Source organism: Nocardia sp. NPDC055002 (genome assembly GCF_053608825.1).
Genome location: NZ_JBSGWE010000001.1, coordinates 170,481 through 228,151, shown reverse-complemented (window position 1 = coordinate 228,151; position 57,671 = coordinate 170,481). Strand labels below are relative to the sequence as shown.

Annotated in this window: 51 protein-coding genes (2 of these 51 cut by a window edge); 29 read left to right on the top strand and 22 right to left on the bottom strand. The window is 66.4% G+C overall.

What is annotated here, in order from left to right:
* Positions 1-1,185: the 5' portion of an MFS transporter gene (locus ACWF99_RS01095; RefSeq protein ID WP_452533887.1), read on the bottom strand. It extends 246 nt beyond the left edge of the window; 1,185 of the gene's 1,431 nt are visible here — the first part of the coding sequence; its start codon is at positions 1,183-1,185; its stop codon lies off the left edge, out of view.
* Positions 1,186-1,269: 84 nt separating this feature from the next.
* On the opposite strand from ACWF99_RS01095, the gene ACWF99_RS01090 reads away from it, so the two are divergent.
* A complete protein-coding gene (locus tag ACWF99_RS01090) occupies positions 1,270-2,028 on the top strand; it encodes an AraC family transcriptional regulator (protein ID WP_452533885.1) in 759 nt (252 codons plus the stop codon).
* A 53-nt stretch (positions 2,029-2,081) separates the two neighbouring features.
* On the opposite strand, the gene ACWF99_RS01085 is transcribed toward ACWF99_RS01090, so the two are convergent.
* The 3 genes from ACWF99_RS01085 to ACWF99_RS01075 all read right to left on the bottom strand — a co-directional run bounded on the left by ACWF99_RS01085 (position 2,082) and on the right by ACWF99_RS01075 (position 3,438).
* Positions 2,082-2,462, bottom strand: a complete 381-nt coding sequence (locus tag ACWF99_RS01085; protein WP_452533883.1) for a hypothetical protein — start codon at positions 2,460-2,462, stop codon at positions 2,082-2,084.
* 81 nt (positions 2,463-2,543) lie between these two features.
* Positions 2,544-2,762 (bottom strand): hypothetical protein, encoded by a 219-nt coding sequence (locus ACWF99_RS01080; protein ID WP_452533881.1) that lies wholly within the window; start codon positions 2,760-2,762, stop codon positions 2,544-2,546.
* 226 nt (positions 2,763-2,988) lie between these two features.
* Positions 2,989-3,438 (bottom strand): TetR/AcrR family transcriptional regulator, encoded by a 450-nt coding sequence (locus ACWF99_RS01075; protein WP_452533879.1) that lies wholly within the window; start codon positions 3,436-3,438, stop codon positions 2,989-2,991.
* A 132-nt stretch (positions 3,439-3,570) separates the two neighbouring features.
* Between ACWF99_RS01075 and ACWF99_RS01070 the strand changes: the two genes are divergently transcribed.
* From ACWF99_RS01070 to ACWF99_RS01055, 4 genes are all read left to right on the top strand, one after another.
* The gene (locus tag ACWF99_RS01070; RefSeq protein WP_452533877.1) at positions 3,571-4,716 is read left to right on the top strand and encodes an AI-2E family transporter; all 1,146 of its coding nucleotides are present in this window, start codon (positions 3,571-3,573) and stop codon (positions 4,714-4,716) included.
* A gap of 202 nt (positions 4,717-4,918) precedes the next feature.
* Positions 4,919-5,668, top strand: a complete 750-nt coding sequence (locus ACWF99_RS01065) for a hypothetical protein (protein WP_452533875.1) — start codon at positions 4,919-4,921, stop codon at positions 5,666-5,668.
* Positions 5,665-6,714: a hypothetical protein gene (locus tag ACWF99_RS01060; protein WP_452533874.1), complete on the top strand. Its 1,050-nt coding sequence runs from the start codon at positions 5,665-5,667 to the stop codon at positions 6,712-6,714. Before ACWF99_RS01065 ends, ACWF99_RS01060 begins: the two co-directional genes overlap by 4 nt.
* Positions 6,698-9,715 (top strand): CHAT domain-containing protein, encoded by a 3,018-nt coding sequence (locus ACWF99_RS01055; protein WP_452533872.1) that lies wholly within the window; start codon positions 6,698-6,700, stop codon positions 9,713-9,715. The genes ACWF99_RS01060 and ACWF99_RS01055 overlap by 17 nt, the downstream gene beginning before the upstream one ends.
* A gap of 41 nt (positions 9,716-9,756) precedes the next feature.
* On the opposite strand, the gene ACWF99_RS01050 is transcribed toward ACWF99_RS01055, so the two are convergent.
* Positions 9,757-10,395: a TetR/AcrR family transcriptional regulator gene (locus ACWF99_RS01050; protein WP_452533870.1), complete on the bottom strand. Its 639-nt coding sequence runs from the start codon at positions 10,393-10,395 to the stop codon at positions 9,757-9,759.
* 203 nt (positions 10,396-10,598) lie between these two features.
* Here ACWF99_RS01050 and ACWF99_RS01045 point away from each other — a divergent pair, with 203 nt between their 5' ends.
* The 4 genes from ACWF99_RS01045 (at position 10,599) to ACWF99_RS01030 (ending at position 16,032) form a co-directional block, all read left to right on the top strand.
* Positions 10,599-12,020: an NAD(P)/FAD-dependent oxidoreductase gene (locus ACWF99_RS01045; protein WP_452533868.1), complete on the top strand. Its 1,422-nt coding sequence runs from the start codon at positions 10,599-10,601 to the stop codon at positions 12,018-12,020.
* On the top strand, positions 12,013-13,803 hold the full coding sequence (locus tag ACWF99_RS01040; RefSeq protein ID WP_452533866.1) for a hydroxysqualene dehydroxylase: 1,791 nt from the start codon (positions 12,013-12,015) through the stop codon (positions 13,801-13,803). The genes ACWF99_RS01045 and ACWF99_RS01040 overlap by 8 nt, the downstream gene beginning before the upstream one ends.
* Positions 13,804-14,050: 247 nt before the next feature.
* Positions 14,051-15,460 (top strand): linalool dehydratase/isomerase domain-containing protein, encoded by a 1,410-nt coding sequence (locus ACWF99_RS01035; protein WP_452533865.1) that lies wholly within the window; start codon positions 14,051-14,053, stop codon positions 15,458-15,460.
* A 5-nt stretch (positions 15,461-15,465) separates the two neighbouring features.
* Positions 15,466-16,032: a DUF5134 domain-containing protein gene (locus tag ACWF99_RS01030; RefSeq protein ID WP_452533863.1), complete on the top strand. Its 567-nt coding sequence runs from the start codon at positions 15,466-15,468 to the stop codon at positions 16,030-16,032.
* Positions 16,033-16,103: 71 nt separating this feature from the next.
* Here the strand turns inward: ACWF99_RS01030 and ACWF99_RS01025 are convergent, their stop codons facing one another.
* Positions 16,104-18,260 (bottom strand): MMPL family transporter, encoded by a 2,157-nt coding sequence (locus ACWF99_RS01025; RefSeq protein ID WP_452533861.1) that lies wholly within the window; start codon positions 18,258-18,260, stop codon positions 16,104-16,106.
* Between the two features lie 199 nt (positions 18,261-18,459).
* Between ACWF99_RS01025 and ACWF99_RS01020 the strand changes: the two genes are divergently transcribed.
* Positions 18,460-18,888 carry a hypothetical protein gene (locus ACWF99_RS01020; protein ID WP_452533860.1) on the top strand — a complete coding sequence of 143 codons (429 nt, stop codon included), beginning with the start codon at positions 18,460-18,462 and terminating at the stop codon, positions 18,886-18,888.
* Between the two features lie 136 nt (positions 18,889-19,024).
* A complete protein-coding gene (locus tag ACWF99_RS01015) occupies positions 19,025-19,780 on the top strand; it encodes an oxygenase MpaB family protein (RefSeq protein ID WP_452533858.1) in 756 nt (251 codons plus the stop codon).
* A gap of 70 nt (positions 19,781-19,850) precedes the next feature.
* Here the strand turns inward: ACWF99_RS01015 and ACWF99_RS01010 are convergent, their stop codons facing one another.
* The gene (locus ACWF99_RS01010) at positions 19,851-20,765 is read right to left on the bottom strand and encodes a hypothetical protein (protein WP_452533856.1); all 915 of its coding nucleotides are present in this window, start codon (positions 20,763-20,765) and stop codon (positions 19,851-19,853) included.
* 231 nt (positions 20,766-20,996) lie between these two features.
* Here ACWF99_RS01010 and ACWF99_RS01005 point away from each other — a divergent pair, with 231 nt between their 5' ends.
* Entirely contained in the window at positions 20,997-22,526 is a 1,530-nt protein-coding gene (locus ACWF99_RS01005) for an aldehyde dehydrogenase family protein (RefSeq protein WP_452533854.1), read from the top strand.
* A gap of 85 nt (positions 22,527-22,611) precedes the next feature.
* Here ACWF99_RS01005 and ACWF99_RS01000 read toward each other — a convergent pair whose 3' ends face one another.
* From ACWF99_RS01000 to ACWF99_RS00980, 5 genes are all read right to left on the bottom strand, one after another.
* The gene (locus ACWF99_RS01000; protein WP_378628748.1) at positions 22,612-23,283 is read right to left on the bottom strand and encodes a TetR/AcrR family transcriptional regulator; all 672 of its coding nucleotides are present in this window, start codon (positions 23,281-23,283) and stop codon (positions 22,612-22,614) included.
* 71 nt (positions 23,284-23,354) lie between these two features.
* On the bottom strand, positions 23,355-24,221 hold the full coding sequence (locus tag ACWF99_RS00995) for an oxygenase MpaB family protein (protein ID WP_452533851.1): 867 nt from the start codon (positions 24,219-24,221) through the stop codon (positions 23,355-23,357).
* A gap of 181 nt (positions 24,222-24,402) precedes the next feature.
* Positions 24,403-26,073, bottom strand: a complete 1,671-nt coding sequence (locus tag ACWF99_RS00990; RefSeq protein ID WP_452533849.1) for a GMC oxidoreductase — start codon at positions 26,071-26,073, stop codon at positions 24,403-24,405.
* 5 nt (positions 26,074-26,078) lie between these two features.
* Positions 26,079-27,731: an acyl-CoA synthetase gene (locus tag ACWF99_RS00985; RefSeq protein WP_452533848.1), complete on the bottom strand. Its 1,653-nt coding sequence runs from the start codon at positions 27,729-27,731 to the stop codon at positions 26,079-26,081.
* 34 nt (positions 27,732-27,765) lie between these two features.
* The gene (locus tag ACWF99_RS00980; RefSeq protein ID WP_452533846.1) at positions 27,766-29,250 is read right to left on the bottom strand and encodes a flavin-containing monooxygenase; all 1,485 of its coding nucleotides are present in this window, start codon (positions 29,248-29,250) and stop codon (positions 27,766-27,768) included.
* Between the two features lie 135 nt (positions 29,251-29,385).
* Between ACWF99_RS00980 and ACWF99_RS00975 the strand changes: the two genes are divergently transcribed.
* Both ACWF99_RS00975 and ACWF99_RS00970 read left to right on the top strand, forming a co-directional pair.
* A complete protein-coding gene (locus ACWF99_RS00975; RefSeq protein WP_452533844.1) occupies positions 29,386-30,420 on the top strand; it encodes an AraC family transcriptional regulator in 1,035 nt (344 codons plus the stop codon).
* A gap of 103 nt (positions 30,421-30,523) precedes the next feature.
* Positions 30,524-31,672 carry an acyl-CoA dehydrogenase family protein gene (locus ACWF99_RS00970; protein WP_452533842.1) on the top strand — a complete coding sequence of 383 codons (1,149 nt, stop codon included), beginning with the start codon at positions 30,524-30,526 and terminating at the stop codon, positions 31,670-31,672.
* A gap of 73 nt (positions 31,673-31,745) precedes the next feature.
* On the opposite strand, the gene ACWF99_RS00965 is transcribed toward ACWF99_RS00970, so the two are convergent.
* Positions 31,746-33,911 carry a 3-hydroxyacyl-CoA dehydrogenase NAD-binding domain-containing protein gene (locus ACWF99_RS00965; RefSeq protein WP_378628734.1) on the bottom strand — a complete coding sequence of 722 codons (2,166 nt, stop codon included), beginning with the start codon at positions 33,909-33,911 and terminating at the stop codon, positions 31,746-31,748.
* Between the two features lie 37 nt (positions 33,912-33,948).
* On the bottom strand, positions 33,949-35,163 hold the full coding sequence (locus ACWF99_RS00960; RefSeq protein WP_378629992.1) for an acetyl-CoA C-acetyltransferase: 1,215 nt from the start codon (positions 35,161-35,163) through the stop codon (positions 33,949-33,951).
* A gap of 78 nt (positions 35,164-35,241) precedes the next feature.
* Here ACWF99_RS00960 and ACWF99_RS00955 point away from each other — a divergent pair, with 78 nt between their 5' ends.
* The 7 genes from ACWF99_RS00955 to ACWF99_RS00925 all read left to right on the top strand — a co-directional run bounded on the left by ACWF99_RS00955 (position 35,242) and on the right by ACWF99_RS00925 (position 42,030).
* Positions 35,242-35,898 carry a TetR/AcrR family transcriptional regulator gene (locus ACWF99_RS00955; protein WP_378630038.1) on the top strand — a complete coding sequence of 219 codons (657 nt, stop codon included), beginning with the start codon at positions 35,242-35,244 and terminating at the stop codon, positions 35,896-35,898.
* Positions 35,899-36,117: 219 nt separating this feature from the next.
* On the top strand, positions 36,118-37,527 hold the full coding sequence (gene hpnE, locus ACWF99_RS00950; protein WP_452533839.1) for a hydroxysqualene dehydroxylase HpnE: 1,410 nt from the start codon (positions 36,118-36,120) through the stop codon (positions 37,525-37,527).
* A gap of 124 nt (positions 37,528-37,651) precedes the next feature.
* A complete protein-coding gene (locus ACWF99_RS00945; RefSeq protein WP_452533837.1) occupies positions 37,652-38,881 on the top strand; it encodes an acyl-CoA dehydrogenase family protein in 1,230 nt (409 codons plus the stop codon).
* Entirely contained in the window at positions 38,881-40,029 is a 1,149-nt protein-coding gene (locus ACWF99_RS00940) for an acyl-CoA dehydrogenase family protein (protein ID WP_378628728.1), read from the top strand. Before ACWF99_RS00945 ends, ACWF99_RS00940 begins: the two co-directional genes overlap by 1 nt.
* Positions 40,030-40,031: 2 nt before the next feature.
* Complete coding sequence (locus tag ACWF99_RS00935) at positions 40,032-40,652, top strand: QsdR family transcriptional regulator (protein WP_378628726.1); 621 nt, start codon at positions 40,032-40,034, stop codon at positions 40,650-40,652.
* Between the two features lie 14 nt (positions 40,653-40,666).
* Complete coding sequence (locus tag ACWF99_RS00930; protein WP_378628724.1) at positions 40,667-41,491, top strand: enoyl-CoA hydratase-related protein; 825 nt, start codon at positions 40,667-40,669, stop codon at positions 41,489-41,491.
* A gap of 92 nt (positions 41,492-41,583) precedes the next feature.
* The gene (locus ACWF99_RS00925; RefSeq protein WP_378628722.1) at positions 41,584-42,030 is read left to right on the top strand and encodes a MarR family winged helix-turn-helix transcriptional regulator; all 447 of its coding nucleotides are present in this window, start codon (positions 41,584-41,586) and stop codon (positions 42,028-42,030) included.
* Between the two features lie 86 nt (positions 42,031-42,116).
* Here the strand turns inward: ACWF99_RS00925 and ACWF99_RS00920 are convergent, their stop codons facing one another.
* Positions 42,117-42,398 (bottom strand): hypothetical protein, encoded by a 282-nt coding sequence (locus ACWF99_RS00920; RefSeq protein ID WP_378628719.1) that lies wholly within the window; start codon positions 42,396-42,398, stop codon positions 42,117-42,119.
* A gap of 22 nt (positions 42,399-42,420) precedes the next feature.
* The gene (locus ACWF99_RS00915; protein WP_452533834.1) at positions 42,421-43,962 is read right to left on the bottom strand and encodes an MFS transporter; all 1,542 of its coding nucleotides are present in this window, start codon (positions 43,960-43,962) and stop codon (positions 42,421-42,423) included.
* Positions 43,963-44,068: 106 nt separating this feature from the next.
* Between ACWF99_RS00915 and ACWF99_RS00910 the strand changes: the two genes are divergently transcribed.
* The 3 genes from ACWF99_RS00910 to ACWF99_RS00900 all read left to right on the top strand — a co-directional run bounded on the left by ACWF99_RS00910 (position 44,069) and on the right by ACWF99_RS00900 (position 46,982).
* Positions 44,069-44,677 (top strand): TetR/AcrR family transcriptional regulator, encoded by a 609-nt coding sequence (locus ACWF99_RS00910; protein ID WP_452533832.1) that lies wholly within the window; start codon positions 44,069-44,071, stop codon positions 44,675-44,677.
* A 206-nt stretch (positions 44,678-44,883) separates the two neighbouring features.
* Positions 44,884-45,996 (top strand): GGDEF domain-containing protein, encoded by a 1,113-nt coding sequence (locus ACWF99_RS00905; protein ID WP_452533830.1) that lies wholly within the window; start codon positions 44,884-44,886, stop codon positions 45,994-45,996.
* Between the two features lie 68 nt (positions 45,997-46,064).
* Positions 46,065-46,982, top strand: coding sequence for an LLM class F420-dependent oxidoreductase (locus tag ACWF99_RS00900; RefSeq protein ID WP_378628711.1), 918 nt, complete (start codon positions 46,065-46,067; stop codon positions 46,980-46,982).
* Between the two features lie 114 nt (positions 46,983-47,096).
* On the opposite strand, the gene ACWF99_RS00895 is transcribed toward ACWF99_RS00900, so the two are convergent.
* From ACWF99_RS00895 to ACWF99_RS00880, 4 genes are all read right to left on the bottom strand, one after another.
* A complete protein-coding gene (locus ACWF99_RS00895) occupies positions 47,097-47,636 on the bottom strand; it encodes an AAA family ATPase (protein ID WP_378628709.1) in 540 nt (179 codons plus the stop codon).
* A 320-nt stretch (positions 47,637-47,956) separates the two neighbouring features.
* Entirely contained in the window at positions 47,957-48,754 is a 798-nt protein-coding gene (locus ACWF99_RS00890) for an SDR family NAD(P)-dependent oxidoreductase (protein ID WP_452533828.1), read from the bottom strand.
* Positions 48,755-48,936: 182 nt separating this feature from the next.
* The gene (locus tag ACWF99_RS00885; RefSeq protein WP_378628703.1) at positions 48,937-49,554 is read right to left on the bottom strand and encodes a hypothetical protein; all 618 of its coding nucleotides are present in this window, start codon (positions 49,552-49,554) and stop codon (positions 48,937-48,939) included.
* 91 nt (positions 49,555-49,645) lie between these two features.
* Positions 49,646-51,103, bottom strand: a complete 1,458-nt coding sequence (locus tag ACWF99_RS00880) for a hypothetical protein (protein ID WP_452533826.1) — start codon at positions 51,101-51,103, stop codon at positions 49,646-49,648.
* Positions 51,104-51,260: 157 nt separating this feature from the next.
* On the opposite strand from ACWF99_RS00880, the gene ACWF99_RS00875 reads away from it, so the two are divergent.
* The 5 genes from ACWF99_RS00875 (at position 51,261) to ACWF99_RS00855 (ending at position 55,574) form a co-directional block, all read left to right on the top strand.
* A complete protein-coding gene (locus ACWF99_RS00875; RefSeq protein WP_379218715.1) occupies positions 51,261-52,154 on the top strand; it encodes a helix-turn-helix domain-containing protein in 894 nt (297 codons plus the stop codon).
* Positions 52,155-52,186: 32 nt separating this feature from the next.
* Positions 52,187-53,011 (top strand): SAM-dependent methyltransferase, encoded by an 825-nt coding sequence (locus ACWF99_RS00870; protein ID WP_452533824.1) that lies wholly within the window; start codon positions 52,187-52,189, stop codon positions 53,009-53,011.
* A gap of 55 nt (positions 53,012-53,066) precedes the next feature.
* Positions 53,067-53,480, top strand: a complete 414-nt coding sequence (locus ACWF99_RS00865; protein ID WP_452533822.1) for a hypothetical protein — start codon at positions 53,067-53,069, stop codon at positions 53,478-53,480.
* 229 nt (positions 53,481-53,709) lie between these two features.
* Positions 53,710-54,534, top strand: coding sequence for a DUF1684 domain-containing protein (locus ACWF99_RS00860; protein ID WP_452533820.1), 825 nt, complete (start codon positions 53,710-53,712; stop codon positions 54,532-54,534).
* Positions 54,531-55,574 carry an LLM class flavin-dependent oxidoreductase gene (locus tag ACWF99_RS00855; protein ID WP_452533818.1) on the top strand — a complete coding sequence of 348 codons (1,044 nt, stop codon included), beginning with the start codon at positions 54,531-54,533 and terminating at the stop codon, positions 55,572-55,574. Before ACWF99_RS00860 ends, ACWF99_RS00855 begins: the two co-directional genes overlap by 4 nt.
* A gap of 195 nt (positions 55,575-55,769) precedes the next feature.
* Here the strand turns inward: ACWF99_RS00855 and ACWF99_RS00850 are convergent, their stop codons facing one another.
* Complete coding sequence (locus ACWF99_RS00850; RefSeq protein ID WP_452533816.1) at positions 55,770-56,807, bottom strand: aldo/keto reductase; 1,038 nt, start codon at positions 56,805-56,807, stop codon at positions 55,770-55,772.
* Positions 56,804-57,671 carry the 3' portion of an aldo/keto reductase gene (locus tag ACWF99_RS00845; protein ID WP_452533814.1) on the bottom strand. 176 nt of this gene lie beyond the right edge of the window, so the window shows 868 of its 1,044 coding nt (coding positions 177-1,044); the start codon falls outside the window, past its right edge; it ends in the stop codon at positions 56,804-56,806. Before ACWF99_RS00845 ends, ACWF99_RS00850 begins: the two co-directional genes overlap by 4 nt.

Sequence of the window (57,671 nt, the reverse complement as noted above, 5' to 3'; positions counted from 1 at the left end):
GGTGCCGGCGAGCGCGGCGACCGCCAATGCGGGCAGACTCATCCCGCAGCCGATGCTGGTGACGAGCAGAGCGGGCAGCACCCCCGAGGCGTAGCTGTCGTGGCCGTCGATGCCCGACATCAGCACCAGGCCCGCCGCGCTCACCAGGAGACCCGTCACCAGTCCAGCACGCTCACCGAGCCCGTTCACCGCCCGCGACGACAGCCACATCCCGATCAGGATCCCCGCCCCGAAAGGCAGATACGCCAGACCCGCCGTGAAAGGTTCATAGCCGAGAACGGTCTGGAGGTGCAGCATCAACAGGAAGGCCATCGCGTAGAAGGCGGCGGAGAACAGCAGGGTCGCCCCATTGGCCACCGCTCGTGGCCGAAAAGCCAGGAACGACAACGGAACCAGCGGTTCTTCGGTGCGCTGCTCCACGATCACGAACGCCACCGCCAGCAGGACCGCAGCGATCATCGCCATCGTGGAACCGAGTTCGCCCCAACCGGTTTCGGACGCACGCAGCAAGCCGTAGACCAGTAGCACCGGCGCGCCGGTGATGAGGGCCGCTCCCACGACATCGACCCGCGTACGCGGTCCACTCCGGCTCTCCGCGACCCATCGTGGCAGCAGCACCGAGGCCACGACAACGACGGGGACATTGATCAGGAAAACCCACCGCCACGAAGCGAACCCTGTCAGAGCCCCGGAGATCACCAGCCCGGATGTGGCGCCCACCGCGGCCGTCGCGCCCCAGATGCCGATCGCCTTGGCGCGTTCGCCCGCACCCGGATAGAGCAGGGTGAGCAGCGCGAGCGCGGCCGGGCTCGCCATCGCCGCACCTGTGCCCTGGACGAATCGCCCCGCCACCAACTGCCACGGTTCCTGCGCGAGCCCGCACAACACGCTCGCCACACCGAAAAGGGCTACGCCGCCGAGGAACACCCGGCGCCTACCCAGGAGATCGGCCACTCGGCCGAACAGCAACAGGAACCCGCCGAAGGCGAGGATGTAGCCGTTCACCACCCACGCGAGACCCGCGGTGGTGAAACCGAGGTCGTCGCGCACGGTAGGCAGCGCGACACTGACCACGTTGTCGTCCAGATTCAACATGAACTGGACCAGGCAGAGCACGATCAGCACCGCGCGGCGCCGAGCCACACCTGCGCCCGAGCCGGATTCCGCCGTGGAGATCGAAGTCATGCATCGACGGTAGGCAGCGAAGACAGTTGGCCGCTAGACGTCACCAGGCCAACTGATAGCGCATTGAGGACATAGACTGAAGGTGTGCCCGAACCCGCCTTCGAACCCGCTCCCCCGGGCGTGGGCGCGATCGTGGTCGGCAGCTTCCCGCTCGCGGCCGGACAGTGGACCCACGAGCACTACCACCCCCAGCACCAGCTGGCCTGGACACGTAGCGGCGTGCTCGGTGTCGCTGTGGGACAAGCGCATTGGATCGTGCCGCCGACCCGCGCGCTGTGGCTGCCAGCAGGCGTCGCGCACAGGACCGGTGCGAGCCGCGACGCCGTGCTGTGCAGCCTCTATTTCGAACCGGACCGATGCGAGCTGGACTGGCCCGAACCCACCGCGGTCCGCGTCGACGGCCTGCTGGCCCACTTGATCGTGCACCTCGCCCAGAGCACACTGGCCGATGATCAGCGGCTCCGCGCCGAGGCGGTCGTCCTCGACCTGTTGCAGCCGTTGCCCGCGACGCCGATCGACGTCCCCCACCCCGTCGACGAACGAGTACGCACGGTCGCCGACGCCCTACTGGACAACCCAGCCGACCCGCGCAGCCTGGAAGCCCACGCCCGGGCCATCGGCGTGAGCCGTCGCACGCTCACCCGATTGTTCGTGCAGGACACCGGGATGAGCTTCGACCGCTGGCGCACCCACGCGAGAATCCAGGCGGCACTGCCACTGCTGGCCGACGGCCAGCCCGTCTTCCGCGTCGCGCACACCGTCGGATACGCCACGGCCAGTGCGTTTCTCGCGGCCTTTCGCCGAACGGTCGGCACATCGCCGCGGCGATACCTCGACGGCTGAACCGAACAGCCGGAAACCCCACGACCAACAGGTGATCGGCAGCCTCTGCCCCGTCAGCGAGCTCCCGCAGACCTGTCCGCCTGACGCCTGACGCTGAGCTGCGACATCCAGGCGACGCTGTCGATCGTCGCGATCCGCACCTCGGTCGCGATCGCTTTCATGTGCCCCTCGTCGAAGAGCTCGAGCGAGGCGCTACTGATCGTCCCCGCCTCGTCGACGCCGGCGCTCCAGCTGTCCGCCAGCCGCTTGTTCATCTCCGCCACCGCGTGCCGGCGCACCCGATCCCAGCTCAGGTCCGGATGCACCTCGTTCACGGTCCCGGTGCACAGCCAGTCGTCGAGCGTCATTCCGAACAGTTCTGACCACTGCTCGGTATAGGTAGTCACTGACTCGCTCCTCTGATCGGCGCTGCGACGTCGCACGGTGTCCGACATGATGATAAGTCCGTACTAACGAAATCGTCAGCGGGCCTTGAACATTCGCCGCAACGTCGGCCAGATCGGCGGGTGGCCCGCTCAGCTCTCCTTGACCAGGTCCGGCTCGGTCTCGGCCATCACCGCTTCACCACGCGCGACCATTCCCGCTTCGTCGGACAGTGTCAGATGCGGGATGAACAACGCGAGCGCGAACGCGAGCACCGCACCCGGGATCAGGTACCAGAACCCGGGGACCAGCGCGTCGACGTAGGCGCTGACGATCGCGTCGTGCAGGTTGTCCGGCAGGTTCTTGACCACCGAGGGAATCAGTGCGCTCGGATCGATTTTCGCCGCCGCCGCTTCCTGCCAGTTCGCCTGGAACGCGCCGGTGAGGTTCTCGGTCAGCCTTCGTGTTCGTCGAGTCGCGGGCCGAGGAGCCGATGCTGCCGCTGTGGCTGTTCCGCAATCGCACCTTCGTGCTCACCTCGCTGATCGGATTCCTCGTCGGCCTGGTGATGTTCGCGGCGATCGGCTTCATCCCGACCTACCTGCAGATGGCCAGCGGTATGGCGGCTTCCATCCGGGCGCCGGAGGCGATGAAGGCGGCGAGCACTCTCGGCTCGGCCATCACCAGCTTCGTTGCCAGCGAGATACCCTCGCGCACTTCGCTTTCCGGCTGGAAGCCCGCGGCATGCAGCCAGGTGAGGTCTTCGATGAGTACACCGGTCGGACCGCTTGCGACGAATTCGCACCGGGCTTCGGGCGTCCCGATCTCACCGATCGGGCCGACCACCGCGTCCAGCTTGGTCTCGTAATAGTTGAAGAACGTGCGCGGCGAGACACCCGCGGCCTTGGCGATGTCGTCGACGTTCGTCGCGTCCAGCCCGTGCTCGACCGCCAACCGCCGCGCGGCGAGGCATAGATCGAGCAGGGTCCGTTGCTTCTTTTGTTCACACAGACCGACTGCGACCTGTTTGACCGGCTCCTGAGTCACGTCCACATTTTGCACACACTGCAATCTTTCAGGAACTGCAACTATTTCCCCGGGTAGCGGGCCGACTCTTCCGGCAGGTCGACGCCGCGTTGATCCCGGGAAAAGGACCGACCCGGGGCGACACTGAGAGTCGTGGACATCGACCCCGAGGACAGCGCTCCGCAGGCGCCCGCGCGAACCAGAATGCCGACGTGGCTACCTCGGGCAATGGTGCTGGCACTGGTGTTCTTCGGGCTGTTCCTGCTCGCGGACTGGGCGTTCCACCGGCTGACCGGCATCCTGATCATCTTGTTCGTCGCGTTCTTCATCTCGCTGGCGATGGAGCCACCCGTCGCACTGCTGGTGCGGCGGGGGGTGCCGCGTGGTCTCGCCACCGGCCTGGTATTCATCGCCACCTTCCTCTGCGTGCTGGCCTTTCTCGCCGCACTGGTGACCTTGCTCGTGGAGACGGCGACCAACCTGGTCCATGAGACGCCACGGCTGCTCAACGAGGGCGTGGACTGGGTCAATCACACCTTCGGACAGCACTTCACGACGCACGACCTGAGTCAACGGCTGCTGCGCGAATCCGACCTGCTCGAGAGCTACGCGCACACCGCCGCCGACAATGCCTGGGGCGTGTCGACCACGGTCCTGGGCGGCTTGGCCCAGGTCCTGACCATCGCGCTGTTCAGCGTCTACCTCACCGCGGGCGGCCCGAAGGTGCGGCGCACGGTGTGCTCGCTCCTGCCGCCGACACGCCAGCAGACCTTCCTGCACGCCTGGGACCTCGCCATCGACAAGACCGGCGGCTACCTGTTCTCTCGATTGTTGCTGGCGATCATCTCCGCGATCGTGCACGGCGTATTCCTGTCGATCCTGCACCTGCCCAACCCCATCGCCCTCGGTGTCTGGTTCGGCGTGATCTCCGCGTTCATCCCGACCATCGGCACCTACATCGCCGCGATCGTTCCGGTCTTCGTGGCACTGACGGTCGACCCGATGGACGCGGTATGGATCATCGTGTTCGCGGTTGTCTACCAGTGGTTCCAGGACTACCTACTGCAGCCTCGCATCACCGCGCGCACCGTCGACGTCAACGCCGCGATCGCATTGCTGTCGGTGCTGGCCGGTGGCGCGCTGCTCGGAGCGGTCGGCGCGCTGCTGGCCATCCCAGCCACCGCCACGGTCCAGGCGTTCCTGTCCGAATACGTGAAACACTATGCGGTGACCGAGGATCCCCGCATCGAACAAACGACACCGCGCCGCACACGAGCGGGCGTACCCACCCGCGACTGAAACCGCGATACGGCGATTGCCCGTCGGAGCTCGATGCTTCGCCTTCCACATCCACCCTACTGATTACACCTACTCGATTAGTGTTGCGTAACAACATCTTTCAAATGACACAGGTTCGAATTGAATCTCCCGATCCGTGTAACAGCGCAGCAGCGGGCTCCGATCCAGAGCTTGACGCAACACCGAGCGAGGAGACGCACCCGTGGACGCCGTGTACCAACAATACGCAGCAGAGATGCATGAGCGGTTCGGCTTCCTGGCAACGTGGCTACCGTCTGGCCTGGTAGAGCCAGGCGACGTCGGCGTCCTGGTCAACGGCAAGTTCGAGAAAGTGACGACCCTGACGACGCTGGGCGTGCCGTATTCCCTCGACACACCAGGGCACAACGGTCACCTCGACTACTCGTCAGCGCAGACGGTTCGCGTCACTGAGACCGCCGGCGTCGACGCTGCCGATCTGGTGTCGAGCTCCCTCACGATCAGCTTCGGGCGCAGCGGTGCCACTTTCCTCCAGGCGGCCGATACATCTGAGCTGAAAATTGCTGACCTGCACCTCCTCGAAGGTGAGTTGAAACGCCGGTACGCCCATCACCAGTGGCTGCCCGAGTATCTGGTGGTCCACAAGGTTGTACGTACGGGGCCCGCTGTCATTTTCGTATCCAACGAACGCGATGCCCACATCGGATTGCGTCTGAACGCAACCGGCGGCATACCCTCCACAGTTCCCATCGCCCAAGCGGCTGCCCATTTGACGGTGACCAGCCGTTCGGGGCTTGCGGTGAATCTGGTTGTCCCCGCAGAATCCACTCCGCTGTTCGGCGCCGTCCAACTTCGGAAACGACTCGGCGGCAACACCTCACTGAGGTTCCGAAATGACGGTAACGACGCCGGACTGGTTCCGATGCGGTGGCCGACGGTCAGGGACGAGGCAGCAAGGCCGGTTGATCCGTGACCACAGGCAAACTCCCCACCACCGCCCGCCTCGGAGAGGCGATTCGAATCGCTCAGCATCTCGCTGATGACGAAGGGCAATTGGTCGGCCCCGAGGCGCTGTTCTCGGCAATCGTGCTGGATGCAGAGCCGCGGACAAGGTGCCGCCTCATACTTCGCCAGCTCGGCGTCGACCGCGCATTCACCGACCAGGACCGCCAAGAGATGGCGGCGCTGTCGGACCGGTTCGGACCAGGTCGTATCGATATCGGATTCACCGACCGAGCCGCCGCCGTCCTGGGCCGGATGCAGTACTGGGCCTCACGCACCGGTGACCGCAGCGCGGATACATCGCATTTGCTGCTCGCGTGTCTGGAGCAGCGGGACATCTCCGAGATCGTCCACCAATTCGGCGCCACGACCAATGACGTTATCCGGACAGCACTGGCAGTCAGGCGGGCCGTGGCGCCGACAGATCGCCCGATCGAGTCGGCGGGACCGATCCTGTCACCGAGTCGGCTCCATCGGCCCGCGACCCACGCGTTCGACGCCGATGAGACCAGCGTCGAGCATTTCCGGACGTACACATCGACGATTTCGCGGTCTCAACTGGCCGGAGCCGGCCACATGAGTTCCCGCATTCAACGTCACCTGGTTCGACTCCACATGCTGGTCAGTGTTGCGACGTTGGTCGCCGCGGTATCACTGCTGGTTGCCACCGCATATTGCGCCGTCACTGCGACTTTCTGGTCACTGATCTGGCTCGGTTGCAATGTGCGCAGGGACCGGTTCGCCTTGATTTTCCGGCTGGCGGTAGATCTGAGTGTCGTGGCACTGAGCTTTACCCTCGGTGTACCGCTCTGGCCCGCGATATTGGTCGTCGTCTATCGGGTGTGTGATGTCTTCGAGGAGCGGCTCGGGTTGATCCAGGTTCGTAGCGCGGTGGCGGAGCCGGCACTGTCGCTGCGCACCCTCCGTGACGATCGGCGGATCAATTATCGCGGCGCGAACAACCACATTGTCAACCGGCTCACAAGAAGGTCGAGCAGCGATGCGATCCAAACCTGATGTCTCCCTGTGGCGTCCAGGGGTAGATGACCGGATGGCGATGCGGGATTGGTTGCATCGCCGAAACCGGCGCGAAGTGGATGCCGAGGTCATCGACTTCGTTCTGCCGGCCCCGATGATCATGGGCGGCGACCTCAGTGCAGCAAAGCTGGGCTCTCGCATATTGGCGCTCGGTCTGCTGCGCATGCCCGCGTCGATTCGACTCGCTCACCGATACGGATCTTCGGGGTCGCGAATCGGACTGTTCGACTGCGATTTTGCGAAGCTCAGCTATCGGCTGGCCGGACCGATCTACCTGGTGCGGTTCCTGCTGTCGGTTGCCTCCTCGTTGGCAACCGCGGCGGTAGGAGGCTCGTCGTCGATCGCGATCATCTTCGGCATCGTGGCTTGGGCAATGATGGGATGGCGGGGGAAGGCGGTATTTCCCTTCTACCTCGCCGCAATATTGGGCGGGGCCCTGATATCACCCTCGGTATTGTGGGTCCAACTTCCTGGGTTTTTCGTCTACCGGGTTATGCGGATATTGTTCGCCTCCTGGATGACCAACTTGATGTCGACCATGGTGTTCGCCAGCCCAGCGAGATTCCTCGGCAGGTTCGCAGTCCTGCGAGCACTGTTCAGTAGCAAATTTTCCAGTGTGCTGCTGGCGGTGGACAAGGCCACCCACGACGACCGCGCACGGGCGTCGTTCTTCGTCGACGCGGTGCTGGATACAGCACCAACCCGTCTCGAGCCGGTCCTACTCCAGTGCGCTGCCAATGCCGAAGCAGCCGAATTGGAATTTCAGAAGGCTTTGACGCTTGCCCAACAAGCCAGCGATCTCGCAGCGCACTGCAATGACCCCATACGCGGATGGTGCGCACTGCAATTCGGCGACCTTCTCGCACTGGCGGGACGGCAAGCAGAAGCAGAAGATCGGTGGAGGGAAGCTTCGTCTTTGCTCAGCTACCGCAGCAGGACCCGCTATTGGCGTATCGAGGCAGACCTGCGAATGGCGGAAGCGTTGACGTCGAACCTGACTGATCTCGCACGGTGCGAGGACGGACTCAGCCGCATCTGCACGGTCCGGAGGGCCGCCCTTCGTTCCGCAAGTGCAACGTTGCTCGACCGCACCGAATTTCTTCTGCTTCGAATGATGCACGAAGCCGAGAACACCACAGCAGTCGCCGAGCATTTCGAGACCCTGCACGAGGTGACGGAAGGCGGCGTCCAGGCAGACGCATCGGTCACCGAGCACGCTCGACAGAAATTGCTACACGCTGCACTCCTCGTCGAACTGTCAGGCCGAACTGACGACCCTGCCGAGCGATACGAGCGTGCTGCCGACCTGTGCGACAACGTTCTCGGATTTCTCAGCCGCACGCATGACCCGCTCATGGAAGCGAACGTTTTTGCTCTGCTGGCGCGGATCAGGTCAATCCAGAACCAACGCACCGAATCGCTGGCAAACGCTCTGGCGGCGTTGAACGCGGTGCAGCGCGTCCGATATCAGCTCCCGACAACGTCATGGCGGACCGCATGGACAGCCACATACTCACAGACGTACGCACTTGCGCTCGACCTCGCCGCCGGAGCCGGTGACGCCGCATTGGTCGCCGAACTACTCGAAGTTGTTCGCGCCCAGGCCGTTCCGCTGGAGAACAACGACGCAGGCGCACTCTTGCGGGCAATCTTCACGTCGCTGGTATCCGATCTGCCGGCAGCCGACGCGACAGAGCCGGGAGTAGATCCCGTCCTTCCGAATCCCACAGTGCTTGTCGATGGAGCTTGCTGGGTGGGCGGTCTTCCTCACGACGCGCTCGATCTCGACACCGAGCTCGCGACGATGTATCCCGGGTGCTGGTATTGGAGCTATTGCCGAGTCGACGAGACGATCCACCATGCGGTGCGCAGCCCGGAAGGAACGTGGCACGCAAGCACAACCGATCATCGGTCGGTCGAACCATTCCTCAGAAGGCTCGCGTGGCACCTTCCGATTCACATCCCCGGCGAAGACTTTCCCGAAGATCGACTGCGTGGGGCAGCACTGATGACCGAATCCGCCAACACAATGACCCACGACGGGCTATCCGGCGAAGTCTTCTTCCAGGTTTTCCGGTCGCTCGGCTCCGCGCTGATTCCTGAAATCCTGGCCGAAGGCCTCGCTCGGCCAGGCGTGGACACGCTGGTCGTAGCGCCCACAGGTGCGCTTGCGACCATTCCGGTAGCCGCGCTGCTGCTTCCCGACGGAACTGGAGTGCTGAGCACGGCGGCGGTCGTACACGTGCCCTCCATCTCGATAATCGCTCGCCGACGTGCCGACCGAGGTCTCAAGCCGCTCACGCACCGCGACACGGATCATGTGCTAGCCGTGCTCGTGCCCCACTGCGCTCCAGGGCATGACCCCGACGACAAGAACCTCACCTACGCCGAGCGCACCGAACCGCCGAACAGCAAGATCGTCCGTGGCCCGCTGAGCAAGAACGAGTTTGCGATGCATCTGAGCACACTGCGCACTGCCGCCGGCACGCTCCTGCTGACCGGACACGTCAGATACGGCGAACTCGATACGTCGCCCGCCTCGATGGGCTTCGCGTTCCACGACGGCTTGCTGTCACTCAGGGACTTCTATTCGACCGCGCTAGACGGCGTGCCTGTTTTCCAAATGCCGCCCCGCGCCATCCTGGCTGGCTGCGGCAGTATCGGAATCGACCCCGATGTCCCCGGCGACCTGGCAAGGACGCACCGGATCCAGGCTTCCGAGTGGCTGGGGTTCGCCGCGGCCGCGCTGTACGGCGGTGCCGAGCAAGTCATCTGCACCCTTTTCGAGGTCCCTGACTCTTCGACGACCCGCCGGATCGACTTGGACTTGGTGGAGGCTCTGCGCAAGGGTCGCGACCCGGTGACGGCGCTCAGAGATATTCAACTACGTGAACTCCGGCGATGGGAGTCCGGCGAGGAGTCGGGTTCGCTGGCGATGGCTTCTCTTGCCTACGCATACGTCGGCATAGGCACTGGCTGATCGGTGACACGGGGCTCGACCGCACGTGCGAGCTCGTCGAATCAGGGTGCGTCCCCGTAGATGACGAGCCAGATCGCGCGACCGAGTGATTCGGCCAATTCCTCCTCGCCGATACCGGTTTCGGCGGCGAAGGCAACGGAGATCGTGCGTTCGACCATCGAGGTGAGTATCAGGGCGGTGGCTCGGGGATCGAGCTTCGGCCCGACGCGGCCCGCTGCCTGTTCGGCCGCCAGCCGGGCACGCACCAGTTCGGCGAAGGTCGCCACTCGGGAACGCCAGTAGGCACCGACCTCCCGGTCGTAGGAACCCACTTCGGTCAGGGCGAGCAGCAGATAGCGATGGTCGCGGAAGCCGCCGATCATCGCGCGCATGGCCAGCACGACTCCGGCCTGCTGATCGGTGTGCTCGGCACTCCACCACGTCTCCGCCGCGGCGAACAGATCGGCCGTGGCCAACTCGGCCATCCGGATCAGCAGCCTGCTCTTGTCCGGAAAGTAGCGATAGAAGGTAGATCTCGCCGATCCGGACGCCGCGGCGATCTTCTGCACGGCGATCTCGGTGAACGGCGTGCCGCCTGCCAGCAGGTCTTCGACCGCGATCAGGACACGCCGTTCGAATTCTGCCCGCCGGTCATCGGTGGGTTTGCGCGCCGATCGCGGGACACGGGTCAGTGAGGGCATCGGCTATCCGTCGCCGATGCCGCACCGGGTGCGCTGGCATTGCCCATGCGACCCATTGTGCCCGTAGACCAGCGGGCCGCCATGGTGGCGGGGTACAGGCCGCGGCAATCCCCCTGTCCCGGTTGACTGTTGACACCTGAACGCGGCCCGCCTCATCATCAATCGGACACACTGTCCGAGACTCAGTGACCGAGGTGGTTCTCATGGTCGATTCCCCTGTCGCTGCGGTCGAACGGACCGACGTCGTCGTGGTCGGCGCGCGCTGCGCGGGATCGGCTACCGCGGCGACGCTGGCGAGGGCGGGTCGCGCGGTGGTCGTGCTCGACGCCGCCACCTTGCCGTCGGACACCCTGTCCACCCACCTGCTCTGGCCGGCCGGGCTGGCCGAGCTCCAGCGCCTCGACGCATTGACCGCCGTCGAGGCACTCGGTGCGCCACGACTGACAAGGGCCTACGCACAGGCCGCGGGCCACGGTGTCGGTTCCGGCTTTCCCTCGGTCGACGGCATCGACTACGCGATGTGCGTGCGCCGCACCGGACTCGACGCCGTGCTGGCGCGCACCGCGGTGAACGCGGGCGCGCAAGTGCGGCCGCGCTGCCGGGTCACCTCGGTGATCTGGGACGGGAACCGTTGCGCCGGTGTGCGATACCTCGACGCCGCGGGCCAGACCAGGGAGATCCGCGCCGCGCTCGTCGTCGGCGCGGACGGGCGGCGCAGCACGATCGCCCGCGCGGTGGGCGCCGAACGACCGTTTCTGAGCGTGCCGAGCGGGCGCGACTGCTATTTCGCCTACTGGCGCGACGCCGCCGACGCTCCCCGGCACATCGCCGCCCAGTGGCGTGTCGGTGCCGACCTCGGCACCGCCTTCCCGTGCGACGACGGCCTGGTGCTCAGCCTGGTACAGCCGCCCACTGTCAGCGACCTCGGATCGGGTCCCGGTGTGGCCGAACGCCGCTACGCCGAGGCCCTCGCCCGGATTCCGGATCTGACCGGCCGGCTGCGCGGTTGTGAGCGCGTGGGCCGGATCCGTTCCGCCACCGGCATTTCCTCGTACTTCCGCCGTTCCGCGGGGCCGGGCTGGGCACTACCCGGCGACTCCGGACACTTCAAAGATCCCGTCACCGCGCAGGGCATCCGCGACGCCCTGCACTATGGACGCACGCTCGCCGAGTCGGTCGACGAGGTTCTCGACGACCCGCGGGCTCTCGACGCCGCCCTGTCGGAGTGGGAGCACCGCCGCGTCGTCGAATGCCGCGAGATCTTCCACTGGACGAACCGGCTGGCACGGGGTGAAACGCTGCGGCCCTTGGAGATCGAGCTCTACCGCTCCGCCGCCGACGACCCCGAACTGGCAGAGATCACCGCAGGCATCTTCTCCCGCACCCACCGGCCCGCCGAGCTGTATACCCCGTCCCGCGCACTGGGCCTCGCGCTGCGCGCCTCGGTCCATCAGTGGGCACATCTGCCCGCCGTCCTGGCCGACATGGCACGCGAGATCCGCGACTCGACCAGCGAATGGCGAACCACGCGAACAACCCTGCGCGGCACAGCATCCGATGACCGCCCACCGCCGAGCCCGCCTTTCACCCTCACCACCGCAGGTCCAGGAGAACACCATGCCTGATCAGCCGACACCGTTGTCAGCACCGATCACCCGCCGCACCGCGCTGCGCGCCGGGCTCATCGCCGGAGCCGCACTAGCCGCGACTCCCCCGGCCCTCGCGGCAGCGACGACCGGCCGGCGTTCGCCACTATTGCGCTCCGGAGGTAAGTCGGTGGCGATATTCGGTGGCGGCATGGCCGGGCTCAGCGCCGCGCACGAGCTGGCCGAACGAGGCTACGACATCACCGTCTACGAGCCCGCCTTCCTCGGCGGAAAGGCCCGCAGCATGGGCGTGCCGGGGACCGCGTCGCCCGGCCGTCAGCCTCTGCCAGGTGAACACGGGTTCCGCTTCTTCCCCGGCTGCTATCAGCATGTTCCCGACACGATGAGCCGAATCCCGTTTCCCGGCAATCCGAACGGTGTGCTCGACAACCTGGTGCGGGTCGAGGGCACGGTCGCCGGATTCCAGGACCTTCCGCCGGTCTTCGCCCCGGTCGAGCTCGGTGGACTGAGCCAGTTGACGCCGGAACTGGTGCAGAACAGTATCATCGGCGCGCTCGGCTTCATCCCTGACCTGCCACCACACGAGCTGGCGTTCTTCGCCAAGCAGATGCTCGTGTGGTTCACCTCCAGCACCGAACGACGCTTCGACCAGTGGGAATACGTGACCTGGGAACAGATCATGCAGGCCGAGGGAAAGTCGCCCGCCTACCGCAAGTACCTGGTGAACGCGCTCACCCGGATCACCGTCGCCGCGAAACCGCAGACCAGCTCGGCACGAACCATCGGCACGATCGGCGAGGCGCTGGTGCTCGCCGCCTCCGGCACGGTTGCGCAGTTCGCCGGTGGCGTCGACCGAATCCTCAACCGCCCGACCAACATCGCCTGGATCGATCCGTGGGTCGACTACCTGCGCACACTCGGCGTCCGCTTCGTCATGGGGCAGGGCCTGGCCGCATTGCGGATGGCCGGCGGTCGCATCGCCGCCGCGACGATCAGCGGATCAGGTGGGACCACGACGGTGACAGCCGACCACTATCTGTGCGCCATGCCGGTCGACCGCGCGGTCGATCTCCTCGACGACACGATCATCGAGGCAGATCCGCGCCTGGGCGGGATGCGAAACCTGGTCACCGACTGGATGGTCGGCATCCAGTACTACCTGCGCCGCCCCACCGACATCCCGGAGGGACACATCGCCGCGTTGGGCTCCCCCTGGGCCCTCACCGCCCTGCGCCAAGCCCCCATGTGGGTGGGCGACTTCCCTGCCACCTACGGCGACGGCTCGGTGCTGGAATGCCTGTCGGTCGACATCTCCGACTGGGACACACCCGGAATCCACTTCGGCCGCACCGCCAAGGAATGCACCGCCGCCGAGATCGCCACCGAGACCTGGGCGCAGCTCAAAGCCTGGCTCAACACCGGCACCGACTGGCTACGCGACGAAGACATCCACTCCTGGCATCTGGACCCCGGCATCACCTGGTCGGGAACCACCATCCACAACGAAACCCCGCTGCTGGTCAACACAGTCGGGTCCTACGACGATCGCCCCGACGCACACTGCGCGATTCCCAACCTCTACTTCGGCGGTGATCACGTCCGACACCACATCGATCTGGCCACCATGGAGGGCGCCAACGAATCCGGTCGCGCGGCGGCCAACGCCATCCTCGACGCCGCCGACGACCCGAGTCCCCGCGCCCAGATCTTCCCGCTGGTCTCCCTGCCCGCATTCGCTGCCGCCAAAGCCATCGACGCGGACCGCTTTCACGCCGGTTTACCTCACCTGCTCGACGGCTGACCCTTGACCGTCCGCGATTTCTGGTGCACATTGACACCACATCATTGTGGTGTCAATGTGCACCAGAATGAATCAAGGCCGCCCGCACAGAATCGGATGAGGTAACGATGCCCTGCTGTCTGTTGGCGAGCTACCTCGTCGCGGGATTCCGGCGCCTGCGCCGTCGCCCGGCCACGGAGACCGAAACCGCGAGTTTCGCTCCTCCCGCGCGACGCCGAGGGCCGGCTCAACGAACGGAGGCGGCGCGATGAGCGACGCGATCACGATGCCCACGGTGACCGAATCCAGTCCGGAGGATCTGGCGTTCCAGCGCTTCGTCCTGGATCTGGCCCTGCAACCGCTCGACCGTTTCGACGGGTTCGACCGGATCGAGCAGATCGCGGCCAGCGCGCTGCGCTATCAGCTCAACTTCATCGGCTACGGACTCGCGATGGCCCAGTACACGCGCACCCCGGCCTTCACCGGCTATCTCGCCGAGGCCCAGCGCAATGCCATCGTGAAGATGTGCGACAAGCGCGTGTGGTCCTATTGGGCGACGGAGAGCCTGGTGGGGTACGCCCGGCTCAACACCGACCCGATCCGCCATGCCAACGTCATGTACACCGGATATTTCGGGGTGATGCTCGGCCTCTACGAAACGCTCAACGCCGACACCACCTTCGACCAGCCCGGTTCACTTCGCCTGCGGTGGAGCAAGTCTCGCGTGCACGACTACGACTTCGAGCGGCTCACCCGCGCGATTCGTACGAACATGCTGGTTCGCAAGGACTGTCCGCAGTACCCCTGCGAGCCCCACCTCATCTATCCGATCTGCAATGCCTTCGCGTTCAACACCCTGGTGATGCACGACCGGCTGCACGGCACCGAACTCACCGGCGACCTGGTCGACCGGATCCGGCACAGCTACCTCCACGACGGCTGGCGCACGCGCAGCGGACGGTTCATCCCGGGCAGGCTCGGGCCCAAGCTCACCATCAGCGCACCGGTACTCGCCTACGACGCGGGCATGGTGGCCTGGCTGAACGCGACCATGCCCGATCTGGCCCGTGATACCTGGAACACCATCCGGCAGCGCTTCATCCGGTTCGACGGCACCGAAGTACAGTTGCGCGGTTCTTCTCGATCGCGCGTGGACCTCGGCAACTACAACGTGGTCAACGGCGACGGAATGACCAGGGTGTTCGTCGCGACCGCGGCTGCCGAAATGGGCGAGACCGACCTCGCCGACGCACTGAATCGGTCTCTGGCCGAACACAATCGGCTCGTCGACCGAGCGGGTGCCCAGCGCTACGCCGGCGCGTCGACGGTGACCAACGCGCATCACGTCCTGGCTCGCTTCGCCCGCCCGGACGGGCTGCGCGACCTGATCCGGGGCGAAGTCCCGCGACAGTGGCGAACCGGTCCGATCCTCAATGATGCCGCCTACCCGGATGTCCTGGTCGCCAAAGCGGTGACCGACGGCACCTCGCTCGATCTGGTGCTACGGCCGGGCGACGGCCCGCGGCGCGTTCGGCTCGGGCTGCAACGGCTGATTCCTGAACGCTCATACCAGGTCACCGGTGCCATCGAGGCCGCGGTGATCGCCGATGCCGACGGTACCGCTGTGATCGAAGTGGACCTCGGCGGACGCCACGTGGTGCGCGTCAGCCCCGTCTGAGCGCGGTGAACCACGCACTGCCCGCACCGGTGGGGTGGATCGCGGTCGGCCTGTGTTCGGCCGCGGCGCTCGTCGCCGCGGTCGACGCCCGTTCCGGCACACCGGCGACCAGTCGATATGACGGTCGGGCAACCGAACTCGCCCATGTCGTCATGCTCGTCGCGATGGCAGTGATGTGGACGCCGACAGCTGGTGACCTACCCGCCGCGATCTGGCGTGCCGTCTTCTCGGTGCTCGCGATCGCGATGTCGACCTGGGTCGCGGTCACGATCGCTCGCCGCACCGACGACGTCGGCGCCGCGATCTACCACTGTGTGGCCGCGTTCGCGATGCTCTACGCGCCCCTGGGGCAGCAGCACCACCACCATCATGTCCATGGTGGAGCGGAGAACTCCTTGCCGGTCCCGCTGCTCGGCTGGGCATTCGTGGCGATCTTCACCCTCGACGCTGTCGTCACGCTCGGCGCACTGACGTGGCAGATCGCCCATCGGCGACCGGCGCGGGCGTTGTTCCCGCACTTGGTGATGGACGCCGCGACAGCCGTGATGATCTGGCAGGCGCTGAGCGCCTGACCCTCGTTCGATACGGGTCGCGCCCAGGTAGCGCAGGAGCAGGAGGCAGGCGCTACCTGGGCGATCGAACACTATTCGCGCAGCCGAACCTTCTCGAGGATCGGCCGCACCCCACGCGGTACCCACCAGTTCCAGGTGCCCGCCAGTCGCATGAAAGCGGGGACCAGAATCATGCGGATCAACGTGGCGTCCACCAGCACAGCCAGCGTCAATCCGACGCCGAGCATGCGCATGAGGGAGACCCCGCTCGTCGCGATCGCCGCGAAGATCACGATCATCATCGCCGCCGCCGCGGTCACCACCTGCCCGGAACGGGCAAGCCCGACGGCGACTGCCCGATCGTTGTCGGCCCTGGTGTGCCCGGAGGTCTCCCATTCCTCGGTGAAGCGCGCGAGCAGGAAGACCTCGTAGTCCATGGACAGCCCGAACGCCACACAGAACAGCAGGACCGGGACCGTGGCGACGGTGAAACCGGTGATCTCGGTGCCGAATCCACCGAGGTGTCCCGACTGGAACACCCAGACCATCGCACCGAAGGTCGCCGTGAGTGAGACAACGTTGAGCGCCAGCGCCTTCAACGGCAGCAGGAGGCTGCCGGTCAGCAGCATCAGCAGGATGAAGGTGGTGACAGCGATCCAGGCCAGGGCTTTCGGGAAGGCCGCTGCGATCCCGGCCGCCGTGTCGCGCTTCTGCTGAGCCAAACCACCGAACACCGTGTCGCCGGGTGCGGCGACCGCGTCGAGCTCATCGAGCTGCCGCGCGGCGGCAGGTGAGTACGGATCGAGTGAGGTGGCGATCGTCAGATGGGTACTCTCGGCGCGCGCAGCGCCGGGATCGCCGGGCCCCACCGGCTGCCCGCCCGCATAGGTCCCCGACGGCGCGAGCACCACATCCACATCGGGCACCCGCGACAGCGCGGCCGCGTACTCGGCCGTCGCCGTGTCGGCACCTTCGCGGTGGACGATGATGTGAACGGTGCCGGTGGCGTTGGCGTCGAACTGCTCTCGGATCGTGTCACCGACGTGGCGTGCCTGCGCGGCAGCAGGCAGGACTCGATCGTCGGGCAAACCGACCTGGAGTCCCAGGACCGGCGCGCCGGCGATCAGCAGAATTCCCAGCACCGGCAGCGCGATGAGAACGGGGTGCTTCTGCACCGCCACCGCCAGTCGGTACAGGAACATCGACTCGACCGCGGCCGCCTCTCGCAACGGCTTTCGGGTGATCCGCTCCCCGAGGAGTGCGAGCAGGGCGGGCACACACGTCAGCGCCAGCACGACCGACAGCGCGACCACGGCGACGCCCGCGTACCCGATGGAACGCAGAAAGTTCATCGGGAAGAACGACATTCCGATCAACGCGATCGCCACCGTCACACCGGAGAACAGCACGGCCCGCCCACCGCGCCGCATGGCCAGCGAGATGGCGGTGTGCTGGTCGTGGCCACGAGCGATCTCCTCGCGGAACCGCCCGATGATCAGTAGTGAGTAGTCGATCGCCAGCGCCAGCCCGAGGGCGGTGGTGATGTTGAGCGCGAAGACTGACAGGTCGAAGACGAAGGTCAGCGCGAACAGCACCGCGGTGGTCGCGACGATGGCCAGCACTCCCACCGCGATCGGAATCGCCGCGGCCACGACACTGCGCAGGAACCAGATCAGCAGCAGAAATGTCAGCGGGATCGCGATCGATTCCGCCAACGCGAGGTCGTGCTCGGCGCGTTCGTTGATCTCCTGGAACGCCATCGCCTGTCCGCCCGCGGTGACGGTGATCTCGCCTGTGGTCCCGGTATGCCGGGTGGCCAAGTCGGCCGCAGTCTTCTGCGCCTGGTTGTCGTCGCCGGCCAGACCCGCCACGATCAGTCCGACGTGTCCGTCCCGGTCGATCAACCGGGCGCGGCTGTCCGGGTCGGTCCACGGCGAGTCGACCGACAACACCCGGTCGTCGACGCGCAGGTCGTCCACGATGTCATTCGCGCGATCGGCCCCGGCGCCGGTGAGAACATCACCGGGTGCTTCGACAGTGAAGATCAGCTGCATTCCCGCGATGTCGAAGTCGCGGGCCAGTGCCTGCTCAGCCTGTGAGGACTCCGCGTCGGGGTCGAGAAACCCGCCCGCCGACAAGCGGCCGGTCACTTGCGCACCGAGCAGACCGAACAGCACGAACGCGATGCCCGCCACGGCGAGAACCAGTTTCGGCGTCCGGATCGCGATCGTGGCGAACCGTTCGATCATCGCAGGACCCCGCGATCGCCTGGGAACAGGTACAGGGCCGATCTCGCCCGGCACGCGGAGCGTGGACGGAGTTCGTTCCAGATGGCGTCGTCGGTGCACGCGTCGGACAGCACACGCGCGCACTGTCCTCGCTGTCCGCGCTCGACGTTCGACGGCAATGTCGGTTGCATGTATTCATCTCCCCTTCTCGGCAGGCACGGTGATCATCCGTGCGCGCCCTGTCGATCACCGCGTCGTCATCGGCGACCGGTGCGCTGAACACGACGTAGCCCCGGGCTTCGAGCAGATGACCCTGTGGGGCAAGACCTTCCATCAGGTCGCCGGCCGGCAAGGCCGATGCGCCGCGGACGTGGACGACCGGCCAGCGCAGTTCGAGCCCGCGCAGCGCGGCGTCGGCGCCGTCGAACGCTTCGGTGAGCACCGCGTCGAGATCGTAGTCCGGGGACGCGCGAACGAACTCGCGGAGCGCCGGGCAGGAATGAACCGCGCGAGATTTCCCGGAATCGGAGGCACCACGTCGAAGAACACCGATCGTCATATGGTTTGTGTCACAACAGTTTTCATCGCGCGGTGGAAGGTTGATTCCTCACGCCTACTTGAAAGCTCATCAGCCGTTGACAGTCTATAGAGGTAATGAGAGGATTTAGGAATCATTCTCTCATAGGCGCGCTGGTAGCCGCCGGTCTTCGAACGGGGTCAACGATGACCACACCACCCGCACCCGCCGCACCGTACTGCCCGCCGCGCGGTTGAGGAAGTCGTCGGTGCACCGCCAACGAGGAACCTCGCTGCTTCACCGGTACGTCGGCGATCGACGATTCTTGCTCGCCTTGCCGCGTGCGGTAGGGCTACAGATCCTGCACCCGGCCATCGCGACGGCTCTCGACGAGCACATGGCGATGCGGCTGTGGTACCACAAGGCGCGGACCGTCTCGCAGACGATCGCCATGGCCTATGACGAACGGGACCAGCGCCACCGCATGGTCAACATTCATGGGCACATCAGTGGAAGCGACGACCACGGCACGCGCTTTCACGCGCTGAATCCGGAGTTGTTCCACTTCCAGCACGCGACCTACGTGGAGACGCTGGTAGTCGCGATCAATACCTTCATGGCGCCGATGTCCGATCGCGACCACGAACGCCTGTATGCGGAGTGCTGCGAATGGTATCTGCGGTTCGGGGTCTCCGCGCGGGCCATGCCACCGGACTGGGCGGGTTTCCGCGACTATTTCGACCGGACCTGCGCGCAGCAACTGCGTCTCACCCCGGCTGGTCGCACGCTCGCACCCGAGGTCTTGCGTCCGACCAGCTGGGTCCCGCGACTGCTGCCATCCGTCGCCGTGCGCGAGTTGCTGCACCCTCGCACCAGGGAACTACTCGGCGTGCCGGCACGACCGGGAGATCGGGCCGCGTTCCGTTCCTACGCCACCGGTCTCCGGATGGCGGCGACGATAGCGCCGCCGAGGATTCGCTACGTTGCGTCGGCGCGCGCGGAGAGGTCACCGCGGCCCGCGTAGACGCATGATTCACGGACCACTCCGCAGGGTCCGGGCAGACGGAGACGGCGCCCGCCTGCCCGGCCCCTCGCTACAACAGCGGTGTCGACTCAGAGGGGCCCTGGCGATACCTGGTCACCGTCAAAGTCTGTGGCTGCGCGTTGTATTCGGGAATGGGCAGCGGAAACCAGAAACTGCCGTCCAACCACACCTGACCGGCCAGCGGTGCGGGGTTGCCGAGCACATCGATGGCCTTGCCCGACGGCGGATTCCGGAAGGTGCCGACGTTCTCGCCGTCGACGAAGAAGTCGACGTACTCGTCGCCCACCTCGACCGCGTAGGCGTGATCGCGCGACATGACGCTCTCGTCGAGCAGCTTGACCTGGGGGACCAAGGTGCCCGCCCGTTTGACCATCAGGAAGAAGCCGTGCGGCATATCGGCACCGAGCAAGTTCGCCACCGGACTCAACGCGTCGGCCGTGGCACCCAGCGCGCCATGGGAACCGTTGTACATGAACCAGGCGATCTCCAGATCGAGCAATGCCCGTGGGTCGATCAGCCGGTTCGATACACCCCACCCGGTCGTCCCGTTGTGGCCGACCATGTCGGGAGCACCCTTGATGTTCATCGTCATGGTCTGACCGGAGGTGAAAGTGGGCCGGGCGACCAACTCCGCGTTGTTGTAGGGGAAGAGACCATCGGTGGTCCGCGGTACGCCGAACGTCACCCCTTCCGGACCGAACCCGAGACTCGAGTAGCCGACGTCGGTGGTGCACCACTCCTGCGCGGGAGCCGTCCCGAAGGTCTCGTCCATCGTGCGGGCCGGGAGCTGGTAGTCGGATCCGATCCAGCCGGCCAGTGCACGCGGTCCCAGGGCGCCACAGTTGGTCATCTGATCGTCGACCACACCGGGCAGCTGAATATTCGGGTCAGCGATACCGGCACCTGCCGAGGCCACCACAGCCGCGAACCCCGCACAGGCCGCCACAGCTTTCCTGATCACCATTTCGATTCCTCTTCCTCTTCACCAGCGAGAGAATGCTCGGTAACATAAAGCAGTCAAACACGGCTTCCACCGGTCTGGATATTTGCGAACACGGACAAATAGCGGATGAACATGGCGGACCCGTCTCGACCCGCAGATCGGAGCCGATCATCGAAATGACAGAGTGATATACAAAACATCTCACTCTGTCTAAGGTGGTTGGTAGTCCGATACGGCTATCCAGGAGAAAATGTGTCTGATTCCGCCACACCCACCGTCGATGCCACTGAACTGGCTGTTCGCAACCCAGCGTCCGGAGAACTGGTCGGCACCGTCGCCGTGTCGACCCCGGAGGAGGTCGCCGCGGCCGCGGCCGCGCTGCGCACAGCCCAGCCGCGGTGGGCTTCGATCAGCGCGTCCGGGCGCAAGCAGTGGCTGCTCAAGCTGCAGGATTGGGTGCTCGACCACAGCGACGAGCTGGCGGACTCGATTCAGGACGAGTCAGGAAAGCCTCGGGTGGAGGCCGAAGTCGAGGTCGCGTTCACTGTCGACCTCCTGGGCTACTACGCGCGAAACGCCGCGAAGTTTCTCGCCGATACCGCGGTGAGCCCCCACACCCCGTTGATGCGGGTCAAGAAGCTGACCACCACCTACACGCCGTATCCGGTGGTCGGCATCATCACGCCGTGGAACTTTCCCCTCGCCATGCCTGCCTCCGACCTCGTTCCGGCGCTCGCCGCAGGCGCTGCGGTGCTGCTCAAGCCCTCGGAGGTGACCCCGCTGACGCCGCTCGCCCTCGCCCGCGGCTGGGCCGAGATCGGTGCGCCGCCGGTGTTCACGGTGGTCTCCGGATCCGGCGCCACCGGTGCCGCGGTGGTCGACAACGCTGATTTCATCCAGTTCACCGGCTCCGGCAACACCGGCCGCCGCATCGCGGTCGCCTGCGCGGAACGCACGCTGCCCTACAGCCTCGAGATGGGCGGCAAGGACCCGGCGATCGTGCTGGCCGACGCCGACCTCGACCGCGCGGCCAACGGCATCGCCTTCGGCGCACTGACCAACGCCGGACAGCTGTGCGTGTCGGTGGAGCGGGTGTACGTCGAGGCCGCGGTGTACGACGAGTTCGTGAACAAGCTGGTGGCCCATGTCAAGACGCTGAGGCTCGGCCGCGACGACCGCAGCGGAAACATCGATGTCGGTCCCCTCGCCAACCAGGCCCAGCTCGACATCGTCACCCGCCACGTCGATGACGCGCTGGCCCAAGGCGCGCGAGCGCTCACCGGCGGCAAGGCCACAGGCGAGGGAAACTTCTTCGAACCGACGGTGCTGGTCGACGTCGATCACTCGATGTCGTGCATCACCGAGGAAACGTTCGGCCCGACGATCCCGGTCATCAAGGTCGCCGATGCGGACGAGGCGATCCGGCTCGCCAACGACTCCGAGTACGGACTGTCGGCCTCGGTGTGGACGGGCAACAAGTCCCGCGGGCAGGCAATCGCGCGGCGACTGGCCGTCGGCGCGGTGAATATCAACGACGCCACCATCAATCTGTTCAATTTCGCTCTCCCCCACGGCGGTTGGGGCCAGTCCGGCACCGGGTACCGATTCGGCGGTGCCGACGGCGTACGCAAGTACTGCCGCAAGCAGGCGATCACAGCTCCGGCACTGCCGACACAGAAGTCCGAACTCGTCTGGTACCCGTACAGCCTCAAGAACTTCGGGTTCATGCGGAACGCGATGCGCGCGACCGGCGCTCGCGGTCGGCGCCGCTTCGGCAGGTAGGCGGGTCTCGCCGCGGACGGATGTCTCACCAGCCGGTGACTCATCCGTCCGCGGCAAGCGGTGATCGCTGCCCCACGCGAGGGAATCAGCGAGGTGCGCCGGTGTCCTGGGTCACCGTGCGCACGTCCAGCGGACGGAACCCGGGTGCGATGTGATCGCGGGCGAACCGGCGCGCCGCCGCCTCGTCGTCGAGTGGGATGACCGTCGGCCTCGTCAGCACCAGCGACAGCGCGGTACGAGCCACCAACTCGGCAACGGGGAGCGGGTCGTAGGCGGGGAGCTTGCCCGCTTCCTGCAAGCGAGTGATGAACTCGGCCAGAAAGTCACGACCGAGCTCGATCACCGGCGCCCCACCGGTGGTGAGGTAGGGCAGTACGGTGGCGGCGTCGGTGGCGAGGAGGCGGTCGAGCAACGGGTTGTTCCGCAAGCCGAGGGCGAAGGCGACGAACAGTTCGACGATCTGGTCTTCGGCGCTGGCACCCTCGTCGGCCTGCCGGCGCATCGAGGCGTCGGCCTGCTCCAGCAGGTGGCGCACCTGCCAGAGCCCCACCGCTTGGACCACGTCGGTCTTCCCCCCGAACCGGCGGTACAGGGTCGCCAGGGACAGACCGCCACGGCGGGCTACTTCCGCCATGCTGGTCCGCTTGATCCCGAAGTCCAGAAACGCGGCCAAGGCGCCGTTCAGGACATCGGCGTTATCGCGCTCGACACCGCCGTGTCCGCGAATACGTGCCAGCAACCTGATCGACTCGGCCATATCCCATTCCCCTCAGCTGACAAGAGCCCGAACATAATGTGGTCTGCCGGTAGCCCGCAACCTCGACTCTGTCAGACCAGTGGGCGGCCGAGCCGCTGACGCCGCCGCATGTCCCGCAGCACCGTCGAGTACGGCACGATCCGCGCACGGACGGGAAGCCGTCCGTAGACGGCCCCGATGGCACGGAACATCAGCCGGTGCCGCCGCTCCTGTTCGTCGGTCCACGGAAGGTAGAGCTGTGCGCGCATGGTTTCGGGCAGCAGTCCGGTGACGGCGAAACGATGAAAATCGGCCAGCCGACGCGGCCTGGGAACATTGCGCAAACCGACCAGCTTGCGCAGATACTCGGCGACCACGTCGTCGATCTGCATCCTCGCCAGCCCCGCCTCGAAGTAGCTTTCGAAAGCCGCCAGGTCGGCAGGCCACATGTCGGGCCTCATCTGCAATCCGGTGCCGAACCTGGCCCCGTACTGCACGAAGACCTCCTTGGTGGCCCTGTCCAGTGGCCCGTAGAGGCGCTCGTGGGTATCCATGACTCCCCAGCACAGGCAGACCGCGACCCACTTCTGCAATTCGGGGTCGAACGCGTTGTACTTCACCTCGGCGCCCGGCGCCGAACGAACGCGTCGATGGACGCTACCGACGGCCTGTCGATACACGTCCCGGTCCTCCTCGGTACCGAGCATCGCCACCGCGATGTAGGTCAGCGTGGTGCGCAACCGCTTCCACGGATGGACGTCGGCGCGGCCGGACTCGACGGTGCTCTCGACGACGCCGTAGCCCACCGGCCGGTTCGCGAGCTGCACGATCACATTCGCGCCCGCCCCGGCGAAGGCGCCGATCCCGTCGAGGAATCGCTCGATATCGAAGTCCTCGACGGTGCCGTACCGACACCGCAGGACTCCGTCGAGATCGCTCGCCGTCACAGGATCGGTCACCGTTGACACTTGACGCATAGTCCTGCGCCTCCTTCTTCTGAGAGCCACTAAGGCAATGATACAGTGAGATGATATTCGACTAATCGACTCAGCGGGTGGCTTTCGGTCAGTGCCGCTACGCACCGACGCCCCGCAGCGCCGAAGCGCTGCGGGGCGTCGTGGTGGTCGGGCGATGGTGCGGTCAACCCCGAACCGAGTAGCGCAGTGCCGCGGGCGCGGTGGCGGGAACAGCGGGCCGCTTGGGCAGGATCGGTGCGAGGCGGACGTAGGCAGAACCCAGTGCGGGACGGGGGTCGGCATCACCCTTGTTGGGCCAGAACGCCATCGCGCGCTCTGCTTGAGCGGTGATGGTCAACGACGGGTTCACCCCGAGATTGGCCGTGACCGCGCTGCCGTCGGCGATGTGCAGGCCTGGATACCCGTAGACCCGCTGCCACGGGTCGACCACGCCGGTGTCGGCGGAGTCACCGATGGTGGCGCCGCCGATGTAATGCGCGGTGGCCGGAATGCCCAGCAGGTCGGTGACCAGATTTCCCGCGTCACCATCGATTTCGGCGGCGTACTCGCGAGCGATGTCGTGCGCGATCGGGATCCACTCAGGATTCGGCTCCCCCGAGCCCTGTCTGGTGACCAGACGCCGCCCCTTCAAGTAGGAGGTCAGCGAGTTGTCGAGCGATTGCATCACGAGCAGCACGACCGAGCGCTCGGCAGCACGGTGGACATTCTTCAGCCGGATGAACTCGAGCGGATGTGCCGCCACCGTGAGCAGTAGCCGCAGCACCCGGAACGCGCCGCCGTCGACCATCGGCAGGCCCTGGGTGAACAGCGCGTTCTGCCCTTTGCCGTACGAGCACACCTCGATATGGGTGTGCGGCTCGGGATGAATCGAGGAGGTGATCGCCACCCCCTGGGACAGGTCGTATCGACTACGACTGCATACCGCGACCACTGCCTCGGAATTGCTTCTGGTCAGCTCCCCGAGCCGGGGAGACAAACCGGGCAGCACACCATCGTTTCGCATGCGGTGCAGCAACTTCTGGGTACCCAACGCAGCCGCGGCGAAGACGACCTGGCCCGCGGTGAACCGGCGCCGGTTCCGGCGGACGATTCCGCCCGACCGCATGGTCTCGACGAGGTAGCCGCCGTTGCCGTCCGGCTGCACCGAGGTGACCGTGGTGAGCGGGTGTACTTCGGCCCCGTTGCGTTCGGCCAGGTACAGATAGTTCACCGTGGTGGTGTTCTTGGCATTGTGCGTGCAGCCGGTCAGGCATTCGGAGCAATGGATGCAGCCCGCGCGCGTCGGCCCGGCACCACCGAAATACGGATCGGGCACCTCCGTGCCCTGCGCTCCTTCGTTGAAGAAGACCCCGACGTTCGTGCGGTGGAACGTCTCGGCGACCCCGCGGCGCTCGGAAATCTTCAGCAGCACTTCGTCTTTGGGACCGACGCGCGGATTGGTCCGCACGCCGAGCATCCGTTTGGCCTGGTCGTAGAACGGCGCCAGCTCCGATTTCCAGTCGGTGATGTGCGACCAGGCGCGGTCTTCGTAGAACGCGGGCAGCGGCTCGTACAGGGTGTTGCCGTAGATCACCGAGCCACCACCGACACCCGACCCGCTGAACACCGCGCACTTGCCGAGAACGCTGATCCGCTGCGGCCCGGTCAAGCCGAGTCGTGGCATCCACAGCGACTTGCGGAGGTTCCAGTTGGACTTCGGGAAATCCTCGGGATTCCATCGCCGCCCGGATTCGAGAACGCCGACGCGGTAGCCCTTCTCGGTCAGCCGCAGCGCGGTGACGCTGCCGCCGAAGCCGGAACCGATCACAATCACGTCGTAGTCGTAGTCGGTCATGACGCTCACCGCCCCACGTGTCCGTCGACGACGTACTCGGTCAGCGCCCTGCGCACGATCTTGCCGGTGGGGTTGCGTGGCATCTCGTCGAGGAACACCACGTCACGGGGCACCTTGTACCTGGCGAGGTTGTCCTTGACGTAGTTCTTGATCTCCTGCGCGTCCGGTTTGTCGTCTGTGGCGGCAACGATGAAGGCGCGCAGTCGCTGTCCGAAGTCCGCGTCGTCGACACCGATCACCGCGACATCGGCGATATCGGCGCGACCCGCCAGCAGATTCTCCACCTCCAGCGGATAGACGTTCTCGCCGCCGCAGACCACCATGTCGTCGTCGCGGCCGTCGATGAACAGCAGCCCGTCGGCGTCGAAATGGCCCATGTCCCCGGTCGACATGTATCCGTCGATGATCTGTTTGGTCTTCCCGTCGGTGTACCCCTCGAACGGGGCGACGGTGCGGGCGAAGATTCGCCCCGAGACGTTCGCTGCGGTGATTCGGCGATCGTCGCTGTCGTAGAGCGCGATGCGCGCGGTGACCGGTGCCCGCCCGACGGTGCCCGGCGCACGACGCAATTCGTGCGGCTGGGCGACGGCGGTGATCGCGACCTCGGTGGAGCCGTACCCGTTGTACAACACGTCACCGAAGGCGTCCTGCCATCGGATCGCCAGGTCGGGCGGCAGCGGGGCGCCGCCGACGAAAACCGTGCGCAGCGTCGAGGTGTCGTACTCGGCGATAACCTCGGGACCGAGCGCGAGAATGCGGTTCAACTGGGTCGGCACCGCGACCAGCATCTCGACCGAATGCCGCTCGATCGCCGCCAAGGTGGCCTCCGCGTCGAAACGGCGCCGCAGCACGATTTCGGCACCGAGCGCGCTGGCTATCGTCCAGGTCCCCATACCGGTCGTGTGAAAAACCGGGGTCGCGATCATGACGACCCCACCGCGAGGGAACGGCACCCGGTCGACGACCAGGGCGGTGGCGAACGGCGAGACCTTGGTGCGCGGCGCGCCCTTGGGCAGACCGGTGGTGCCGCTGGTGAGGATGATGAAGCCCGCGGGCCGATCCGGCGGGGGCAGCGGGTCACTGCTGTTCGCCGACACCAGCATGTCGATGGTCACCGCGCCCGGTGGCAGCGTGTGTTCCGCATCGACCCAGGTGAGGATCCGCGGCATCGTCTCGGGCAGGGCATCGATGAGCCCGGCGAATTCACTGTCGAACAGAATCGCGCGAACCTTCTCCCGCACAGCGACTTCGGTGAGTTGCGGTTTGGCGAAACTGGTGTTCAGCATGGCCAGCCGCAAACCTGCCTTGCCGGCCGCCACCATCGCCAGCACCAGGCCACGATGGTCACGGGCCAGCACGCCGACCACCTCGCCGCCGCGCAGGCCCTGCCCGAGCAAACCGTGGGCCAGGGCGTTGGACTGTTCGTCGAGCTCGCGGTAGGTCAGCACACCGCGCTCGTCGGCCAGCGCGGGTTCGTCGGGCCGATCGGCCGCCCCGGCGCTGATCATCGCCGCTTGTGGGCCGTAGGAGTTGTTGAGCGCGATCATGCGTTTGATCCGGCGCGGTCGCCACAGGTCGATCAGGCCGGTCTGGTGCAGCCGGCGCACCGCCCGCACCTTCTCGCTTACCTCGGCCACGGTGCCGTTCGTCAGCTTCATCGATGAGCCTCTTTCGAATTCCGGTCCGCGAATATCACTGGCCCGCAGGTGTTGTCGTGTTGGTGGTCAGGTGATAGTGCTCCGGGCGCAGGGATCGGGTCTGTAGTCGATAACTCAGGACCGCGCCCGGCCAGTTGTTGGTGATCCGGCCGGCGGCGTTGCGATACCAGCTCGAGCACAGACCCCACGGGGTACGGGCGAGCCGGGCTTGCAGCTTCACGTCGTATTCCTCGGCCACCGCACGCCGGACATCGAGGGTGTGCGCCGGATGGCGGGACAGTTCCTCGAGCGCCTGGCGGATGTAGCGAGCCTGCGATTCGATCATGTAGACGATCGAGCCGACGCCCAGGTTCGTATTGGGTCCGTACACCATGAACATGTTCGGGAATCCGGGCACCGTGATGCCGTGGTAGGCGCGGGCACCGCCCTGCCACTCGTCCTCGAGCTTGCGTCCGTTCGCGCCGCAGATCGCCATCGGCCACAGGAATTCGGTGCCCTTGAATCCGGTTCCGTAGATGATCACGTCGACCTCGTGCAGCACGCCGTCGGCGGTTTTCACCCCGGTCGGCACGACTTCGGCGATCTCGGTCGTCTCTACCCGCACGTTCGGCTGGGTGAGTGCCGGATAGTAGGTGTTGGAGAACAGCCCACGCTTGCAGCCGGCCGGGTAGTCGGGCGTCAGTTTCGCGCGCAATTGCGGGTCGGTGACCTGCTTGCGCAGATGGTTCACGGCGATCCTGGTGACCAGACCCCTGATCGCGGTGACATCAGCGATGCCCAGCGACAGAAACTCGCACAGTGCCCAGACCGCGAATCGCTCGGCGAGGCGGACCGGCGGCACCGTCGCGAACATCCGGTGATGCCACGCCTTGTACTCGACATCGGGCTTGGGCAGCACCCACGCCGCCGAGCGCTGGAACAGTGTCAGGGCCGCCACCTGCGGCTGGATCGCGGGCACGAACTGGATCGCGCTGGCACCGGTGCCGACAACGGCGACCCGCTTGCCCGTCAGGTCGACACTGTGGTCCCACTCCGCGGAGTGGAAGGCGGGTCCGGCGAACGAGCTGATTCCGGCGATGGTGGGCAGCGCGGGCCGCGAGAGCTGACCGACCGCGGAAATCAGCACGTCGGTGGTTGCCTCGTAACCGTCGGCGGTACGCACCGTCCATTTCCCACTCGTATCGTCGAATTCGGCTTCGGTCACCTCGGACCCGAACCGGATCCGCTCGCGCAGGCCGTTGTCGCGCGCCACGTCCCGCAGATAAGCGTGGATGTCGGGCTGTCCCGAGAATCGCTTGGGCCAATCGGATTTCGGCGCATACGAGTACGAGTAGAGCGGCGAGGGTATATCGCATCCGGCGCCCGGGTAGGTGTTCTCCCGCCACACTCCACCCACCTCCGAGGCCCGCTCCAGGATGACGAGGTCGTCGAAGCCGTGGCGCAGCAGCTCCATCGCCATGCCGAGGCCGCCGAACCCGGTGCCGATGATGACAGCGGATGGCATTGTCCGAGTGCGCATAGCCCAGCTCCTCATGTCAGTGATCTCTCCGGTCAACGGTAGGTCGCCGTCGACGCGAGAACGAGGATGCCCGCGGACAGAAAATTGACATTTCAGGCCATAATGGAGGGCATGCGCGCGCGACAGGAGCCAGCAGTGGACACGTGGGACTTCCCCCGGGGTGTCGCCAGCGTCGCCGTGATGCACCGGTTCGCCGTCGAACACGGTGCCGATGCCACGTCGATCCTCGCTGGTACGGGCCTGACCGTCGCCGAACTCGACTCCGCCGACCGCCAGATCGATGCCCGCACGGAACTGCTGGTGGTGCGTAATCTGCTGCGCGAACTCGGACCCCGACCCGCGCTCGGCATCGAGGTGGGACGCAGTTACCGCATCAGCGCCTTTGGTATCTACGGCTACGCCTGGATCACCAGTCCCACTCTCGGCGAGGCGATCTCCTTGGCGCTGAGCTACTTCCAGTTGAGCTTCGCGTTCTGCACACCGGTCGTGGAGTTCCACGACCAGCAGATGGTTGCCCGGATCCGACACGATCAGATCCCTGACGACGTCCAGCAGTTCCTCGTCGAACGCGACACCTTCGCGATGCATCGGGTGCTCGAAGACCTGCTCGGCCGACCGGTGGATATCCACCATGCGCGGTTCGCGTTCCCGGAACCCGGTTATGGCGACGACATCGCCGCGACCCTGGGCGTGAGCCCCCGATACGGGCAGACCGAAACCAGCATCACGATCACCGCCGACACTCTGAATCAGCCACTGCCGCAGGCGAATCAGGCCACACTGGCCCTGTGCCTGGCGCAATGCCGTGAACTGATCGACCGCCGGACCACCCGCACCGGGATAGCGGCCGAGGTTCGCGACCACCTGCTGGCAGGCACCGGTATCGCGGGGATCGCGATACCGCCGTCGCTGGACGCGGTCGCCCACGACCTCGGTACCACCGGTCGCACGCTACGGCGCCATCTCGCCACCGACGGCACCAGCTACCGCGTCCTGCTCGACGAGGCGCGGCGCGGTCTGGCCGAGGACATGCTGACCGCCACCGCGCTCTCGGTCGAGGAGATCGCCGTGCGGCTCGGCTACACCGAGGCGGGCCCCTTCATCCGTGCCTTCAAGCGCTGGACGGCCACCACTCCGGCCGCCTACCGGCGCACCCGGGGTCGCCGCTGATCACGGCGACTCCGGCCGCCGAGTATTCCCTATTGACGTCGTGCCAATACATCTGACAATCTGTTTCCGCAGATTGAGGCAGATTGCGTCCTGGGAGGCACTGATGACCGCACACGCGGGCTGGGTAGACGATGAGATCGAGGCCGTTCGCGAACTCGCGACGAAGTTCTTCGAGAAAGAGGTGGTTCCTGGCGCCGAGCGGTACAAACAGCAGGGGCACCCCGACCGTGACCTCTACCTCAAAGCAGGCAAGCTCGGGTTGCTGGCCCCGTCTGTTCCGGAAGAGTACGGCGGCGGAGGTGGCACCTTCGCCCATGAGGCGGCGATCATCGAGGCCCAATCGAAGGCAGGCGACACCTCCATGGGCCTCGCGATCCACTCCGGGATCATCGCGCCCTATCTCGTCGAGTTCGCCTCCGAACAGCTCAAGGCACGTCTGCTGCCCAAGGTGGTCAGCGGCGAGTGCCTGCTCTCGATCGCGATGACCGAACCGGGAACGGGATCGGACCTGCAGAACATTCAGACCAGGGCGGTGCGCGACGGCGACGAGTACGTCATCACCGGTTCGAAGATGTTCATCAGCAACGGCGCGCTCTGTGACGCGGTCATCATCGCCGCCAAGACCGACCCCGACAAGGGCGCCGCCGGGGTGTCGCTCATCGTCGCGGAGGTCGGTGACGACACCCCCGGCTTCACCCGCGGGCGGACCCTGTCCAAGATCGGCGGCACCGGCCAGGACACCGCCGAGCTGTTCTTCGACGGCCTGCGGGTGCCGGTCGGCAACCTGCTCGGCGAGGCCGAGGGCCAGGGCTTCTATCAGATGATGAAACTGCTCCAGCAGGAGCGACTCGTCTGTGCGGTGATGGCCGTGGCGTCGATGGAGGCCGCGGTCGCGATGACCATCGCCTACACCAAGGATCGGCAAGCGTTCGGAAAATCGCTGCTCGGCTTCCAGAACACCAAGTTCGAGCTCGCCGAGTGCGCCACCATCGCCAGAATCGGTCGCGTCTTCCTCGATGACTGCCTCACCGACCACCTCGCGGGCGAGCTCGACGTGGCAACGGCGTCGATGGCCAAATACTGGCTCACCGATCAGTTGAGCGTGGTCGCCGACCGATGCTTGCAGCTGTTCGGCGGATACGGGTTCATGACCGAGTACCCGATCTCGGAGATCTTCACCAGTGCGCGGGTGCTTCGTATTCTCGCGGGCACGAACGAGATCATGAAGGAACTGATCGCCCGTTCGCTGTAGCCCGTTCCAGCACAGAACCCCCCGCCGCCCGGTATTCCCGGGCGGCGGGGGGGTCTGTTCGTCGTGGTGACCGTCAGCCGAGAGTTTCCCCGGCGGCGGCCTTGACTCGCAACGACTCCGGGACCTCGAACCGGTCGCCGTAGGCGGCCCGCAGCTCATCGGCGCGCGCGACGAAGCCGGCCAGACCACCCGCGTACTGGTTGATGTACTGGATGACGCCACCGGTCCAGGCGGGGAACCCGATGCCGAAGATGGAACCGATGTTCGCGTCGGGCACGGTGCGCAGCACGCCCTCGTCGAAACACCGCACGGTATCGAGGGATTCGGCGAACAGCATCCGTTCCTGCATGTCGATGAACGCGATGCCGTGATCGTCGCGGGTGTACTTCTCGACCAGTCCCGGCCACAGGCCCAGCTTCTTGCCGTCGGCGTCGTATTCGTAGAAGCCGCGGCCCTCGAGCCGGCCCGGGCGCTCGAAGTCGTCGACCATCGCGTCGACGAGCGGGTAGGCCTTCGAGTCGACCCAGTTCTTGCCCTCGGCGAGCAGGTTCTCCTTCAGGCTGCGCCGAATCTTCTGCGCCAGCTTCATATTGATCTCGTCGGCCAGCGCCAGCGCACCGACCGGATAACCGGCCTGGGTGGCGGCCTGTTCGACCGAGGCCGGATGCACGCCCTCGGCGACCAGCGAGATCGCCTCGTCCATGAACTGGCCGATCACCCGGCTGGTGAAGAAACCGCGGCTGTCGTTGACCACGATCGGGGTCTTCTTGATGGCGAGGGTGTAATCGACGGCACGGGCGATCGCCTCGTCGCTGGTCTGCTCGCCGACGACGATCTCGACCAGCGGCATCTTGTCCACCGGGGAGAAGAAGTGCAGTCCGATGAAGTCCTTCGGCCGCTGCACGCCCGTGGACAGGTCGGTGATGGGCAGGGTCGAGGTATTGGAACCGAGCAACGCGTCCGCGTTCACCAGGTGTTCGATCTCGCCGAACACCTTCTTCTTCAGGCCCGGATCCTCGAACACCGCCTCCACGACGAAGTCGCAACCGGCAGCATCGGCGGGGTCCGCGGACGGGTGGATGCGACCGAGGATCTCGTCGTACTTGTCCTGGGTGATCGCGCCCTTGCGCAGGGCCTTGTCGAGCAGCTTGGCCGAGTAGGCCTTGCCGCGCTCGGCCGCCTCGATCGTGACGTCCTTGAGCACGACCTGCATGCCGGCGCGGGCCTGCACATAGGCGATGCCCGCGCCCATCATGCCCGCGCCGAGCACGAGGACCTTCTCCGGCGTGCGCACGGGGAAGCCTTCGGGGCGGCTGCCGCCCTTGTTGATCGTGCTCAGATCGAAGAACAGTGACTTGATCATGTTCGTCGAGACCTGGCCACAGATCAGGTTGGTGCAGTAGCGGGTCTCGATCGCGAACGCGGTGTCGATATCGACTTGCGCGCCCTCCACCGCGGTCGCGAGCACCGCGATCGGCGCGGGCATCGGCGAACCCTTGAGCTGCTTGCGCACATTCGCCGGGAACGCGGGCAGATTGGCCGCCACCGCCGGGCTCGACGGGGTGCCGCCGGGGACCTTGTAGCCCTTCACATCCCACGGCTGCGCGGCCTCGGGGTTGGCCGCGATCCAGGCGCGAGCCTTGTCGAACATCTCCTCGCGGGTGGCGGCGACTTCGTGAACGATGCCGACCTGCAACGCCTTCGCTGGCTTCATCCGCTGGCCCTGGCCGACGACGTTGAGCACCGCGCTGGTGATACCGAGCAGCCGAACTGTCCGAGTGACACCACCGGCACCGGGCAGCAGACCGAAGGTGACCTCGGGCAGGCCGAGCAGGCTGCCCTTGGCGTCGAGTGCGATCCGGTGATGGGTGGCCAGCGCGACCTCGAAACCGCCGCCGAGCGCGGTGCCGTTGATCGCGGCGACCACCGGCTTACCCAGCGTCTCGAGCCGACGGAACGCCGCCTTGTAGGTGTCGAGGCCGAGTGCGATCTGCGGGGCGGTCTCCGGTGTCGCGTTCATCAGCAGGTTCAGGTCACCCCCGGCGAAGAACGTGTCCTTGCCGGAAGTGAGGATGACCCCGTCGAAGCTGTCGCGTTCGGCCTCGAGCCGGTCGACGGTCGCGGTGAGGTCACGCGCGAACGCCTCGGTCATCGTATTGGTCGACTGGTTCGGGTCGTCCATCGTGAGCACGAGCACCCGATCGGCGCCGAGTTCCCAGGCAATCATGTTGTCAGTCATTGCTTTTCGTTCTTCCTTCGGTATCGGAGTCCGACGCTCAGACGCGCTCGATGATGGTGGCGATGCCCATGCCACCGCCGATGCACAGCGTGATCAGCGCGCGCCGCGCTCCCCGGCGCTCGAGCTCGTCGACCATGGTTCCGGTGATCATGGCTCCGGTCGCGCCGAGCGGGTGGCCCATGGCGATGGCGCCGCCGTTGACGTTGAGCTTCTCGTCGGGGATGTTCAGCTTCTTCTGGAAGTTGAGCACCACCGAGGCGAAGGCCTCGTTGAGTTCGAACAGGTCGATGTCGTCGACCGTGAGCCCGGCCAGCGCCAGCACCTTCTCGGTGGCCGGGACCGGGCCGGTCAGCATGATCGTGGAATCGGCGCCGCTCACCGCGGAGGCGACCACGCGGGCGCGCGGCGTGAGACCCGCGGCGACACCGGCGGATTCACTGCCGATGAGCACCAGCGCCGAACCGTCGACGATGCCGGAGGAGTTGCCGGCGTGGTGGACGTGGGTGATCTTCTCGACGTGGTGGTAGCGCTGCATCGCGACGGCGTCGAAGCCGCCCATCTCCCCCATCGCCGCGAACGACGGGGTCAGCCCGGCCAGGCTTTCCACCGTGGTGTCGGGGCGCATGAACTCGTCGTGGTCGAGCAGCACCGCGCCGTTGATATCACGCACCGGGACAATGGATTTGGCGAAGTAGCCACCCGACCAGGCGGCGGCGGCCTTGCGCTGCGAGCGCACCGCGAAGGCGTCGACGTCCTCGCGGGTGAAACCCTCGATCGTGGCGATCAGGTCCGCGCCGACACCCTGCGGCACGAAGTAGGTGTCGTAGTTGGTGACCGGATCCATCGCCCACGCGCCGCCGTCGGAGCCCAGCGGAACCCGCGACATCGACTCCACGCCGCCGGCGATGACGAGCTGCTCCCAGCCCGACCGCACCTTCTGGGCGGCGGTGTTGACGGCTTCGAGGCCCGAGCCGCAGAACCGGTTGAGCTGCACACCGGCGACGGTGTCGGGCAGCCCGGCCGCCAAGGCGGCGGTCTTGGCGATATCGGCGCCCTGATCGCCGACCGGCGACACGACGCCGAGCACGATGTCATCGATCGCCGCCGGATCGAGTCCGGGATGGCGGGTCTTCAGTTCGTCGATGAGCCCGACCACCAGGTCGAGCGGCTTGACGCCGTGCAGGGCGCCGGTCTTCTTGCCACGCCCACGCGGCGTGCGGATCGCCTCGTAGATGAATGCCTCGGTCATGATTCTCTCTCCTCGCTCGAATCTGACAACAGGATGCAGCAGATTTGGAAATCTGACAAGACTTTGTGGCAGACTCGGCGCATGGTCAAGGATCGTGCGTACGCGGGTGTGCCTGCCGAACAGCGGCGCGCGCAGCGCCGGATCACGTTCCTGGAGGCCGCCAGGGAGATCGTCGGCACCCAGGGCTCGGCCCGGCTCACCGTCGGCGGCCTCTGCCGCCAGGCCGGACTGACCGAGCGATACTTCTACGAGAGCTTCACCAACCTCGACGCCGTCGTCACCGAGGTCTACGACCAGGTCATCGGTGAGCTGACCGAGCTGATCGCCGTCCGTGTACGCGCCGCCCCCGATCCCCTCCGCGACAAGGTGCACGCGGCCATCGCCGCGGGCCTGCAGGCCGTCGCCGACGATCCACGGCTGATCCGCATCGCCTTCACCGAAGCCCAGCTCAATCCCGCCCTCAACGCACGCCGCACGGCAACGATCCGCGGCTTCGCCGCGCTGGTGCTGGCGACGGTGAACAAGCAACTCAGCCCCGAAAGCACCGGTGCCGCGGGCGCATACGGCGAGCTCGCCGCCATGCACCTCGTCGGTGGGCTGTACGAGACCGTGTACGGCTGGCTCAACGGAGCACTCGACCTGACCAGAGACGAGCTCGTCGACGAATCGACCGAGATCTTCCTCGCCGTCGTCGAGCAGATCCTGGGACCCGAAAGCCTCCTGAGGCGCCGGAGTTAGCCCGACGCCCCGATCAACCGCGCGGCACACCCCTACCGCCGCGCACGCGCTGACCCCGTTCGAACGAGAGCGCTTCACGCCTCAGCCGCGATCGGCCGGGCAGCGAGTTCCGTTCCGCACGAGCGGTTTCCACCCTGTACGAACACATCGACGTTGTGCGAGTATGACCGACAAATTCTCTCATTCATTCTCACATTCATCGATTGCCCGGAGGTACCGATGGGGCAGCAAGAATCCCCACACATCCTGGTCGCGGGGGCGGGCCTGGCCGGATTGGCCACGGCGGTCTGGCTCGCGGAGGCAGGCCACCGCGTCACCCTCGTCGAGAAGCGAGGACGCCTCGGCGGGCGCACGATCTCGTTCGAGGTGCCCGGCATCGAAGGCAGGGTCGACAACGGTCAGCACCTGTTCGCCGGCTGCTACGACGCGCTGCTGCGCTACGTCGACACCATCGGCACGCGCGAGCAACTCTTCTGGGACGCACCGCCTTTCGCGATCAGGACCGGGCCCGACCGGCTGCTGACCCTGCGCGCGCCCGCCTGGCTGCCGGGCACGCTGCGCCGCGCCGTCGGGCTGTCCTGGATGGTGTGGCCACCGATCCCGCTGCGCGAACGGCCCGCCGCCCTGCGCACCTGGGCGCGGATCGCCCGCGCCGCGCTGAGCCCGGCACCGGAACTCGACAACCTGACCGTCGATCGCTGGTTCCGGCAGATCGGCGCGCCGCAATCGTTGCGCGCGTTGGTGCTCGATCAGTTCGTCATCGGCCTGCTCAACGAGAAGACCGAGCGAGTGTCGGCCTCCATGTTCGTCCAGACCCTGCACTGGATCGGCAAGCGCGCGCTGTCAGGGAACACCAGGGCCGGTGACGCGGTGTGGCCGCGGGTGAGCCTGCACGAGTTGTTCGTCGCACCCGCCGAGCGCTATCTGAAGGCACACGGCGCAGAGATCGTCGTCGGTGCCGGAGTCGCCGATATCGAGATCGTCGACGACGGGCTCACCGCGGTGCAGCTCTCCGACGGGCGGGTCATCGAGGTCGACGCGGCGGTTCTCACCTTGCCGCCGTGGTCGCTGACAACACTGCTCGATCGCGGCCGGCTCGGGCAGTACGACCATTTCACTCCTGTGCGCAAGATCGAGCCCGCCCCGATCTCGAGCGTGTACGTGTGGCTGGATCGTCCACTCAGGATGCGCAGGCTCGCTGAGAATCTGCGCGACACCACCATCGAGTGGGTTTTCGACACCACGGGCATGCACGGCGTCGAGACCGAGGCAGGGCACTGTTATTCACTGGCGGTCAGCGCCTCGTGGGATGTCGTCCATCTGCCCAACGCCGAATTCACCACGGCGGCACTACGATCGCTGGCCGAACACTACCCCGAGTTCGCCGAGGCGCAGGTGCTGCGCACCCACGTCATCCATCAGCCGCAGGCGACCTTCTCGGCGCAGCCCGGTTTCGACGAGCTGCGCCTGCCGCAGCGCACGCCGATCGAGGGCCTGTTCCTCGCGGGCGACTGGACCGAGACCGGCATGCCTTCGACGATGGAGGCCGCTGTCGAGAGCGCGGTCCGCGCCGTCGGCGCAGTCCACGAATATCTCGGCCCCCACACCGGCGACAGCGGGATTAAGTGACTCGTCATTCTCGGTTCTGACGCCTCAACATCCCTTGATTGCGGACTGAGACAGAAGTACATTGTGTCTCACGCGACCGCAGGTCTGCATGGGCGCAATGGAGCACATCCCTCCGGGAGGGTTGATGGATTACGACTGGTCAGAGGCGGATCTCTCCTTTCGAGACGAGGTTCGCACCTTTCTCGACGAGAAGCTGACACCCGATCTACGCCGCGCCGGACACTTGGCGACCAGCGTCTATCCGGATCACGAAGCCAGCATGAAGTGGCAGCACATTCTTCATGCTCGCGGCTGGGCGGCACCGGCATGGCCGGTCGAATACGGCGGCTGCGACTGGAGCCTCACCCAGCACTACATCTTCGGCCGGGAACTGATGCAGGCCGGTGCGCCCGCGCTGTCGCCGATGGGCATCAGAATGGTCGCGCCCGCGATCGTCGCCTTCGGCACGACCGAGCAGAAGGCGTACTACCTGCCGCGGATTCTCACCGGTGAGGTGTTCTTCTGCCAGGGGTATTCGGAGCCGGAATCCGGGTCCGATCTGGCATCGCTGACGATGGCCGCCGTCGACGACGGCGAGGACTTCGTGTGCACCGGAAGCAAGATCTGGACCACCCACGCGACCGAGGCGAATTGGATCTTCTGCCTCGTGCGCACGTCGCGCGAGGGGAAGAAGCAGCAGGGCATCACCTTCCTGCTCATCGAAATGACCTCGCCGGGCATCGAGATCCGCCCGCTGGTGATGACCTCCGGCGAGCAGGTGCAGAACCAGGTCTTCTTCGACGGCGTCCGAGTGCCGAAAAGCAATGTGCTCGGCCAGATCGACGACGGCTGGACTGTGGCGAAGTATCTGCTCGTTCACGAACGTGGTGGGGCACTGTCGCCGATGTTGCAGGTCATGGTTCAGGAAGTCGCGACCGCGGCAGCCGGGCAGACCGGCCCGGACGGCAATCCGCTGATCGATGACGCCACCTTCGCCGCGAAGCTGGCCGAGGCACGGATTCGCACCGAAGTACTCGAGATCCTCGAGTACCGAACGCTGTCGGTACTGGCGCAGGGCAAGAACCCCGGCCCCGCCTCGTCGATGCTCAAGATCCTGGCCACCGAACTGAGCCAGAAGATCACCGAATTGGCACTCGAGGCAGCCGGACCGCGCGGGCGGGTGTACCAACCGCACGCGACGAAACCCGGCGGCCCGATCGCCGGATTCCAGCCACCGGCCGACGGCTACCGCAGCGGCGAAGAGTGGCAGGCCGTCGCACCGCTGCGCTACTTCAACGACCGGGCAGGCTCGATCTACGCGGGCAGCAACGAAATTCAGCGAAATATTCTCGCCAAGGCAGCATTGGGGCTCTGATGGACTTCACCTTCACCAAAGAGCAAGAACTCCTGCGTGATTCGGTGGCCGGATTCCTCGGTGCCCGGTACGACCTGGAGCAGAGTCGGAGCGCGGTCAAGTCCGGCGCGGGGTGGCAGCCCGCTGTGTGGCGCGGTTTCGCCGAGGAGTTGGGCATCCTCGGTGCGACCCTGCCCGAAGATGTCGACGGTATGGGCGGCGGGCCGGTCGAAATGATGGTCATCGCCGAGGAACTCGGGCGCGCGCTCGTCGTCGAACCGTATGTCGACACGGTCGTCATCGGGGCGGGTCTGCTGCAACGCTGCGGTGGTGCGGCTGCCGACGCACTGGTGCGGCAGATCGTGGCCGGTACGGCGCGCACCGCGTTCGCCGCACTCGAGCCGACGTCGGGTCATGCGCTGCACGATCTATCGACGACCGCGCGCCGCGACGGCGATTCGTGGGTGATCGACGGCAGCAAGACCGTCGTGACCAGCGCGCCGGTAGCGACCCATCTGATCATCAGCGCGCGCACCTCGGGTACCCGGCGCGACCGATCCGGTATCTCGTTGTTCCTCAGCGAGTTCGATGCGGCGAATCCGCCGGCCGGGGTCGAGATCCACTCCTACCGGACGATCGACGACCGGGTCGGCTCCGATATCACCTTCACCGATTTCCGATTGCCCGCGGCCGCGCTGCTCGGCGCGGAGGGCGAGGCATGGTCGTCGATCGAGGCCACAGCCGACGAGGCGATCGCGGCGATCGCCTCGGAAGCGGTCGGATGCATGCGCAAGGTGGTGGCGGATACCGTCGAATACGCCAAGCAACGCCGGCAATTCGGTCAGCCGATCGGCAGCTTCCAGGTTCTGCAGCACCGCATGGTCGATATGTACATGGAGCTGGAGCAGGCGATCGCCGCAGCGTATCTGGCGATCCACGCACTGAACGCGGCACCGGCGGTTCGGGCGCGGGCGGCATCCGCGGCCAAGGTCACCGTCAGCCGTGCGGCGCGATTCATCGGCCAGAACTCCGTCCAGCTGCACGGTGCGATGGGCATGACCGAGGAACTCGCTGTCGGCCACTACTTCAAACGGCTGACCGCGATCGAGCACGAGTTCGGATCCACCGACCACCACCTCGCCCGCTACGCCGAGCTGACGAGGCCGTAACAGTGACCAGCGGCGAAAGGTCGTCGCCGGATCCGGACGACCCGGCATCGAGCACGCCTGCGAAACCGGTGCGTGAGAGCGTGATCGACCTCGCGCACCGGTGGTTTCTCGAGGGCCGCCGGATCGATATGCAGCAGCTGGCCCGTGCATCGGGGATCGGCCGCGCCACGCTGTATCGCTGGTGGGGAAGTCGGGAAGTCGTCATCGGTGAAGTGGTGTGGCGGATCATCGCGGAGGCGATCGGTCGCGTCGAGACACGTGACGCGAGCGTGTCCGAGGATCCCGCCGAGCGCTTCGTCCGCCACTTCGGCACCCTCGCCGACACGGTCCGCAGCTTCGAACCGCTGACCCGATTCGTCGCCGACGACCCGGAATACGGCTTGCGCGTACTGACTTCCGGATACTCCGTCGTCCAGGGCCGAATGATCGACTGGGTCGCGTCACGACTGACAGACCTGCCCGATCTCGATCCGCGTATCGAAGTCCGCGATCTCGCCTACGCGATCGTGCGCGTCGGCGAAGCTTTCGTCTGGAGCGACATCATCACCGGCGACCCGCCACAGTCCGGCAAGGCCACCGCCATGGTCGAGCTGCTCGTGTCCGCCGCATCCGGCAAACGCTGAACCGAGGAGTCGAATTGTCCTACAAAACCATCGTTTACAGCGTTGATGCGGCCGTCGCCACCATCACGCTGAACCGTCCCGAGGCGCGCAACGGCTTCACCACCGTGATGGCCGACGAACTCGGCGCTGCCTTCACCGAAGCCGACCGCGACGACGCCGTTCGCGCGGTGATCTTCGCCGGCGAGGGGCGTGACTTCTGCGTCGGCATGGATCTCACAGCGGACGGGTCCAACGAGGATGTCACCGATCCCGACTGGGTCGAATGGTCCACCCGGGTCGTGCGCCCGATGACCGACCTCGACAAACCCGTCATCGTCGCCATGCAGGGCGCTGCCATCGGCGTCGGCCTCTCCATGACCCTCGCCGCCGACTTCCGCCTTGCCGCAACAGATTCCCGCTTCGGTTTCGTCTTCGCCCGCCGGGGTCTGTTCCCCGAGGGTGGTTCGCTCTGGTTCCTGCCGCGCATCGTCAGCCTGGCCAAAGCCAAGGAGTGGATGATCACCGGCCGCGTTTTCGGCGCCGACGAGGCCCTCGCCGCAGGCCTGGTCACCAGCCTGCACGCCCCCGAAGACCTCCTGCCCGCCGCTCGGGCCCTTGCCGCGGAACTGACAACCCAGGTCGCCCCTGTCTCCGTAGCCGCCATCCGTCGCGGGCTGGTCGCCATGTCCGGCGACAAGACCCCCGACGACGTCTTCACCCTCGACGCCCGCCTCATCTCCTATGCCTTCTCCAGTGCCGACCTCCGCGAAGGCATCATGTCCTTCCTCCAGAAGCGCCCACCTCACTTCACCGGCACAGTGGCCACCGAGCTCCCCCACCTCGACGATTGGCTGTCCTGAACTGGCACAGCTGCTTCGGGAAGCTGTCCCGCCCGGTTGAGGACCGCCGCAGGCCGGGACAGCGGGCAATTTTGTTCGTAAAGTTCATGATTGTGTCACCGAACTCGAATACCGCGGCTGTGGCCGGGGCGCTGTCCTTGCTGACTGTGAGACTCGACCGCCTACTGCGCCTGCATCACACCGACCAGCCGATCTCGTTGGTCCAACGCTCAGCGCTCACCACGCTCGTCCGCGACGGCGCGATGTCGTCGGGCGCGCTCGCCATCAGAGAAGGGGTGCGGCCACCATCGATGACGCGGACGATCAACGCGTTGGCGGCGCTGGGACTGATCGAGCGCAAACCCCACCCGTCCGACGGCAGACAGGTCGTCGTCTCGGTCTCGCGATCTGGTCGGTCACTGCTGACCGACAAGGTCTCGGCCCGTGATGCCTGGCTCGCCGGGCAGTTGAGCAAGCTCTCCGACGAGCAGACCACCCTGCTGAGGCAGGCCCTGGTGATCATGGGCCACATCGGCGAGGCGGAACCTCTCCCCGAATGACCGTATCGCCACGACGTCGGCCGGAGGGCTCGCCACAAGCTCACCGGCCACGGCGACATCGCGCGAGCGTCCACTCCTGACCCGCGTCAGACCCGGCGCATGAAAGCGAGCATGTAGTAGACGTTGTCGATGTTCCGTTCGACCACAGTGACCATTTGCCACCCCTGCGATTCGAGCATCTCGACACCATTGAGCAGGTGCACGACAGGTTCGAAGATCGCGCGCTGATACGCGGCCGAACCGAACACCAACCCGCCGGTCTGCGGTGAGCTCAGCACCAGGTTGCGACGCGGATAGGACCTGAGGTCCACCGCACCGTTCAACACGGCGATGACATCGAAAACAGGTCCGGGCGCAGGAGCATTCACGCCCTCATCGTCCTACACCCACCTACGCCCGCGATGCCACGGTTTCGGCTTTCTTGTCGGTACGGCGTCTGCCCGGGGCCCACATAGCGATGAGTACGGCCGCGCCGACAGTCAGGAATCCCAGTACGGTGGCGGACTCCTGCATGCCGTGAATGAACGCGGACTTCGCGAAATCGCCGAGCGGCTGTGCAGGCGGACCTGCGCGCTCCACCACCTCGAGCGCAGCCGCGAGCGAGTCACCGACCGGTTCACGCGCTGCCACGGGGAGGCTGGGCAGGGCGGGGGCGATGCGCTCGCCGTAACCCGCCGCGAGCACGCTGCCCGAGATCGCGATGCCGATGGCGGCCCCGATCTCGCGGGCGGCGTCGTTGACCGCGGCGGCGACACCGTGCTTCTGCACGGGTGTGCCGTCGACGATCGCGGCTGTAGCCGGCGCGGTGCACAACCCGATCCCTGTGCTCATCAGCAGCAACGGACCGAGGAGGTCCACATAGGAAGTGTGCGAGTCGACTTGCGCGATCATCAGCATCCCGCCCCCGATAGCCAGCAGACCAGCACAGGCGGGGATTCGCAGGCCCACCCGTTCCGCCACCCGGGGCGCGATCACGGAGATCACCACCATCGGCAGGCCCATGGGAGCGAGCGCGAGTGCCGAGATCAGCGGACGGTAGCCCAGAATCAGCTGAAAATACTGCACGATCAGCATGAACAGGCCGAAGGTGACAAGGAACTGCACCGTGACTATCGCGGTGCCGCTGCCGAAGCCCCGATGAGCGAAGAGCCGGATGTCGATCAGCGGGTGCGCGACCCGTCTTTCGATAACGACGAAAGCTGTTGTCACGGTCAGTCCTACAGCGGTCGCGCCGATCACTACGGGATCGAGCCAGCCGCGTACGGGTACCTCGATCGCCGCGACCACGATCGCGCCTATTGCCAGAGCGCTGGTGACCGCGCCGAGCGGGTCCATCGCGGGCCTCGATGTATCCACCGATTCGGGCAGCGTGAAGGCTGCCACCGCGAGCATCGTGCCCGCGACCGCCATCCCGGCGAAGATCGAAGCCCAGGACCAGTTTTCGATCAGAACACCCGAGCCGAGGATACCGAGGATCGCGCCGACGCCCGCGACGCCGGCCCACAAGCCGACGGCGCTGCCTCGCCGTTCCTCCGGAAGACCGGCGGTCAGCAGCGACAGCGTGGACGGCATCACCAGAGCCGCGCCGACCCCTGTCACGACCCGCGCGACGATCAGCCACGTCGGGCTGTCCAGCAACAAGGGGGCGGCTGAGGCGAGCGAGAAGATGACTAGTCCCACGATGAGAACTACGCGCCTGCCGTACCTGTCACCGATCGCACCCCCGGGCAGTACGAGACAAGCCAGTGCCAGCGTGTAGCCGTCGACGATCCAGGTGAGTTCGGCCTGAGTCGCGCCGGTATCGGCCGCGATCTCCGGCAGCGCCGTATACAGCGCCGCCATCGAGGAGGTGACGAGAACTACCGCGAGACAAGACAATGTCAGCAGCCAGCGCTGGGCAGCGGACAATCGTTCGCGTCCGGTGGGAACCATCGGGCCTCCGCTACTATTAGTATCGCTTCGCTACTATATGTAGCATAAGTATGGAGCGGGAGGTAGGCCGTGGGGAAAGTCCACCGGCAGAGGAATACTGGGCGATATGAGCGGAACTGACGCCGTCGAGGTCGACCCGCGCCGGGTGCGCTCGCGCGCCCGGCTACTCGACGCCGCCGCGGCGCTGCTGCAGGACGGCGGCTTGGAGGCGGTGACAGTCGAGGGCGTCACCCGATTGTCCAAGGTCGCCAGAACCACCCTGTACCGGCATTTCGACAACGCGATGCAGCTACGCGCCGCCACGATCGAACGGCTGCTGCCTTCGGCAGTGGAGACCCCGCCCGAAGGTCCGCTGCGCGAGCGCCTCGTCGCCCTGCTGGAACGCCAGGCCGAGGCGATCCGGGACACGCCACTGCAGGTCTCGACATTGGCGTGGCTGGCGACCGGCTCGGACCACAACGCCGACAACCCCGCCATCAGCTCGCTGCGCCAGCGCATCATCGACCACTATCGGGTGCCGTTCGACCAGGTACTCGATACCCCCGAGGCGCGTCGGCAACTGGGCGAATTCGATACATACTTCGTGCTGTCGCAATTGGTCGGCCCGCTCGTTTTCGCGAAGCTCATCGGCTTGCGGGCCTCGACTCCGCAGGACTGCGCCCGGATCGTCGACGACTTCCTCGCCGCACGCACCAAGACTCCTTCGGTGCCCTGACTGCTGGCGCGTCACAATCATTCGCACCGCCACCCCGTATCCATCCGAAGCGCGCATCAATCCACGCAACGCGGCGGCTCGACCGGACCGTCAAGTTCCCGGCATGGTCCGACCTAGACTACTGCCGATCAGCTGGTGGGATTTCCTGGAATTTCACACGCGTAACCAGCGAGGTAGGCGATGCGATCGGGACCGAGGGTGAGTCGATGAACGACGGCAAGACGCTGCGGGCCTGGTGGAAAGACCCTGTCGACTACCGATGGCTGGTACGCACGCTGGCCGCGAGGTCGGCGCTGGTTCCGCTGAAGATCCTGATCGGTATCGCCGGTGCCGGGATCGCGGTGATGGGGGCGGTGATCGCGGGAACCCCGGTGGGTCCGCCCGGTCATCCCGGCATCGCTTCGACGGTCGGAGTGTTGGCCGGAACCCTGTGGGCGGCGCGCTGGTGGCTGCTGCCCTGGCCGAGCAAGACCGAGTCGCTGGTACTGATCGCCTGCGCCGACGTGCTGTTCACAGTGGAATTCCTCCAGCTGCAAGATCGGCTGTTCGGGGCGATGGGCACCGTACTGCTCCTCGGTACCGGCAGCTACCTGAGCTTCTTCCACAGCGCCAGGGCACTGGCCCTGCATTCGATGTGGTCGTTGCTGTCGGTGGTGCTGTTCTCGGTGCGGATCGTCACCGGAGGGGAGAGCATCGAGCTGGCCCTCGCGGTCGCGTTGCTTCTCGCATCGGTGGTCAGCGCGGTGCCCGCCTTCCAGCTGCTGTATTCGCTACTGCGCACCGAGTCGCTGTCGGACCCGCTGACCGACCTGCTGAACCGGCGGGGCCTCGAGAATCGGCTGCCACAGCTGATGGACCGCAATCCGACGATCTGTGTCATCTGCTTCGATCTCGACCGGTTCAAAACCGTCAACGACACCTGGGGCCACCGGATCGGCGACATCGTCTTGATGCGGACCGCCCGGCGGCTGCGCGATGCCGCCGGAGAGATGGCGGTGGTGGCACGCACAGGCGGCGAGGAGTTCGTGGTTGCCGCTCCGATCGCCGCGCCCGCCGCGCGCAAGGAAGCCGAACGGCTGTGCCGGGTGATCGCCGAACCAGCGGAGACCACGGTGGCGGTCACCGCGAGCGTCGGTGTCGCGGTCTTCGACGCATCGATCTGTCCGCGATGTCCATGCCCGACTCCGGACCGGCTGCTGCAATCCGCCGACGCGGCCATGTACCAGGCCAAACAGTCCGGCGGGAACCTGGTGGTGGTCGACGAACTCACCCCACCACCGGGCCACCGCCACCCGGCTGACCCGCAGGACAGCCGCTAGCACCGACCGTTCCCGGAGATCAGGCCACCGCCGTGCCGGACCTGTGCGCATCGGGCACGATGGTGATCATGGACCTCCGCATCTTCACCGAACCTCAGCAGGGTGCCGACTACGACACGCTGCTGTCGGTCGCGCGCGCCGCCGAGGAGCTCGAATTCGACGCGTTCTTCCGTTCCGACCACTACCTCGCCATGGGCGATGCCTCGGGCCTGCCCGGCCCGACTGATGCCTGGATCACCCTGGCCGGGCTGGCCAGGGATACCGCCCGCATCCGGTTGGGCACCCTGGTCACCGCGGCGACGTTCCGGCTGCCGGGGCCGCTGGCCATCCAGATCGCCCAGGTGGATCAGATGTCGAACGGGCGAATCGAGCTCGGCCTGGGCAGCGGCTGGTTCGCCGCAGAACACGCCGCCTACGGAATCCCGTTCCCGGACAACCGGTTCGGCCTGCTCGAGGAGCAGCTGGCCGTCATCACCGGTCTGTGGGAGACCAAGCCGGGGGCGACGTTCAGCTTCGACGGCGCCCACTACCAGCTCACCGACTCTCCCGCCCTACCCAAGCCCGTGCAGGATCCGGTGCCCGTGATCATCGGTGGCAACGGCAAAGTCCGTACCCCGCGTCTGGCGGCCCGCTATGCCACCGAGTTCAACATGCCGTTCGCCTCGATCGCCGACAGCGTCGCCCAGTTCGACCGGGTGCGGGCCGCCGTGCGCGCGGCCGGGCGCACCGACGAACTGATCTACTCCAACGCCCTGGTCGCCTGCGTCGGGCGTACTGATGCCGACGTGGCGCGCCGAGCCGCCGCGATCGGCCGCGAGGTGGACGAACTCAAGAGCAACGGCCTGGCCGGCACGCCTGCCGAGGTCGTCGACAAGATCGCCCGGTACCGCGAGATCGGCGCGAGCCGGATCTATCTCCAGATGCTCGATCTCGCCGATCTCGACCACCTGGAACTCATTGCCGCCGAGGTGCAATCGCAGCTCTGAGATCGACGCGCCTACCGGCTGCCGGGCGTTGTCCCCCGCCGGTGCGAGCCTTCTCCCCGTCGGCCGGCCCTGACCGTCACGCGGGCAGGGCCGGCCGAATCAGGCTGTCTCACATCAGGTCAGCCGGTGCGTGCCGGTAGCCAGGAGCAGTCTCGTCCGGTCGGCAGTCTGGTTCGGATTCAGACCGCCGGTGTCGATCGTGTACTGCTCGAGGTCTCCGATGTCGGAGAATGCGCCGTGCAATCCGGTGATCGCGTCCAGATCCTTCAGCTCGTCTCCGACGCGTTGCTTCGCACGCGACACGGTGGTGGCCAAGTCGGGTCGCAGGACCACATAGGAAACGGTCGGCCCGCCGTGGTCGGCGAGTGCCCGAAACGGTGGCAGGAACCACGGGCCGACGATCCCGTCGACGATGACGTCGTAGCCGCCGCGCGCGTATGCCGCGACGGCCGCGACGATCGCCTCGATCACCACCTCGTTCTGCCGGTGCGCATCCGGAAGGAACGGCAGGACGAATCCTGTGCGGATCGACCGGTAGAACAGGTCGGTCTCGAGATGAACTGTCGGAGCGCTCGCCGTCTCGGCGAGAATGCGGCACACGGTCGTCTTTCCCGCAGCAGGCGGACCGGTCACGATGATCACTTCACCACTCATGGACACGGACCCTAGCCAGGCCATCAGCCAACAAACAGTCTTTTCTTTTCCTCCCCATTGATCGCCATCGCCCACCACTGGAGCGCACGCGTGCCAGACACCTGTCCTCGATCTGGTTGCATGACCGTCGCGGACCGCGGCGAGCAACCAGCTGAAGTCCTCGTCGCCGGAGACGGTCAGCGCGGTCGCCCGGTCCAGTACAGGTGCATATTGACAGCGAGCGCGGGCGTGGAAGCGGTGATAGTCCTCGGCGCTGAAGAAGGCTCTCGGCGCGGCGGTCGCCGAGAGCGGGGAGGTGGTGCTTGCTACATCCCGAAGGGTCAGTAGTAGACCGGCCCGGGTACGCCGCCCCCGGCCGCGATGGCATCGCCGGTGATGGCGATGCTGCGTGGCGAGGCCAAAAACGTCACCACGTCGGCGATCTCACTCGCGTCGATGATCCGACGAATCGAATTCTTGACCAGCTGTGATTCCAACTCGGCCACGTCGCCACCGTCTTGCTCGACCTGGCGGGTGAGACGTTCGGTGAGCCGTTCGGTACGGGTGAGACCCGGGTGTACGACTGTCACATTCACCCCGTGCGGCCCCAGTTCGTCGGCGAGGTTCTTGGTCAACGCCGAGACGCTCACGTTGCGGATGGTCTGCCCGATCGAATTGGCCTGCCGCGCACCGAGTCCGCTGATGTTGATGATGCGACCCCACCCCTGCTCCACCAGGTGGGGTGCGACAGCACGCGCGGTGCGAAGGTACCCGAGCACCTTGATCTCGACTTCCCTGCGCACGATCTCGTCGGTGGTGGCTTGCAGATCGCCGCCGGCGCCCGCGCTCCACGGTGTGGCAGCGGAGTTCACCAGGATGTCCACGCCACCGAGCTCGGCGACGGTGCGCGCGACGAGTTCTTTCACCTGTTCGTCGTCGCCGGTGTCGGTCGGAACCGCGATCACCCGCCGCCCCGACTGCCGAGCGATCTCCTGCGCAGCTGCGCGCAGCGGTTGCGCCGACCGCGCCGCGAGCACCACATCCACACCCTCTGCCGCGAGCCCCCGCGCGATAGCGAGACCGATTCCCTTGCTCGCGCCGGTGACGATCGCCCGTTTTCCAACCAGTCCCAGATCCATGCGCCGACGCTAACAATCCCACCCAGCGCGCCACACGCTCCAGCTCGAGATGATCCGAACCTGTCCCTGTGAGCACAACCTGCCGCGTGCGCTGTGGTCGAGTCTCGACGACGAGATCGCCGAGTCGGTCGACAGGGCAGATCGAAACGCCCCGCGCACCGCGTAAGTTATCGCCTGGCCCGCTATAAGGCAGGTTGGTTGCCCCGGCCCAGCGGTAGCGCGACGCGTAAGGCTCGAATCTCCTCGACCAGATCGGCATAACCTTCCTGGACTTGAGCAAAGCGCAGCGCGGCGTGGTGCTGGTGTTCGGCGCTCTTGGTGTGGCGCAGTGTCCACTGAACGTGGGTGTAGGTGTCTGCCACGTGGCTGATCACCTCGCCGAGGGAATGGGTGTGGCGGCGGCCCGAAGTGGGGCGAGGAAGATGACAGGCCGACCACTCGTCGATCAGGCCGATGACGGTGTTGATCCGGCCGCTGGTGGTGGGCGCGTCGAAGTCGGCGGGCCGACGGGTGGTCGACACCGACGCGGTGAACAGAGTCGCGTGCAGATCCGCCAGCTCGCGCGCCCATCCGATCAGCGGGGACCCGCCCTGCAGGTTCCCGGCGACGGCGAGCAGCAGCTGACGGGCCTCCAGTAATCCCTCCGCGGTCCGAACGCGTGTGTTCTCCCCAGCGCGGCTGTCGGGCTTCGCGGCGGAGCCGCCTGCGTGCGTCACAGCTACACACACCCGGCTCACCGGCGTCTGTCCATTGCCCGATGGCCACGTCTCGGCGTCGTCGTAGTCATGAACCGAGTACATCGCCGAATAATCTCTGCGACAATGACATTCGACAGGGCATGTCGTAAATGCCGCTGTGCGGGGATGACATCGTCGGGTTGCGTCGACATTGCTACGCGGTCGCGAGGCGATGTTCGGTCAGCTGGTGCGGAGTGTGCCGGGTGGTGCGGACTGCCCGCCGGATCGTCTGACAGAGATCGCGAACATCGGATCGCGAGGACGCGAGGGTCGCGGCGTGCACCAGCTGCCCCAGCCGGTCGCCGACTCGCCCGCTGTCGACCTGACCGGTCATTGCCAGCGAAGCCGTCGCGAAGGAGACCGCGTCGTCGATCTGGCCGAGACGGAAGGTGCCCGTGGCGATCGTGATGTTGTCGAACAGAATGCTGCGGGCAGGTCGTCCCGGCGTGGACGCGGCCAACGAAGCGCGAGCGGCGTCGACGGCTTCGGCTGTGTAGTGTTGCGCGGTCTGTCCGCGGGCTGTCAGGGCGTACTCGTTGTAGATCACCGATCGCATCCCGGTGAACTCTCCGGGCGTGAAGAACACCCGGGTCCACGGATCGACTGGATGGTCTGCGACCCGGGCGATCTCGTCTTCGGCGCGGGCGAGCGCGGTCCGCATCCGGCCGACGTCGCCCATCATCGCGTGTGCCCATGCCTCGTTGGCATACAAGCGCGCCGATTCCCCACCGCCGGTGGCGTCTTGGGCAGGCAGCTGGCCGAGTTGGAACATCCGCAGAGCGGCGCGCGGGTCGCGTTCGATCAAGCTGATCCGCCCCAGCACGTACAGCGTCGACGCGACCAGGCTGTCCGCGCCCGCTCGCCGCGCGGACACCAAGGCCATCGTCGCGTACTGGCGGGCGCGATGTTGATCACCGATGTCGTGGTAGGCCCACCCGATCAGCCGGGCCAGATCGGCGGTGGCCACCAGCAGCGCGTGCGCGAGCGTCGTATGTCCGCGGTATCCGGCCAGCAGCGCGGTCGTCGATTTCAGGAGATCGACGGCGGTGCGGGCGACCGAGCCACCACCGTGTCGCTGGTCGCGTTCCCGCAATCCCGAGGTGGCGCTGCGCACCGCATCGATATCGAGCAGTTCTGCGTCGCACGGCATCTCGGAAACATCGAGGGAAGGCAACCACGGCGTCAGGATGTCAGCGGAACCGACAACCGCGGTCGCGAGGGCCTCCAGCAGAGTCGCATCCGCGCCGCGACGCGTACCGGCACCGACGGATTCGGCAGACCGTGACATCACTTCACGAGCGAACCCGACATTCAGGCCCGGCGATGACAGGACGGAGTCGATCTCGGGAACCGGTGCGCCGAGCGCGGCCAGCAGAACGCGGTAGGACTTGCTGGGCCTGCGGACTTCACCGAGTTCCCAGCGCGCGACATGTCGTTCCGAACACGCGACATTGACACTGTCGCGGCGAGCCCGGTCGTTGATCAACTCGGCGAAATCCCCACGGCTGAGCCCTAATCGAGCGCGACGATAGGTCCGAAGCCGCTGTCCCCAGCTGTTCGCGGCTCCGGCATCGAGAGTGCCGCGGAGGGTTTCGGGGTCGGTGACGTCCATGAGTGGGCCCCACTCTTCTTGCGCCGCAGGGTATGTCGCAGTTCGGATACACCCTCTGACTTGTTCGCCAAATAATCGTGGTTGATAATCTAACCTGATAATCAGGATTGCGAAACAGGTGGCAGCCGCCGCCCAGCAGCCCGATACGGTGGGATCCATGGCACGAACCGCACGAAAAGTGCTGCTAGGTCGAGAGATCGACGCGCTCCTGCGCCGGTCTCGCACTACCCAGGCCGACGCGGGAAAGATGATCGGGGTGAGCCAGTCCCGCATCGCGGCGGTGATCAGCGGCACCGGCAATCTGAGCGCCCAGGCGCTCGACGAACTGGTCAGGCAGCTCGGCGTCACCGACCAGGACTACATCTCGATCCTGCTCGATCTGCGCGAAGACAGCCATCGACGCGGATTCTGGAACTCCGGCTACCGCCGCGCCTACATCGAGGAACTGCGACTGCTCGTCGACCTGGAGGCCGTGGCGGATCGGCTGCGCGAGACCGCCGCCGAGATCGTTCCCGGGCTACTCCAGCACGAGAGCTACATCCGCGCGCTGCACGAGCCACTGGAACCCGACCCCGACGATCCGGACGCGGTCACCGTCGACGACTACGTCCAAGCCCGCATCGCCCGTCAGCGAATCCTTCTCGCGCGGGGCGCACCCGAGTTCCACGCGATCCTGTCCGAATCCTGCCTGCGCCGCACCTACGGCGGGGACGCGGTGATGCTCGACCAGATCACCCATCTCCTCGAGCTGTCCGCCCGGCCCAACATCCAGATCCAGGTCATGCCCTTCACCCACCAAGCACCCGGCGCCGGCATGGAGGACCGCTACATCCTGGTTCGTGTGCCCTCCCCAGGAGCGGCCGGCGATCTCGAGATGGCCGTCATCGAAGCTCAGGGCGAGATCCGCTACATCGACGACAAACCCGCCGTCGGTATCCGCGACAAGATCTTCAACCGCCTGGCGATGACGGCTTTGAGCCCCCACGACTCACGTCAGTTCATGGAACACCTCGTCCGCGGCCTCCGCAGCCGACCGACCATTCAGCGATAGACCGGCACCACCGCACCCGCAGAGGAATCACGATGTCCGACAGCGACTTCGAGCCACGCCCGATCGACACCAACAAACCCAGCTCCGCACGCATCTATCACCACATGGTCACCGGCGAGGTGATCTTCGAATCGGATCTGCCCTTCATTCATCGGCTCTACACCGATATCCCCTTCTATCCGTTGTGGGCCCAGCACAATCGCCGGTTTCTCGCCCGCGCCGTTCGCTACATGGCCGGCACCGGGATTCGCCAGTTCCTCGATATCGGGTCGGGCCTGCCGACCGGCGGCAACACCCACGAGGTCGCGCGCGAGCTCGTGCCCGACTCGCGCGTGGTGTACGTCGACAACGACGAAGAGGCGATCAACCGCGCCCGCGACCTGTTGCGCGAACAGGGTGTCACCGACACCGCGACGATGGTCGACGCCGATCTGCGCGAGCCCGCGCGCATCCTCGCCCACCCCGACACCCAGCGCCTGATCGACTTTTCCGAACCCGTTGGACTGCTGCTGGTTTCGGTGCTTCCCTGGGTCACCGACGCCAGCGAGCCCGGCAAGATCGTCGCGCAACTGCGCGACGCCCTCGCCCCCGGCAGCCACATCGCGATGACACATGTGTCCCTCGAAGACGCAGGCGCGGAGATCAAATCCCAGGTCGCCGCGGGCGCTGCGATCTTCACCGACGCCAGCACACCGGTCACCCTGCGCACCCGCGCGCAGTTCCAGACCTTCTTCGACGGATGGACGATCGCCGAGCCGGGCATCACCTACGCCACGGACTGGCGACCCGAACAGCCGATCGACCACGACGACTACGCCCGCCCCTGCAATTTCGCCGCTATCGGCAGCCTGCCCTAGTGTGCGCCCGCGCGGTCGGCACCGTCGCCGACCGCGCTGTTCGAAAGGATCCACCATGTCGTTACCGACACCGCCCGCCGCCCACTTCCGCAAAGCGGCCGCCAGTTCCCCCCAGCAGGCGTGCGTGATGGTCTACCGCGACAACCACCGCACCCTCATCTGGGACGACAAGCTCGCGCGCCCGGTCCCCACCGCGGCACACCCTGTCCCCCTCGAGGAATGCCTGACCCTCGACCACCACCAGTTCGAGGCCCTCCAGGCCGCGATCCGAGCAGGCCGCCCCATCCGCGGAGCCCTGACGATCACCCGAGGATCCGACGACCTCTACGAATTCAGCGCCGCGCCGGAATGCCGAGCCTCAGCCGGAACCGCCCGGCTCTTCTTCGACCAGCTCGAATACGCCGCGTTCGTCCACGCGGTGCGACACCGCGAGTTCGAACGAGCAACCTTCGTCTCTCACGCCGCGTGACCGATTCGGCCTTGTCCCGCTGCGTGCCGATTCAGCGCGGCCGCAGCACTATCCAGCACCTCGGACAGAGTCTGTCGACGGCAACATACGAATCGCCGAAGCTATCGGCCGGTGGTTTCGGCCGCCGGTGTGTTCGTGATCTCGACCGCGCACGGGCTGATCGGGTGACTTGTGTTCGGGATGAGCGCAATTCTGTTCGTCGGCGGTGGTGTCGGGTTGTATCGATGCCATGGCAACACAGGAGACCCCGGTCGCCGAGGTAGACAGTTTCACCGCCGAATGGCAGCAATGGCACCGCGAGCAGGAGGCGCGCCTGTCCGACCGGCACGGATTCCTGGCCATCACGAACCTGCACTGGCTCACCGAAACCCCGGAGCGGTTCACCGACGCGCCCGGCACCTGGTCCACCGGTGCCGACGGTGTGGTCGTGGTTCTCGACGAGGGCGAGGAACTGGTCGTGGAGGGGACACCGGTGCGTGGGCGCTATGAGTTCGGTGCGATCGCCGAGCGCGACGGGGTGAACGCTGTGTGGGGTGATGCGGTGATCGAGGTCGCCCGCCGTGGTGGCAACGACATCGTCCGCCCCCGGCACCCGAACAACCAGTTGCGCACCGCCTTTCGAGGCACGCCCGCATTCGCGCCGGATCCGAAGTGGGTGGTGACGGGTCGCTATGTTCGCTTCGAACAGCCGCGACCGACCACCGTCGGCGCCTCGGTCGAAGGCCTCGAACACGTCTACGACGCACCGGGACAGGTCGAGTTCGACATCGACGGTCAACCGCTGCGGCTCACCGCGTTCCCCGGCAGGAACCCCGGCGACCTGTCGGTGCTGTTCACCGATGCCACCTCCGGAGTCACCACCTACGCCGCGAATCGCATTGTGCAGGTGTCGACCCCGGCCGCCGACGGCACCGTCGTGCTCGATTTCAATCGGGCGGTCAACCTGCCGTGTGCCTACACCGATCTGGCGACCTGCCCGCTGCCACCCGCCGAGAACCGGCTCCCGATCGCCGTCGAGGCTGGAGAGAAAATCCCCTACGAGCGCCAGGGATGAGCGTGCCGCAGATCAGCACCTTGGCGTTCCTGACGCCGGGCAACTATCTCGACGACGATCCGTACACCGGGTTAGAGGACACGCTGCAACTGTTCGAATACGGCGAGCGCCTCGGCTTCGACGGTGCGTGGATCCGGCAGCGCCATCTCGAGCACGGCGTGGGTTCGGCCGCGGTCTTCCTGGCCGCCGCCGCCCAGCGCACCAGTCGAGTGGAGCTGGGCGCCGCGGTCATTCCGATCGGCTACGAGAGCCCGTTCCGGCTGGCCGAGGACCTGTCGCTGGCGGATGTGCTGTCGCGAGGGCGACTCCAGCCCGGATTCAGTGCGGGCACCCCACCGCACGCCGATCTCATCGGCGACCTGGTCTTCGATGGTGACTGGCGCAGCTTCGACCTGTCCTACGGTCGCGTGGCCCGCATGCTCGCGAACCTGCGCGGGGACTATCTCGGCGACGCCGACACCGTCATCCACTCCCCGGGCAACACTCAGCGTCCCCGCCTTCAACCGCACAGCCCCGGCCTGGCCGATCGTGTGTGGTACGGCGGCGGGAGCGTCCGATCCGTGCACTGGACCGCGGCGAACGGACTGAATCTGCTCAGCGGCAACGTCGTCTTCGGCGACGCCAGCGACGATTTCACCACCTCCCAGCTGACCCTGATCGCGGACTATCGCCGCCTGATCGACCCGGCTCGACCCGCCCGCGTGGCGGTCGGACGCGTGATCGTGCCGTTCGACAGCGCCGACCACGCGACCCGCGAGCGTTACCGCGCCTATGCCGCGAGCCGCCACGACCGCACTCTCGGCCCACAGGGCGAACGTCGAATCCTGTTCGCGCCGGACATCGTCGGCACCGCCGAGCAGATCCTGGAACAGCTGCGAAGCGACCCGGTGCTCGCACAGACCTCTGAGCTGCGCCTGGAACTGCCCTACGAATTCCACCGTGAGGACTACGAGCAGATCCTGCACGACACCGTGCACCTGATCGCTCCCGAACTGGGTTGGAAACCAACGTTCACGAACGAGGCGCCGACGTCGGTGTGACCGGCTGCTCGGTGCGGCGCCGAGCGCCGGAGCGAGCACGGCATCACGCTGGCCCACACCTCGAATCCGCGCCGATGGTTCGCGACGGTGAACTGGATAGCTGGGTTGCGAGCCATCGACCGAAATCGCCGCTGTGACACCGAACTCGCTGAGGGAGGAGAAAGTATTTCTCCTCCCTCAGCGATCACCGATGGGTCAGGCGGCGCGTCTGCGCAGGGCGGGGTCGGCCAGCGCGTCCGGGATCTTGCCGGTGTCACGGTCGGCGAAGATCGTACCGGGTGGGACTATCTCGTCGATGCGGTCGAGGATCTCCTCGCCCAGGACGACGTCGACCGCACCCAGATAGGCGTCGAGGTGCTCGTCGGTGCGCGGGCCGATGATGGCGGCGGTGACATCGCGGTGAGCGAGTACGAAACCGATCGCGAGCTGGATCAGAGTGAGGCCCGCTTCCTCGGCGAGCACAGCGAGCGCGTCGGCGGCGGCGAGTTTATCCGCGTTGGCCGGTGCGTCGATGTCGAATCGGCCCGGGATCAGTTCGGCCCGATGGGAACTCGGCTGGGGTGCGCCGAGGCGGTACTTGCCGGAGAGCCACCCTGCGGCAAGCGGGCCATAGGTGATGATGCCGAGGCCGTACTTGCGGGCGATCGGCAGGGTCTCGCGTTCGATGCCGCGGATCAGCGGCGAGTACGGAACCTGTTCGGTCGCAGACCGATTGGCCTTGGTTCGGTCGGCGATCCACTGGGCTTCGACCAGTTCGCCGGGTGAGAAGACCGAGGTGCCGTAGTAGCGGATCTTGCCTGCGCGCACAAGGTCGTCGAGGGTGGCGACGGTGTCTTCCAGCGCGGTCACCGATTCGGGGCGGTGCACCTGGTAGAGGTCGAGGTGATCGGTGTCGAGGCGACGCAGGGAGTCCTCGACGGCGCGGGCGATCCAACGCCGGGAGTTGCCCCGGTGGGTGGGGTCGTCGTCGACGGCGTTGTGGAACTTGCTCGCCAGGATCACCTCGTCGCGCCGATCGCGCAGCGCCTTGCCGACGATGATCTCCGATTCGCCGCGCGAATAGGTATCGGCGGTGTCGATGGTGTTGATTCCGGCGTCCAGCGCCCGATGGATCAGCGCGATCGATTCTTCGTGGGTGGTGCCGCCACGGGAACCGAAGTTCATGGTGCCGAGCACATACGGGCTCACCCGGACTCCGGTACGGCCGAGCAGGCGCAGGTCGGACAGGCTCATCGGGTGGCTCCGATCGTGGTACGGCGGCGGACGGCCGCGTCGGTGAGCGAGGGCGGCAGGTAGCCCTCGTCGGCGGGGCTGAGTGTGGTTCCGGGCGCGACGATCTCGTCGATGCGGTCGAGCACCTCGGTGCTCAGCCGCACATCGACGGCGCCGAGCTGGGTCTCCAGGTGGGCCAGGGTGCGCGGCCCGATGATGGCGGTGCTCACCGCCGGATGCTGGAGCACGAACGCCAGCGACAGATGCACCAGCGAAATGCCCGCTTCGTCGGCGAGTTTCGCCAATTCCTCGGCGGCGGCGCGCTTGCGCTGGTTGGCGACCAGTTCGGGGTCGTGCCGGTGCGGCTGCCGGGCGAGCCTGCTCGACTCGGGCGCGGTCTCCCCCGCCCGGTAGCGGCCGGAGAGCCAGCCGCCCGCGAGCGGACTCCAGGTGAGTACGCCCAGGCCGTGCCGCTCGGCGATCGGCAGGGTGGCGCGTTCGGCGCCGCGAGCCAGGATCGAGTACGGCGGCTGCTCGGTGACCGGGCGCGCCAGGTTGCGGTCCTGAGCCACCCATTGCGCCTCGACCAGCTGATGCGGTTCGAACGTCGTGGTGCCGTAGTAGCGGATCTTGCCCGCCCGCACCAGATCATCCAGCGCGCGCAGTGTCTCCTCCAGCGGGACGTCCGGGTCGGGGCGGTGCACCTGGTAGAGGTCGAGGTGGTCGGTGCCGAGACGGCGCAGCGAGTCCTCGACGGCGCGGATGATCCAGCGCCGGGAGTTGCCGCGACTGTTCGGGTCGGCCCCGATCTGGCCGTGGAACTTGCTGGCGAGGACCACGTCGTCGCGGCGGCCACGCAGGGCCTTACCCACGATCTGTTCGTTC

Excerpts from the sequence above, each read along its gene's own strand:
- ACWF99_RS01085 (WP_452533883.1), bottom strand. The coding sequence starts at position 2,462 with ATGTCGGACACCGTGCGACGTCGCAGCGCCGATCAGAGGAGCGAGTCA.
- ACWF99_RS01055 (WP_452533872.1), top strand. The coding sequence starts at position 6,698 with ATGCGATCCAAACCTGATGTCTCCCTGTGGCGTCCAGGGGTAGATGAC.
- ACWF99_RS01050 (WP_452533870.1), bottom strand. The coding sequence starts at position 10,395 with ATGCCCTCACTGACCCGTGTCCCGCGATCGGCGCGCAAACCCACCGAT.
- ACWF99_RS01045 (WP_452533868.1), top strand. The coding sequence starts at position 10,599 with ATGGTCGATTCCCCTGTCGCTGCGGTCGAACGGACCGACGTCGTCGTG.
- ACWF99_RS01040 (WP_452533866.1), top strand. The coding sequence starts at position 12,013 with ATGCCTGATCAGCCGACACCGTTGTCAGCACCGATCACCCGCCGCACC.
- ACWF99_RS01035 (WP_452533865.1), top strand. The coding sequence starts at position 14,051 with ATGAGCGACGCGATCACGATGCCCACGGTGACCGAATCCAGTCCGGAG.
- ACWF99_RS01025 (WP_452533861.1), bottom strand. The coding sequence starts at position 18,260 with ATGATCGAACGGTTCGCCACGATCGCGATCCGGACGCCGAAACTGGTT.
- ACWF99_RS01010 (WP_452533856.1), bottom strand. The coding sequence starts at position 20,765 with ATGGTGATCAGGAAAGCTGTGGCGGCCTGTGCGGGGTTCGCGGCTGTG.
- ACWF99_RS01000 (WP_378628748.1), bottom strand. The coding sequence starts at position 23,283 with ATGGCCGAGTCGATCAGGTTGCTGGCACGTATTCGCGGACACGGCGGT.
- ACWF99_RS00990 (WP_452533849.1), bottom strand. The coding sequence starts at position 26,073 with ATGACCGACTACGACTACGACGTGATTGTGATCGGTTCCGGCTTCGGC.
- ACWF99_RS00985 (WP_452533848.1), bottom strand. The coding sequence starts at position 27,731 with ATGAAGCTGACGAACGGCACCGTGGCCGAGGTAAGCGAGAAGGTGCGG.
- ACWF99_RS00980 (WP_452533846.1), bottom strand. The coding sequence starts at position 29,250 with ATGCGCACTCGGACAATGCCATCCGCTGTCATCATCGGCACCGGGTTC.
- ACWF99_RS00970 (WP_452533842.1), top strand. The coding sequence starts at position 30,524 with ATGACCGCACACGCGGGCTGGGTAGACGATGAGATCGAGGCCGTTCGC.
- ACWF99_RS00965 (WP_378628734.1), bottom strand. The coding sequence starts at position 33,911 with ATGACTGACAACATGATTGCCTGGGAACTCGGCGCCGATCGGGTGCTC.
- ACWF99_RS00955 (WP_378630038.1), top strand. The coding sequence starts at position 35,242 with ATGGTCAAGGATCGTGCGTACGCGGGTGTGCCTGCCGAACAGCGGCGC.
- hpnE (WP_452533839.1), top strand. The coding sequence starts at position 36,118 with ATGGGGCAGCAAGAATCCCCACACATCCTGGTCGCGGGGGCGGGCCTG.
- ACWF99_RS00945 (WP_452533837.1), top strand. The coding sequence starts at position 37,652 with ATGGATTACGACTGGTCAGAGGCGGATCTCTCCTTTCGAGACGAGGTT.
- ACWF99_RS00940 (WP_378628728.1), top strand. The coding sequence starts at position 38,881 with ATGGACTTCACCTTCACCAAAGAGCAAGAACTCCTGCGTGATTCGGTG.
- ACWF99_RS00915 (WP_452533834.1), bottom strand. The coding sequence starts at position 43,962 with ATGGTTCCCACCGGACGCGAACGATTGTCCGCTGCCCAGCGCTGGCTG.
- ACWF99_RS00910 (WP_452533832.1), top strand. The coding sequence starts at position 44,069 with ATGAGCGGAACTGACGCCGTCGAGGTCGACCCGCGCCGGGTGCGCTCG.
- ACWF99_RS00905 (WP_452533830.1), top strand. The coding sequence starts at position 44,884 with ATGAACGACGGCAAGACGCTGCGGGCCTGGTGGAAAGACCCTGTCGAC.
- ACWF99_RS00900 (WP_378628711.1), top strand. The coding sequence starts at position 46,065 with ATGGACCTCCGCATCTTCACCGAACCTCAGCAGGGTGCCGACTACGAC.
- ACWF99_RS00895 (WP_378628709.1), bottom strand. The coding sequence starts at position 47,636 with ATGAGTGGTGAAGTGATCATCGTGACCGGTCCGCCTGCTGCGGGAAAG.
- ACWF99_RS00890 (WP_452533828.1), bottom strand. The coding sequence starts at position 48,754 with ATGGATCTGGGACTGGTTGGAAAACGGGCGATCGTCACCGGCGCGAGC.
- ACWF99_RS00885 (WP_378628703.1), bottom strand. The coding sequence starts at position 49,554 with ATGTACTCGGTTCATGACTACGACGACGCCGAGACGTGGCCATCGGGC.
- ACWF99_RS00880 (WP_452533826.1), bottom strand. The coding sequence starts at position 51,103 with ATGGACGTCACCGACCCCGAAACCCTCCGCGGCACTCTCGATGCCGGA.
- ACWF99_RS00875 (WP_379218715.1), top strand. The coding sequence starts at position 51,261 with ATGGCACGAACCGCACGAAAAGTGCTGCTAGGTCGAGAGATCGACGCG.
- ACWF99_RS00870 (WP_452533824.1), top strand. The coding sequence starts at position 52,187 with ATGTCCGACAGCGACTTCGAGCCACGCCCGATCGACACCAACAAACCC.
- ACWF99_RS00865 (WP_452533822.1), top strand. The coding sequence starts at position 53,067 with ATGTCGTTACCGACACCGCCCGCCGCCCACTTCCGCAAAGCGGCCGCC.
- ACWF99_RS00860 (WP_452533820.1), top strand. The coding sequence starts at position 53,710 with ATGGCAACACAGGAGACCCCGGTCGCCGAGGTAGACAGTTTCACCGCC.
- ACWF99_RS00855 (WP_452533818.1), top strand. The coding sequence starts at position 54,531 with ATGAGCGTGCCGCAGATCAGCACCTTGGCGTTCCTGACGCCGGGCAAC.
- ACWF99_RS00850 (WP_452533816.1), bottom strand. The coding sequence starts at position 56,807 with ATGAGCCTGTCCGACCTGCGCCTGCTCGGCCGTACCGGAGTCCGGGTG.